General features: G+C 59.3%; 53 protein-coding genes and 3 pseudogenes (1 of these 56 cut by a window edge). 25 read left to right on the top strand and 31 right to left on the bottom strand.

Features of this window, described 5'->3' with window-relative positions; genetic code table 11:
- Positions 1-735: the 5' portion of an ATP-binding protein gene (locus D4A92_RS22110; protein WP_203020670.1), read on the bottom strand. Its footprint begins 489 nt before the window's first position; the window shows 735 of its 1,224 coding nt (coding positions 1-735); it begins with the start codon at positions 733-735; its stop codon lies off the left edge, out of view.
- Positions 736-1,332: 597 nt separating this feature from the next.
- Between D4A92_RS22110 and D4A92_RS22115 the strand changes: the two genes are divergently transcribed.
- From D4A92_RS22115 to D4A92_RS22130, 4 genes are read left to right on the top strand one after another with little or no spacing between them, the layout of a single operon-like run.
- Entirely contained in the window at positions 1,333-2,022 is a 690-nt protein-coding gene (locus D4A92_RS22115) for a gluconate 2-dehydrogenase subunit 3 family protein (protein ID WP_246754154.1), read from the top strand.
- Between the two features lie 34 nt (positions 2,023-2,056).
- Positions 2,057-3,817, top strand: coding sequence for a GMC family oxidoreductase (locus D4A92_RS22120; RefSeq protein ID WP_203020674.1), 1,761 nt, complete (start codon positions 2,057-2,059; stop codon positions 3,815-3,817).
- Entirely contained in the window at positions 3,814-5,043 is a 1,230-nt protein-coding gene (locus D4A92_RS22125; RefSeq protein WP_246754155.1) for a c-type cytochrome, read from the top strand. Before D4A92_RS22120 ends, D4A92_RS22125 begins: the two co-directional genes overlap by 4 nt.
- A 23-nt stretch (positions 5,044-5,066) precedes the next feature.
- Complete coding sequence (locus D4A92_RS22130) at positions 5,067-5,582, top strand: superoxide dismutase family protein (protein WP_203020903.1); 516 nt, start codon at positions 5,067-5,069, stop codon at positions 5,580-5,582.
- Here D4A92_RS22130 and D4A92_RS25350 read toward each other — a convergent pair.
- The 9 genes from D4A92_RS25350 to D4A92_RS22175 all read right to left on the bottom strand — a co-directional run bounded on the left by D4A92_RS25350 (position 5,572) and on the right by D4A92_RS22175 (position 15,148).
- On the bottom strand, positions 5,572-5,835 hold the full coding sequence (locus D4A92_RS25350) for a hypothetical protein (RefSeq protein WP_425959047.1): 264 nt from the start codon (positions 5,833-5,835) through the stop codon (positions 5,572-5,574). The two genes, D4A92_RS22130 and D4A92_RS25350, sit on opposite strands and share 11 nt — an antisense overlap.
- 396 nt (positions 5,836-6,231) lie before the next feature.
- Entirely contained in the window at positions 6,232-7,731 is a 1,500-nt protein-coding gene (locus tag D4A92_RS22140; RefSeq protein WP_203020678.1) for a malonate--CoA ligase, read from the bottom strand.
- Positions 7,724-8,983: a malonyl-CoA decarboxylase gene (locus tag D4A92_RS22145; RefSeq protein ID WP_203020680.1), complete on the bottom strand. Its 1,260-nt coding sequence runs from the start codon at positions 8,981-8,983 to the stop codon at positions 7,724-7,726. Before D4A92_RS22145 ends, D4A92_RS22140 begins: the two co-directional genes overlap by 8 nt.
- A 117-nt stretch (positions 8,984-9,100) precedes the next feature.
- Positions 9,101-9,733, bottom strand: coding sequence for a GDSL-type esterase/lipase family protein (locus D4A92_RS22150; protein ID WP_203020682.1), 633 nt, complete (start codon positions 9,731-9,733; stop codon positions 9,101-9,103).
- 10 nt (positions 9,734-9,743) lie between these two features.
- Positions 9,744-10,712, bottom strand: a complete 969-nt coding sequence (locus D4A92_RS22155; protein WP_203020684.1) for an ABC transporter ATP-binding protein — start codon at positions 10,710-10,712, stop codon at positions 9,744-9,746.
- Complete coding sequence (locus D4A92_RS22160; RefSeq protein ID WP_203020686.1) at positions 10,709-11,725, bottom strand: ABC transporter ATP-binding protein; 1,017 nt, start codon at positions 11,723-11,725, stop codon at positions 10,709-10,711. The genes D4A92_RS22155 and D4A92_RS22160 overlap by 4 nt, the downstream gene beginning before the upstream one ends.
- Positions 11,722-12,579, bottom strand: a complete 858-nt coding sequence (locus tag D4A92_RS22165; protein ID WP_203020688.1) for an ABC transporter permease — start codon at positions 12,577-12,579, stop codon at positions 11,722-11,724. The genes D4A92_RS22160 and D4A92_RS22165 overlap by 4 nt, the downstream gene beginning before the upstream one ends.
- Positions 12,576-13,517 carry an ABC transporter permease gene (locus D4A92_RS22170; protein WP_203020690.1) on the bottom strand — a complete coding sequence of 314 codons (942 nt, stop codon included), beginning with the start codon at positions 13,515-13,517 and terminating at the stop codon, positions 12,576-12,578. Before D4A92_RS22170 ends, D4A92_RS22165 begins: the two co-directional genes overlap by 4 nt.
- Positions 13,518-13,573: 56 nt before the next feature.
- Complete coding sequence (locus D4A92_RS22175) at positions 13,574-15,148, bottom strand: ABC transporter substrate-binding protein (protein WP_203020692.1); 1,575 nt, start codon at positions 15,146-15,148, stop codon at positions 13,574-13,576.
- Between the two features lie 142 nt (positions 15,149-15,290).
- Here D4A92_RS22175 and D4A92_RS22180 point away from each other — a divergent pair, with 142 nt between their 5' ends.
- The 4 genes and pseudogenes from D4A92_RS22180 to D4A92_RS22195 all read left to right on the top strand — a co-directional run bounded on the left by D4A92_RS22180 (position 15,291) and on the right by D4A92_RS22195 (position 19,381).
- On the top strand, positions 15,291-15,947 hold the full coding sequence (locus tag D4A92_RS22180) for a GntR family transcriptional regulator (RefSeq protein WP_203020694.1): 657 nt from the start codon (positions 15,291-15,293) through the stop codon (positions 15,945-15,947).
- Positions 15,948-16,093: 146 nt separating this feature from the next.
- Complete coding sequence (locus tag D4A92_RS22185) at positions 16,094-16,540, top strand: DNA-binding protein (protein ID WP_203020696.1); 447 nt, start codon at positions 16,094-16,096, stop codon at positions 16,538-16,540.
- On the top strand, positions 16,530-17,108 hold the full coding sequence (locus tag D4A92_RS22190) for a PIN domain-containing protein (protein WP_203020698.1): 579 nt from the start codon (positions 16,530-16,532) through the stop codon (positions 17,106-17,108). The genes D4A92_RS22185 and D4A92_RS22190 overlap by 11 nt, the downstream gene beginning before the upstream one ends.
- 142 nt (positions 17,109-17,250) lie before the next feature.
- Positions 17,251-19,381, top strand: a pseudogene (locus tag D4A92_RS22195) (hypothetical protein).
- A gap of 170 nt (positions 19,382-19,551) precedes the next feature.
- Here D4A92_RS22195 and D4A92_RS22200 read toward each other — a convergent pair.
- The 11 genes and pseudogenes from D4A92_RS22200 to D4A92_RS22245 form a co-directional block, all read right to left on the bottom strand.
- Positions 19,552-20,646, bottom strand: a complete 1,095-nt coding sequence (locus tag D4A92_RS22200; protein ID WP_203020700.1) for a nucleotidyltransferase family protein — start codon at positions 20,644-20,646, stop codon at positions 19,552-19,554.
- A 251-nt stretch (positions 20,647-20,897) separates the two neighbouring features.
- A pseudogene (locus D4A92_RS22205) lies at positions 20,898-21,396 on the bottom strand (DUF1403 family protein); the annotation flags it as partial.
- 15 nt (positions 21,397-21,411) lie between these two features.
- Positions 21,412-21,543: a hypothetical protein gene (locus D4A92_RS25270; protein WP_281435271.1), complete on the bottom strand. Its 132-nt coding sequence runs from the start codon at positions 21,541-21,543 to the stop codon at positions 21,412-21,414.
- 468 nt (positions 21,544-22,011) lie between these two features.
- A complete protein-coding gene (locus D4A92_RS22210) occupies positions 22,012-23,244 on the bottom strand; it encodes a type II toxin-antitoxin system HipA family toxin (protein WP_203020702.1) in 1,233 nt (410 codons plus the stop codon).
- Positions 23,244-23,621, bottom strand: coding sequence for a helix-turn-helix domain-containing protein (locus D4A92_RS22215; RefSeq protein ID WP_203020704.1), 378 nt, complete (start codon positions 23,619-23,621; stop codon positions 23,244-23,246). Before D4A92_RS22215 ends, D4A92_RS22210 begins: the two co-directional genes overlap by 1 nt.
- Positions 23,622-23,897: 276 nt before the next feature.
- Positions 23,898-25,187, bottom strand: coding sequence for an amidohydrolase family protein (locus tag D4A92_RS22220; RefSeq protein ID WP_203020705.1), 1,290 nt, complete (start codon positions 25,185-25,187; stop codon positions 23,898-23,900).
- A 16-nt stretch (positions 25,188-25,203) separates the two neighbouring features.
- On the bottom strand, positions 25,204-26,148 hold the full coding sequence (locus tag D4A92_RS22225; RefSeq protein WP_203020706.1) for an ABC transporter permease: 945 nt from the start codon (positions 26,146-26,148) through the stop codon (positions 25,204-25,206).
- The gene (locus D4A92_RS22230; protein WP_203020708.1) at positions 26,145-27,194 is read right to left on the bottom strand and encodes an ABC transporter permease; all 1,050 of its coding nucleotides are present in this window, start codon (positions 27,192-27,194) and stop codon (positions 26,145-26,147) included. Before D4A92_RS22230 ends, D4A92_RS22225 begins: the two co-directional genes overlap by 4 nt.
- The gene (locus tag D4A92_RS22235; protein ID WP_203020710.1) at positions 27,184-28,704 is read right to left on the bottom strand and encodes an ABC transporter ATP-binding protein; all 1,521 of its coding nucleotides are present in this window, start codon (positions 28,702-28,704) and stop codon (positions 27,184-27,186) included. Before D4A92_RS22235 ends, D4A92_RS22230 begins: the two co-directional genes overlap by 11 nt.
- Positions 28,701-30,110 (bottom strand): amidase, encoded by a 1,410-nt coding sequence (locus D4A92_RS22240; RefSeq protein WP_203020712.1) that lies wholly within the window; start codon positions 30,108-30,110, stop codon positions 28,701-28,703. Before D4A92_RS22240 ends, D4A92_RS22235 begins: the two co-directional genes overlap by 4 nt.
- An 8-nt stretch (positions 30,111-30,118) precedes the next feature.
- The gene (locus D4A92_RS22245; protein WP_153763818.1) at positions 30,119-31,105 is read right to left on the bottom strand and encodes a BMP family protein; all 987 of its coding nucleotides are present in this window, start codon (positions 31,103-31,105) and stop codon (positions 30,119-30,121) included.
- 243 nt (positions 31,106-31,348) lie between these two features.
- Here D4A92_RS22245 and D4A92_RS22250 point away from each other — a divergent pair, with 243 nt between their 5' ends.
- Both D4A92_RS22250 and D4A92_RS22255 read left to right on the top strand, forming a co-directional pair.
- The gene (locus D4A92_RS22250; RefSeq protein ID WP_203020715.1) at positions 31,349-32,329 is read left to right on the top strand and encodes a sugar-binding transcriptional regulator; all 981 of its coding nucleotides are present in this window, start codon (positions 31,349-31,351) and stop codon (positions 32,327-32,329) included.
- A gap of 61 nt (positions 32,330-32,390) precedes the next feature.
- Positions 32,391-34,445, top strand: coding sequence for a bifunctional aldolase/short-chain dehydrogenase (locus tag D4A92_RS22255; RefSeq protein ID WP_203020717.1), 2,055 nt, complete (start codon positions 32,391-32,393; stop codon positions 34,443-34,445).
- A 100-nt stretch (positions 34,446-34,545) separates the two neighbouring features.
- Here D4A92_RS22255 and D4A92_RS22260 read toward each other — a convergent pair whose 3' ends face one another.
- From D4A92_RS22260 to D4A92_RS22270, 3 genes are read right to left on the bottom strand one after another with little or no spacing between them, the layout of a single operon-like run.
- Complete coding sequence (locus D4A92_RS22260) at positions 34,546-35,589, bottom strand: substrate-binding domain-containing protein (RefSeq protein WP_203020719.1); 1,044 nt, start codon at positions 35,587-35,589, stop codon at positions 34,546-34,548.
- 49 nt (positions 35,590-35,638) lie between these two features.
- Complete coding sequence (locus D4A92_RS22265) at positions 35,639-36,688, bottom strand: ABC transporter permease (RefSeq protein WP_203020721.1); 1,050 nt, start codon at positions 36,686-36,688, stop codon at positions 35,639-35,641.
- Positions 36,685-38,202, bottom strand: a complete 1,518-nt coding sequence (locus D4A92_RS22270; protein WP_203020722.1) for a sugar ABC transporter ATP-binding protein — start codon at positions 38,200-38,202, stop codon at positions 36,685-36,687. Before D4A92_RS22270 ends, D4A92_RS22265 begins: the two co-directional genes overlap by 4 nt.
- A gap of 145 nt (positions 38,203-38,347) precedes the next feature.
- On the opposite strand from D4A92_RS22270, the gene mtnK reads away from it, so the two are divergent.
- From mtnK to D4A92_RS22315, 9 genes and pseudogenes are all read left to right on the top strand, one after another.
- Complete coding sequence (mtnK, locus tag D4A92_RS22275) at positions 38,348-39,619, top strand: S-methyl-5-thioribose kinase (protein WP_203020724.1); 1,272 nt, start codon at positions 38,348-38,350, stop codon at positions 39,617-39,619.
- Positions 39,616-40,710, top strand: coding sequence for an S-methyl-5-thioribose-1-phosphate isomerase (mtnA, locus tag D4A92_RS22280; RefSeq protein ID WP_203020726.1), 1,095 nt, complete (start codon positions 39,616-39,618; stop codon positions 40,708-40,710). Before mtnK ends, mtnA begins: the two co-directional genes overlap by 4 nt.
- Positions 40,711-40,714: 4 nt before the next feature.
- Complete coding sequence (locus D4A92_RS22285; RefSeq protein ID WP_203020728.1) at positions 40,715-41,650, top strand: transketolase; 936 nt, start codon at positions 40,715-40,717, stop codon at positions 41,648-41,650.
- A 2-nt stretch (positions 41,651-41,652) separates the two neighbouring features.
- Positions 41,653-42,654, top strand: a complete 1,002-nt coding sequence (locus tag D4A92_RS22290) for a transketolase family protein (RefSeq protein ID WP_203020730.1) — start codon at positions 41,653-41,655, stop codon at positions 42,652-42,654.
- Positions 42,654-43,772 (top strand): RuBisCO large subunit C-terminal-like domain-containing protein, encoded by a 1,119-nt coding sequence (locus D4A92_RS22295; protein ID WP_203020732.1) that lies wholly within the window; start codon positions 42,654-42,656, stop codon positions 43,770-43,772. Before D4A92_RS22290 ends, D4A92_RS22295 begins: the two co-directional genes overlap by 1 nt.
- Before the next feature lie 380 nt (positions 43,773-44,152).
- Positions 44,153-45,064: a GGDEF domain-containing protein gene (locus D4A92_RS22300; protein WP_203020734.1), complete on the top strand. Its 912-nt coding sequence runs from the start codon at positions 44,153-44,155 to the stop codon at positions 45,062-45,064.
- A 265-nt stretch (positions 45,065-45,329) separates the two neighbouring features.
- Positions 45,330-46,082: pseudogene (locus tag D4A92_RS22305) on the top strand (methyl-accepting chemotaxis protein); the annotation flags it as partial.
- A 152-nt stretch (positions 46,083-46,234) separates the two neighbouring features.
- Positions 46,235-46,432, top strand: coding sequence for a hypothetical protein (locus D4A92_RS22310; RefSeq protein ID WP_203020736.1), 198 nt, complete (start codon positions 46,235-46,237; stop codon positions 46,430-46,432).
- 261 nt (positions 46,433-46,693) lie between these two features.
- Positions 46,694-47,542 carry a hypothetical protein gene (locus tag D4A92_RS22315; protein ID WP_203020738.1) on the top strand — a complete coding sequence of 283 codons (849 nt, stop codon included), beginning with the start codon at positions 46,694-46,696 and terminating at the stop codon, positions 47,540-47,542.
- Positions 47,543-47,659: 117 nt separating this feature from the next.
- Here D4A92_RS22315 and D4A92_RS22320 read toward each other — a convergent pair whose 3' ends face one another.
- The 7 genes from D4A92_RS22320 to D4A92_RS22350 all read right to left on the bottom strand — a co-directional run bounded on the left by D4A92_RS22320 (position 47,660) and on the right by D4A92_RS22350 (position 53,492).
- Positions 47,660-48,358, bottom strand: a complete 699-nt coding sequence (locus D4A92_RS22320) for a hypothetical protein (protein WP_203020740.1) — start codon at positions 48,356-48,358, stop codon at positions 47,660-47,662.
- Positions 48,355-49,848 carry a glycosyltransferase family 2 protein gene (locus D4A92_RS22325; protein WP_203020742.1) on the bottom strand — a complete coding sequence of 498 codons (1,494 nt, stop codon included), beginning with the start codon at positions 49,846-49,848 and terminating at the stop codon, positions 48,355-48,357. The genes D4A92_RS22320 and D4A92_RS22325 overlap by 4 nt, the downstream gene beginning before the upstream one ends.
- Complete coding sequence (locus D4A92_RS22330) at positions 49,848-50,474, bottom strand: HAD family hydrolase (protein WP_203020744.1); 627 nt, start codon at positions 50,472-50,474, stop codon at positions 49,848-49,850. The genes D4A92_RS22325 and D4A92_RS22330 overlap by 1 nt, the downstream gene beginning before the upstream one ends.
- Positions 50,475-50,509: 35 nt before the next feature.
- Positions 50,510-51,133, bottom strand: a complete 624-nt coding sequence (locus D4A92_RS22335; protein WP_203020746.1) for a hypothetical protein — start codon at positions 51,131-51,133, stop codon at positions 50,510-50,512.
- Positions 51,134-51,568: 435 nt separating this feature from the next.
- Positions 51,569-51,787: a hypothetical protein gene (locus tag D4A92_RS22340; protein ID WP_203020748.1), complete on the bottom strand. Its 219-nt coding sequence runs from the start codon at positions 51,785-51,787 to the stop codon at positions 51,569-51,571.
- Between the two features lie 368 nt (positions 51,788-52,155).
- Entirely contained in the window at positions 52,156-52,359 is a 204-nt protein-coding gene (locus D4A92_RS22345; protein ID WP_203020750.1) for a hypothetical protein, read from the bottom strand.
- On the bottom strand, positions 52,359-53,492 hold the full coding sequence (locus D4A92_RS22350) for an RHE_PE00001 family protein (protein ID WP_203020752.1): 1,134 nt from the start codon (positions 53,490-53,492) through the stop codon (positions 52,359-52,361). The genes D4A92_RS22345 and D4A92_RS22350 overlap by 1 nt, the downstream gene beginning before the upstream one ends.
- A 188-nt stretch (positions 53,493-53,680) precedes the next feature.
- On the opposite strand from D4A92_RS22350, the gene D4A92_RS22355 reads away from it, so the two are divergent.
- The 6 genes from D4A92_RS22355 (at position 53,681) to D4A92_RS22380 (ending at position 56,926) form a co-directional block, all read left to right on the top strand.
- The gene (locus tag D4A92_RS22355) at positions 53,681-53,974 is read left to right on the top strand and encodes a type II toxin-antitoxin system Phd/YefM family antitoxin (RefSeq protein WP_203020754.1); all 294 of its coding nucleotides are present in this window, start codon (positions 53,681-53,683) and stop codon (positions 53,972-53,974) included.
- Positions 53,971-54,348, top strand: coding sequence for a type II toxin-antitoxin system VapC family toxin (locus tag D4A92_RS22360; RefSeq protein ID WP_203020756.1), 378 nt, complete (start codon positions 53,971-53,973; stop codon positions 54,346-54,348). Before D4A92_RS22355 ends, D4A92_RS22360 begins: the two co-directional genes overlap by 4 nt.
- Before the next feature lie 10 nt (positions 54,349-54,358).
- Positions 54,359-54,607, top strand: a complete 249-nt coding sequence (locus tag D4A92_RS22365; protein ID WP_203020758.1) for a type II toxin-antitoxin system Phd/YefM family antitoxin — start codon at positions 54,359-54,361, stop codon at positions 54,605-54,607.
- Positions 54,604-55,734 carry a tyrosine-type recombinase/integrase gene (locus D4A92_RS22370; protein WP_203020760.1) on the top strand — a complete coding sequence of 377 codons (1,131 nt, stop codon included), beginning with the start codon at positions 54,604-54,606 and terminating at the stop codon, positions 55,732-55,734. The genes D4A92_RS22365 and D4A92_RS22370 overlap by 4 nt, the downstream gene beginning before the upstream one ends.
- Before the next feature lie 104 nt (positions 55,735-55,838).
- Complete coding sequence (locus D4A92_RS22375) at positions 55,839-56,207, top strand: CidA/LrgA family protein (RefSeq protein ID WP_203020762.1); 369 nt, start codon at positions 55,839-55,841, stop codon at positions 56,205-56,207.
- Positions 56,204-56,926 carry an LrgB family protein gene (locus D4A92_RS22380; RefSeq protein WP_203020764.1) on the top strand — a complete coding sequence of 241 codons (723 nt, stop codon included), beginning with the start codon at positions 56,204-56,206 and terminating at the stop codon, positions 56,924-56,926. The genes D4A92_RS22375 and D4A92_RS22380 overlap by 4 nt, the downstream gene beginning before the upstream one ends.
- Positions 56,927-57,149: the final 223 nt, after the last annotated feature.

The raw sequence follows: 57,149 nt of genomic DNA on the forward strand, positions 1-57,149 counted from the left end.
ATACTTCTGCGTTGTAACGTGATTCATCCCGATAGCGGCGCCGATACCGGAATAGTTCACCAGTTGTCCAGAATGCTCTGCCAAGATGCGCAGCAAGCGGGGCATTTGTGCAATCTGTTCGATCTGCGCAACATCGCGCACGTCGCGTTGGACGATCGCTTCGACATAGTCCTCGTACCAGTCCTGTCTGCGACTCAGAGTTCTTCGGCCCAAAGCCTCAGGGTATCCACCGGCCAGCACCGCCGCCAAAAGATCATCGCCGATGATTGCTTCTCCGCCCTTGGCTTCATTCTGAAAGGCGTCGCGCAGAAAGTTGCTGCTGGCATTTCTCATCTCGCTTTGCGCGAGCGGAAGCAAGCGAACCACCTCCATCCGCCCTGCGAGCGAGTCCGACACGCGCGGCAGGGTCATGAGATTGGCTGAAGCGGTCAGAAGGAAGCGTCCCGGACGCTGATCGGTATCGACGCTTTCCTTGATTGCCAGCAGAAGCTCGGGAGCACGCTGGATCTCATCGATAACAGCCCGATCTATACGTCTGACAAAACCAACAGGATCGTCCCGCGCTGCGTCCAGGGTGGTCGCATTATCAAGAGTGTAGTACTCCATGGCCTGGGTGGCGATCTTCTTTGCCAGGGTCGTCTTCCCGGATTGGCGGGGCCCAACGATGAGCACAACTCGAGTGTCCGACATGGCGTCGGCTACGCGTTGCTCGACAAGCCTCGGATAATGCGCCACAGCGATACTCCTTCGATGACCATTCGCAAATACGCGGATGACCAATTGAAAGTCAAGCTATGACCATCTGAAACCCTAGAGGCACCCCTTTTTAATGAGAAACCATGGGCCGTTTGCATGAAGGGTGCCAACGCAGGCCGCGAAGACGTCAATGTGGCGTAACCGTTAATTATGGAAGTTTTGCCAGCTGGCTTGAAAGTGGACAGCTGGGGGAACATCGGCGTGGAAGTAGTGCCGAGCCCAGTGCTCCTCTGACGATGTTGGCCCCACGACTGCCCGTGGCACTCGCCATAGGCGAGCGAGTTAAACCTGCTCAACTGAGCAGAAACGTGATCCGCCTCATTGGCGTGAATTGAACAGTCTTGCCGATGACTGCTCATCAACACGTAACTGGCGGCTCTCCCGGCGCACGCAAAAGAGGTGATTTTTTCCGGTTGGGGACCCGGCGCCCACAGGAAGACTTAATGCGTACTGCCTCGTGGCAATAGAGCAGAACTGATATTTGGAACCACCTTGCGCTTTATGTGTTCGGATCTCGAAAGGAAGGCGGCTTTGGCGTTCGATGGACTCAAGAGGAGGCAGTTCCTATCAGGTATGATGGCGGCGACCACCGCCTTGTACGTGCCTTCAGCTTTGGCTCAGTCGACCACTGGCAAGGTTCCCTGGACGCCCTCTCGCGCCGACCTTCCGCCCTCCTATCCCCTATTGAGGTTCTTTACAGAACAAGAACGGCGATGTGTGGATGCGATTGTGGCTCGTTTGATCCCATCTGACGAGAGCGGTCCGGGCGCTCGCGAAGCCGGTGTCGTCGACTTTATCGACAGCCAGATGGCGGGCTTTTACGGTCGCGGCGAGCGCTGGTACATGCAAGGACCTTTCGAGGAAGGCTTCGACGGTCAAGGCTATCAGTCCGAGCATCCTCCGGCAGGACTTTACCGAGCAGCGCTCGAAGCTATCGACGCACACTGTCGTGACGCCTACGGCAACCGATCATTTGCAGATCTGTCGGAGGATGAGCAGGACGAGATTCTTAAGCGGATGGACGACGGCGAGCTTGAGCTGGACGGTGTCTCTGCCCAGGCCTTCTTCGATCTCATCTTGGACAATGCCATCGAAGGTTTTTTCTGCGATCCCATCTACGGCGGCAATCGCGACATGGTTGGCTGGAAGCTCGTTGGCTTCCCTGGGGCGCGCTACGACTATCGCGACTTTCTCGACCACAACGGAGCACGTATCGAGCTTGAGCCGGTTAGCCTGAAGGGCAGACCGGGCTGGAACCCCGCCTGACCCGCCCCGTGCGGCAGGCTAGACGGAGGAAAAAATGGCGCGGAAGCTACCCCCAGTTGACGTTGTACTCGTTGGTTTCGGCTGGACGGGGGCCATTCTCGCGCAGGAACTGACGGATGAAGGCCTTGAGGTCTTGGCGATCGAGCGCGGGGCATGGCGAGACACGCCGACGGATTTTCCTCCCACCCTCGCTCCAGATGAATTGCGCTGGTACTGGCGCAAGGAGATGTTCGCTAACAACTCTCGCAATACCCTGACCTTCCGCAATAACCGCGGCCAGGTGGCACTGCCAATGCGACGCTGGGGTTCGTTTCTTCCTGGAGAAGGCGTGGGTGGAGCGGGCGTTCACTGGAACGGCCAGACATGGCGTTTCCTGCCGAGCGATTTTGTCGCCGCCAGCCACAGCACGGAGCGCTATGGTCCATTGCCGGCTGGCATGACGGTGCAGGACTACGGCGTTACCTATGACGAACTGGAGCCGCATTTCGATCGCTTCGAGAAGCTCTGCGGCATTGGAGGCAAGGCCGGTAATGTGAACGGCCGAATCCAACAGGGAGGCAATCCCTTCGAAGGTCGGCGCAGTGCGGAATATCCCAATCCGCCTATGCACATGACTTTTTCGCAGCATCAATTCGAACGCGCCACGCGCGAGCTTGGGCTGAGCCCGTTCCCTGGGCCATCCGCGAATATGAGCCAGCCTTATACGAACCCGCTGGGCTGTCAGCTCGCGCCATGCTCCTATTGCGGCTTCTGCGAGAAGTACGGCTGCGGCAACTATTCCAAGGCCTCGCCACAAACGACGATCCTGCCCGTCTTGATGACGAAGCCGAACTTCAAGCTGAAAACACACAACGAGGTTTTGCGGGTGAAGCTCGACAAGTCTGGCCGCCGCGCAACAGGCGTCATTCACGTCGATACCCAGGGAAACGAGTACGAACAGCCGGCAGACCTCGTAATCCTATGCGCTTATCAGCTCTGGAACACACATTTGATGATGCTCTCAGGTATTGGCGAGATCTACAATCCCGCTACCGGAGGGGGTCTCATCGGCAAGAACTACTGCTACCAGGTCATGTCGTCGGCGGAAGTCTTCTACGACGACAAGTACACCAATGGCTTTGCCGGTGCAGGCGCGCTTGGCATGTGCGTCGATGACTTCAACGGTGACAATTTCGATCACGCAGGATTGGATTTCATCGGCGGCGGCTACATTGCCAATTGGACCACCAATGCGCGTCCGATCGAAACGCACCGCACACCCGAGGGGACGCCGAATTGGGGATCGGTCTGGAAGAAGGCGGTCAAGGACAATTTCCTCAAGTCGACCAGCGTCGGAGCTCATGGAGCTTCCATGGCTTATGCCACCAATTATCTTGATCTCGATCCGACATACACAGACGCCTATGGCCGGCCACTCATGCGGATGACCTATGACTTCACTCCAAACGATCTGAAGATGAGCGCGTTTCTGACCGAGCGAGTGAAGGAGATTGCAGAACGAATGGGCGGCCGGGAAATCAAGCTCAATACCCGCGATGGTCCCTATGACTCCATGCCATACCAAACGACCCACAACACCGGTGGCACGATCATGGGCAGCAATCCATCTAATAGCGTCGTCAATCGGTACCTGCAAAGCTGGGACGTCCCGAACTTGTTCGTCATGGGCGCCGGCGTTTTCCCTCAGAATGCGGGATACAACCCGACAGGCACCGTGGCTGCCCTCACCTATTGGGCTGCCGATGCCATTCGCACACAGTACCTGCGCAGTCCCGGCCCTTTGGTGCAGACATGAGCAAAGCGTTCTCTTGCACGGCTGCGACGCTCGCGCTGACGATGGTGCCGTCGATTGGTACTGTTCAGGCGCAAAGCAACTCGTTCGCTCAGGTTGAACGCGGCCGTTATGCCGTGGCGACCGGGAACTGCCAGGGCTGTCACACGATCCCAGGTGAGGCTCCTTTCTCCGGAGGGCGCGGATTGGAAACGCCCTTCGGCACCATCTACGCACCGAACATAACCTTCGACGCGGCGACTGGTCTCGGGGAGTGGTCTAAAGACGAATTCTGGCACGCCATGCACAATGGTGTCGCCCGCGACGGATCGCACCTTTACCCTGCCTTCCCTTATCCGCATTTCACGAAGATGCCTCGGGCAGAGGTCGACGCCATTTACGATTATCTCGCCACCATTCCGCATGTCAGGCGGGAAAAGCCGGAAAACGAACTACCGTTCCCGCTGAACTGGCGAAGAACGCTTTCGGGTTGGAAATGGATGTTTTTCGAGCCCGGCGTGTTCGAGGAGGACCCAGATAAGAGCCCTGAATGGAATCGTGGCGCTTATTTGGTTAACGGGCCCGGCCATTGCGCAGGCTGTCATACGCCGAAGAACCTCGCGGGGGCAGACAAGAAAGATCAAGATTTGCAGGGCGGCCAGTTGGAGAACTGGGCAGCGCCCAGCATCCGCGGCGGCCGCGATGGAGGTTTGGAGCATTGGTCTGAGCACGACATAGTCGAGTTTCTCCGGACTGGCCGGAATGTCCATACTGCAGCATTCTCAACGATGGCAGAGGTTATCGAACTGTCTACGCAGCACATGACCGATGCTGACCTCCGCGCGATCGCCACCTATCTGAAGGACCGCGAAGGCGACGATGATCGCGAGGAGGCGGCTGTACCTGACACTGAGATCATGCAGGCGGGCGAAGCCATCTACTTTGACAACTGCAGCGCTTGTCACACGTCGGATGGCTCAGGTGTACCCCGTTTCTTCGCCCCTTTGGCTGGCTCAGGCAAGGTCAATGATGACGATGCGACAACGGTCATTCGTGTCATTCTTGAAGGCGCACGTTCCGTCCCGACGAAATCCCGCCCTTCGCCACTTTCTATGCCGGCCTTCGATTGGAAGCTGACGGACGAACAAATCGCCGCCGTCGTCAGTTACATTCGCTCAAGCTGGGGAAATCAGGCAGGCGCTGTCACCGCAGACCAGGTGGCAGATCTGCGTGAAGCTCTCAAGGAATGAACATCACAACGGAGGAAACACAGATGCTACGTCAGATATTCTCTACGACCGTTGCAGTACTCGCATTAGGTGGTGCAGCCACTGCACAGGATGCCGCAACCGCCTCCGCAAGTTTCGTCAATGCGGACGGACAAGCAAACGGCAATGCAGAGCTCACTGGTATGGCCGCTGGCGGCGTTCTGATCAAGTTGGAGGTCACCGGCCTGCCCGCCAATCAATGGGTCGCCTTCCACGTCCATGAGACGGGAAGCTGCGACCATGAAACCAATCATGAATCTGCAGGCGGTCACTTCAATCCAGGCTCCAGGGAACATGGCTACAAGTCTGCCAATGGACCCCATGCTGGAGACATGCCCAACCAGTATGTCGGTTCAGATGGAGCATTGCGCGCTCAGATATTCAATCACATGGTGTCGCTGGATGAAGGAGAGACGGGCATTAAGGGACGCGCCCTTATGGTTCACGCGAAGGGCGACGATTACGAAAGCCAGCCCTCAGGCGATGCCGGTGATCGATTGGCTTGCGCAGTCATCGAATAGGCCGCCACGTCATGGGCGGTTCGACCTTGGGTGGGCCGGAGGCTGCTTCAACCCGAGTGGAGACCTTGGCCCGCGCAGCTGGTGTGTTCCCGCAGGAATCCGCACTGGGTATCTTGTCTTCAATATAGTAGACGATCGCCGGTGATTGCCGAACCACGGTGCCATCGGCATCCCTCAATATTGGGAAAGATCCCATGGGACTGAGGGACCGAATCTCGGGGGGCGTCTTCGCGAGCCTATCCGGCTCCCCCATGGAGCTTCACGCCCCCCCCGAAGCTGCTTCACTGTCAATCACAATCAACTATATAATGTTGCTACAAGCGACTGGGAGGTTCTTCAGGAGGCCGCGTCCCCCATCCTCCGTAATCAGCTCGCCTTCGCACCTGCATGCGGCTTGGTGGAAGAGAATTAAAGCTGAAAGCCGACACAGATTGGCGCCATATCTGTCGGCTCTGGAATCCGGTCGCTGGCGTTCGCGAAGGAGACACGTTTAGCAAACAGTGATGTCAGTTGCGGCTAAGACGCAGTCTTCGCCTTGATGGGAATCGAACGGACAACCCCCACCCCAAATCCAACAATCACGCGGCGCATGCTTGCCACATTAAGATTGGACCGCGAACCAAACGAAGCCATGCGTTCCTGAATGCTATTACCCAAAACGATCATTGTATGTCGCTCGAAGCAACGACTTTTGGACTTTCCCCATCGTATTCCGGGGCAACTCAGCGAGAATAATTAGTTCTCTTGGCTGCTTAAAGCGTGCCAAATTCTCCGACGAAACCTTGGTGATCGCAGCTAAATCGGGCTCGTGGCCCGGCTTTGGAACGACGAATGCTAGAACCGCCTCACCAAAGTCTGGATGCGGCACACCGATCACCGCACTTTCTAAAACTCCGGGCTGCTCATCGAGCAGTGCCTCAATCTCACGCGGGTAGATGTTTAGCCCGCCAGAGATGATCAGGTCTTTTGCCCTTCCAACGATATGGACATAACCATCCTCGTCAACCCGTCCGATGTCACCGGTAATGAAGAACCCGTTGTCGCGCAATTCTGCCTTGGTTTTCTCTGGCATGCCCCAGTAACCTTTGAAAACGTTGGGTCCGCGAACCTCGATCATGCCGGTTTGACCGGCTGGGAGCACTACGCCGGTATCCGGATCGGTAATCAGCAGCTCAACGTTTGGCAGCGGAAAGCCGACTGTCCCTGGTCGGCGCTCGCCATCATAAGGGTTCGACACGGACATGTTGGTCTCGGTCATGCCATAGCGCTCAAGGATCCTATGTGCGGTCCGAGCTTCAAAATCTACATGGGTCTCAGCCAACAATGGGGCTGAACCCGATACGAACAGGCGCATATGCGAGACGAGATCGCGGGTGAAGCGTTTGTCCGCAAGCAGACGAGTGTAAAAGGTGGGAACCCCCATCAAAACAGTCGCTTTCGGGATCAGTTGCAACATGCTTGAGAGATCGAACTTGGGCAGAAAGATCATGGCAGCCTGAGCCATCAAAGTTACATTGCAGGCGACGAATAGCCCATGGGTATGAAAGATGGGCAGAGCGTGCAGTAGCACGTCGTCGCTTTGAAAACGCCAGAGCTCAGCGAGAGTCTTCGCGTTCGACAGGAGGTTCGCATGGCTAAGCATTGCGCCCTTTGAACGTCCCGTGGTGCCGGAAGTGTAAAGCAGTGCAGCGAGATCCTCGCCACCACGCTCTACGACCGAAAATGTGGGCAATTCTCGTTCAGCGCGCTCGGAAAGGGTCCCCATCCCCGCGGCGTCAAGCGTTAGAACCGTAATATCCCGCTGCTTTAGCCCATCTGCCATGCCAGGATCGCATACGACAACTCGAGCGCCACTGTCCGATATGAAATAGTCAATTTCAGTCATCGTATAGGCCGTGTTCAGTGGCAGCAGCACGATGCCAGCCATGACGCAAGCTGCGTAGACAGCAAGTGCCTCCGGCGTCTTTTCGACCTGAACGGCCAGCCGATCTCCAGGCTCTAGACCGGCTTTAACAAGCACATTCGCTTGGCGTGAAGCCAAGGCATGGAAGTCACGATATCGGATCGTCTCCCCGTTCGCCGTAATGAGAAAAGTACGATCGCTTTCGCGCCCCGGTGAAAAAAGCGCGTCGTAGAGCGGATTAGGCATCTCGAAGAACCTCGGCTGGCTGGAATGTTCGGGCAAGATTTTGAAGCTGCGGCGCAGCGGCCACCTGTCGCTGATTGGCAAAACTCTCGTGGTTCTGCTCAAGCCTGGAAAGGTCATAGAGATAGTTCGTCATAACTGCGGCACTATCATTAAGCCCTCGCTCCGACAGATCCGCGTCGGCATGGACGGCATGAACCACAGCACCATTGCCCAAGTGGAACCTGGCGACCGGATCGTAGTGATTGCCATCTGCTCGCCGTGCGGAGGTCAGGTAACGCGCTGCCGCCGCCAAGAGCTGATCTTTCGGGAGCTGAGCCACGTCTATTCCCTGCGATTTCAGCCAGCGGCGGAACAAGGGTATGGGTGAAAGAGTGGAAAAAGTTGCAATGCCAGGCAGTTCCGCCGTGAGGTCATTGACCACCTGCTTGATGAGCGAATTGCCGAAAGAAATGCCGGCAAGACCAGCCTGACAGTTGGAAATGGAGTAAAAGATAGCAGTATCGGCTTGATGGGAGGGCAAAGGCTGTCGCTGCTCTGAAAGCAGCGCCTGGATCGAATTTGCTATCCCTTTTGTCAGCGCAACCTCTACGAAGATCAGAGGCTCATCAGGCATCGCTGGGTGAAAAAAGGCAAAACACCGACGGTCCTCGGGCTCGACGCGCCGGCGCAAGTCATCCCAGGACGAGATGGCATGCACTGCCTCATACCGGATGATCTTCTCCAGAATGTGGGCCGGGCTCTCCCAGCTTATGCGCCGCAGGACCAGAAAACCGCGGTTGAACCAGCTGGCGAACAAATGGCTGAAGTCGCAGTCGATTCGAAAGGATGCACTATCAGGGCTCACCAGGCGCAAAAGATCCGCACGCATTTCGACCAACTGGCGCGTTGCATCCGGCACCCTGTTTAGGCGGCGCGCTAGCTCCTGGCGCCGTGGCTCGGCTGCTTTCAGAAAGGCCTCATACGCACGCCCGGTTGGTTGCGCCCGGAAGGCCGCAAGGCTCGAATCCACATCCGCAAGATCGATGTCTAGCCTGTCTGCGAGAGTGTCGAAGAACTCTAGCTTCTCGTCGTCATTCATCGCTGCATATCCGTCGAGGATGCGCTTCGCGGTCATCAACCCCGTAATTTCCCCCTTGGAAGATAGGAGTTCCTCCATCAGGTGTGGCAAATCAGTGCTATCGAAAGACGTCGATATCGGTCCTTTCATGGAGCGGCGGAAAACCAGGTCGAGAACGTCAGACAGGACACTCATGGGAATGCTCGCGGGTCTAGGGGTGGTCGAACTACTGGCAAGTCAAAGTAGGCAGCCACACAGCGCATGATCATTGGGACGGCGCTGCGCTTTCATATGGCTCATCCGCTAAACGCCTCAGGCGCCGGATAAGAGACCCGGGATCCTTTGAAGGACCTCGGCCCAAAGCGCATATCCACCAGCATTCAGGTGAATGAAATCTGGCTGGTAGTAGCGCCCCATCGGTCGTCCGTTTTCACCGATTAGACCAAAAGACGCATCGATGAAGGTAACCTGGCTTTGCTCGAGGCACCAAGCCTTGCTCAGAACGTTGTACCGTTCCACATCGTCGGCGTAGATCCAGCGGGTGGGACTCTGTTTAGTGCCAAGCACGAAGACCTTCGCGGCCGGCAGCCCTTCCCGGATGTCCGACACGAGCGATGTCATGTGCTCAAAGGTCGTTTGCCCCGTCAGCCCGTCGTTTGCGATGTCGTTCTCACCAAAGTAGAGCACGATCTTCTCAGGCTTCAGAGGCAGCAGTAGCTTTTCAAGGTAGTGCCGGCCCGACAGATTTGTGCCGCCGCCAAATCCAAGATTGACCACGTCGAGGCACTGCAGATCTTGGTGCATTGTACCCCAGAGCCGGAAGGAGGAGGAGCCGTAGAAGGCGATGGGCTGCTGTGGGATCGCGCCCCTTTGCAGCCGCATGAGGATTGCGACGATGTCATCTTCGAAGCGATTGGTGGCGAGCGGAACTGGAAAGTCAAACATGCGATGCCTCCTAGCTTTTCATGTCATCGGCGCGATGACAGGCACTGAAGCGGCCATTCGCCGTCTCTCGCAGCATCGGCACACTCGTGGCACAGACTTCGACAGCCATCGGACAACGCGTGCGAAAGGCACATCCCGACGGCAGATGGATTGGACTTGGAGGGTCGCCTTCCAGCGGAGCGCGCTGCCTGCGATCTGCAGGACGGGGCCGCGGCACAGATTCGAGCAGCCCCACAGTGTAGGGATGCTGCGGCTCGTTCAGAACTGCGGCGGTCTCGCCGGTCTCGACGATGCGGCCGAGATACATGACAGCAATCCGGTTGCTGATATGGGAAACAACTCCGATGTCATGCGATATGAACAGCAATGCAAGCTTCATTTCGTCACGAAGATCGCAAAGGAGATTGATGACCTGCGCCCGGATCGAGACGTCAAGCGCTGAGACAGGCTCGTCGGCCACAACCAAGTGGGGACGCAGGGCGAGTGCACGGGCAATGCCCAGCCGCTGTCTCTGTCCGCCAGACAGCTCATGAGGGTAGCGCTTCGCCTGATCTGGGCGCAGACCCACCTTTGAAAGGAGCTGCAATACATGCTCCCGCCTTTCCGATGGCGTGCCGACCTTAAAATTGTCGAGAGGTTCACGCACGATGGCTTCTGCGGTCCAGCGTGGGTCCAGTGAGGCGGATGGATCCTGAAAGATCATCTGCACGGAGCGACGCGCAGCATGAAGATCCCGTCGTCCCATATGAGCCAGATCCTGCCCTAGCAGCTGAACCGTGCCGCTATCAGGCCTATCAAGGCCCATGATCATGCGGCCAAGTGTCGACTTCCCGCAGCCACTTTCACCCACAAGCGCGACTGTCTCGCCCGGTGCAACCGACAGGGATACGTCATTGACCGCGTGTACGGTCTGCCCCCTGCCAACTCGAAAATGACGTATGAGGTTCTCGGCAATCAAGACGTCAGTGTTCTCACTCATGCGGGCACTTCCAATGGGAGGTTTGCAGCAGCATTGGCCAGGGGCTGGTCGCAACGGGTAACGTGCCCGTTGGCCACTTCACGCCAGTCCGGCGTACGCAGATGGCAGCTCTCAGCGGCAAATCGACACCGATCGACGAAACTACATCCCTTGGGCAGCATCGAGAAACTGGGCACGTTTCCGGGGATCTCTTCCAAACGTCCACGGCTCAGTTCACCGGGAACGAATTCGGCAGTGGCCCGTAGCAGCCCGGCGGTATATCCATGCGAGGGATTTTCAAAGATCGTACGGACAGGTCCCCGCTCGACGAGGGATCCGGCATACATCACGGCGACATCATCGGCGATTTCCGCGACGACACCCAGATCATGGGTAATGAAGATGATCGCGGTGCCGAACTCGCGTTGGAGTTCGGAGAGCAGCCAGAGAATCTGTGCCTGCACCGTCACATCAAGCGCGGTTGTCGGTTCATCGGCAATGAGCAGACGCGGCCTGCAGATCAGCGCCATAGCAATCATGATGCGCTGCCGCATCCCGCCGGAGAGCTGGTGCGGATAGGCGCTCACGCGGCTGGTGGCATCGGGAATGCGGACCCGTTGCAAAACCTCCATGACGCGTGCATTAGCGGCGCGGGTGCTCATTTTCTCATGCAGAAGCAGCGCTTCGCGCAGCTGAAAGCCGATGGTGAGCGCCGGATTGAGCGAAGACATAGGGTCCTGAAAGATCATCGCCATCAGCGAGCCACGCAGGCGAGAAAGCTCCTTTTCGTCGCAGTCCAGCAAGTTGATCCCATCAAGGCGCATGGTCGCCGCACTAACCGCGGCGCTGCCGGGTTTGTGCAATCCCATGATCGAGGTCGCCGTGACGCTTTTTCCCGAACCGGACTCTCCGACGAGGCAAAGCGTTTTGCCGGCATCGAGATCGAAGGATACGTCACGTACCGCACGGATCGCTCCACCCGGCCCAAAGCCGACAGCCAGGTCTCGTATGCTGAGGAATGGAGCCTCGGTCATGATGCCCTCCTTGCCGCAAGTCGAGGATCGAAGCGGTCACGCAGCTTGTCGCCGAGAATGTTGATGGACAGAACCATGATCGACAAAAGCAGACCAGGGAATGCGATGATCCAGGGTGCTAGGCGAAAATATTCCTTGCCGCTGGCAATCACATTGCCCCAACTGGGAACGTCGGGTGGCGTGCCGACCCCAAGGAAACTCAAGGCTGCCTCGGACAGGATCGCTGCCGCACAAACATAAGTTGCCTGGACCGTCAGCATGCCGATCGCGTTGGGCACAATGTGGCGCAACAGTATCTTTGGCGTTGATGATCCCACTGAGATGGCAGCCGTGATGAACGGCAGCTCTCGGATCGAAAGTACGACACTGCGCATCAGGCGCGCGGTACGCGGAATTTCCGGTACAGCGATTGCGATGATCACGGTCATGAGGCCGCCGCCGAGGACTGAGACGAGGGCTATGGCCAAAAGGATCCCCGGAATCGCCATCAAACCATCGGCAAGCCGCATGACGATCCGATCCACCCAGTTGAAATAACCGGCGACAACGCCAAGGGTCCCACCGATCACCAGCACGACGACCGCGGTGAACAGACCTACAGTTACAGAATTTCGGGCGCCCGAGACGGTTCTGACGAAAACGTCGCGACCTAGATTGTCTGTACCGAACCAAGCGCTCGCACTGGGTGGCTTCAGGCGCATCATCGGATTGAGATCATTACCTGGACCAAGCAGAATCGGACCGAAGACAGCCATCAGGATGACCACAGTCATTGCGATCAGGCTAAGGGACACAGCAATGCCTGGATAGGGCAGTCTTGGTCTGGACATGGCCTGGGATTGGAGCGTTGTCATTGGCGTACCCTCGGATCAAAGAGAGCATAGGAGAGATCGACCAGCAGGTTCACTGCAATCAGGACGAAGGAGAAGACGATGAGAACGCCCTGAACGACCGGATAGTCACGTGTCTGGATGGCATCAACGGTCAGTCTGCCCATTCCGGGAATGTTGAACACGGACTCGGTTATCACCACTCCTCCAAGAAGCGCGGCAAAGCTGGTGCCAATAACAGTCACTACCGGAACCCCTATGTTCTTGAGAGCATGGACTAGCAGGATGCGAGAATTGCCGGCACCTTTGGCGCGGGCGGTGCGGATGTAGTCCTCGGCCAAAACCTCAAGCATGGTGGCGCGGGTGATCCGCGCAACAAGGGCTGAGAACAGAAAAGCAAGTGTGATTGAAGGCAAGGTGATACTGCGCAGACAGTTCAGCAGACCGGTTGAAAGCGGCTTGTATCCCTGAACAGGCAACCAACCGAGGCGCAACGCGAACACGTCCACCAGCACATAGCCTATGACGAACACGGGTACGGAAAAACCGACCACTGAGGCAACAATCAACAAGGTATCAACGGTGGAGCCTGCCCGCCACGCACCCCATACCCCCATTGGCACGGCGATCAGAACCGACAAGATAAGGGTCGACAGCGCAAGCATCGCAGTCGGTTCCACACGTTGGAGAATGAGGTCCACCACCGGGAAGCCGGAATAAACCGATTGGCCCAGATCAAAACGCACGACGCTCGACAGGTAGATGAAGAGTTGCTCGTAGAGAGGCCGATCAAGGAAAAGGCGTTCTCGAATGCTCTCAATCTGATCGGGCGTGGCGTTCTCTCCGGCAATCAGAGCCGCCGCATCGCCCGGACCGATATGCAGCAGGAGAAAGACCGTCACTAATACAATCAGGGCGATTGGTATGACGGACAGGAGCCGCCGGACGACGAAATTGGACATGCATGCCTCCCAGGAATGCAGGCGCCATTCGACAGGATGGCGCCTGCAAGTTCATGTCACTGCTGTTTCTCGACATTCCAGTACAGCTGCAGGGGGCTCTCGATCATGCCGGAGACAGACTTGCTCCATCCGGACACGCCGTAATACTGACCCATGGGGATGAAGGTGACGATCTCGTTTGCACGCTCTTGGATTTGCACTGCGGCTTCTTTGCGTGCCGGCTCATCAGCAGCAAGCAGGAAGGCTTTCCACCGCGCCTGCAACTCTTCATCGCAAGGCCAACCGACAAACGCTTTTTCGCACGCACCTGTTACATACGGATTGGTCAGCGGATCCATCATGGCATCACCGCCAAAGGCCGTGAGGAACATGTTCCAGCCTCCCTCAGCCGGCGTCCCCTTGTTGTTACGACGCGAGAACATCGTCGCAAGATCCATCTGACGGTCATCGACAGTGAACCCTGCATTGCGAAGGGCCTGCACGAGTACAGTACCCATGTCGCGCTGGAACAACTGATCGGTAGGATGGAGGAAAGTGATCGGCGTCCCGTCGTACCCGGCCTCCTGTAGCAGGGCCTTGGCCTTCTCAGGATCGGAATTCATATAGCGGTCGCTGTTAACATCCGTCTCATAGGGAGCACCACACATGAAGATCGCGGCGCAAAGCTCATAGAGATCTGTGCGCTCGCCCAATAAGGTCGCCATGAAATCCTGCTGGTTGAGAGCCAACTGAACCGCCTGGCGTACCTTGATATTATCGAAAGGCGGTTGAGTGTGATTGAGGACGATCTGAAGACTTTTGCCGAGGAGCGGCTTCTTCGAGGCGACGAAATTCTCGTCATCTTCCAAAAGCGGAAGCTGGTCGTAAGCCACTTCAGTCACAAAATCGATTTCGCCAGCAAGCAGCGCATTTAGCGCGCTAGTATCGTCGGGGATGGTGATGCGTTCGATGCGATCGACCTTCGCGATCTTTCCCCCGGCCAAATTGCTGGGCGGCTCGCTACGCGGGACATAGCCCTCAAACTTTTCGACGACGAACTTAACGCCCGGCTGCCACTCGGCCAGTTTGAAGGGACCGGACCCAACCAGTTCCGGAAGCTTTTCACCGATTGGCGTCTTTGCAATACGCTCGGGCATGATGAACAGCGGATAGGCCGTCATGCGGCCAAGGCCGTTCAGCAGCTGCGAGAAAGGCTCCTTCAGGCTGATCCGAAACGAGGTCGCGCCGGTGGCTTCGATCTTTTCAAGGCGCGAGGCAATCTCCTGGCCAAGGCTGTCCTTACCCATCCAGCGATTGATGGATGCGATAACGTCAGCAGACGTGACCGGCGCACCGTCATGAAACTGGAGGCCGCTGCGCAACGAAAAATCGTAGACCTTGCCGTCATCACTGGTCGCGAATGTATCGACCATCTGAGGCTTGACCTCAAAGTTGGCATCGACTGCGAATAGTGTATCCCACAACAGATAAGACATGTCGCGCATTGGGTAGTTGGTGCTCAGCAGCGGGTCCATCTGTTGGATATCGCCGACATCGCGAATACGCAGCACGCTTTCCGCCTGTGCTACCGCAACTACTCCAATGGACAGCACAGTAGCTGCCGCAAGCGTCCTGATCAGTTTCGATATCATGTTAGCTCCTCCCTGAGCTCCTGACGAACTGACTTCCGCAGTCTATTGCATGCGATTGGAAGTCAGTGATAAGCTCACCTAACGCATCGTGCGCACAAATGTCAACCTCATGTATACATGAAACCTGTTCGGGTATGCTCAGATGAATGTTGAGGCAAAGAATAATCCGTCTCTCCGAGATCGGATCGAAGAGGCCATCGTTTCCGGAATCTTCAAACCGGGAGATCGCCTCGAAGAGCAAAGTCTGGCTGAACAATACGGGGTTTCACGCACGCCCGTCCGTGAAGCACTCAGACAACTGCAGGAGGCTGGCCTTGTCGAAATCAAACCGCGTCGTGGGGCGGCCGTTACGGTCGTCGGACCAGCCGATCTCATTCATATGTTCGAAGTCATGGGAGGACTTGAAGCTATGGCCGGTCGGCTCGCTGCGCGCCGTCTTGATGAGGCATCCAAACGAGAACTGCTAGCCTGTCACGAAGCCTGCAGGGCCGCGGCAACACAAGGCTCTGACGCCTACTATTACGAGAACGAGCGCTTCCACATGGCCATTTACCGTGCGAGCGGCAACCCGTTTCTCGAAGAGCAGGCGCGCTCACTTCATCGGCGGCTGAAGCCCTATCGCCGCATCCAGCTACGCTCGCTCAATCGCATTGAGCAGTCCTTTGCCGAGCACGACAAGATTGTTACCGCCATTGTCAACGGCCATTCAAGTGAAGCCGAACAGGCGCTATGGGATCACATCACGATCCAAGCAGATCGTTTTCACGACTTCCTGGCGGGTCTATCACGCGACAGATAGAGCGGCGGGGTACACACTATTGATGAGAATCGAACCAGCGTTCCGAAGAACGGCCCCTCCAATGCCACCATTACACCCAACCCGCACTTTCAGTTATTGCAGTTAGAGGCCTTGTTCGCTACATTGACGGCTAAGGAGATATCGTCATGGCCAGCCAAATTGTTCATTTCGCCAGACTGTCAGATCGCGACCGAAAGACGGCAGCGCCCCTACCAAAGTTTGTTGCCGGCGACAGGCTGGAACTCCACGTTCGTGGCGCAGGTGGCAAGGAGCGGACGCTCCCGATCCCGCCCTCAGCCGCCGCAGCTGTTGAAGCCCTTCTGGCGCACATGCTGCGCGGAGAGCGTGTTGCCGTGCTGGCCGAGGATCAGGAACTAAGCCCGAGCGAAGCTTCAGCCATCCTCGGCATCTCCCGCCCGCTCGTCGTCTTACGTATGGACCGGGGCGAGTTGCCATTCCGCTACGTCGGTAAACACCGCCGCGCCCTCCTTAAGGACGTGCTCGCGTTGAAGTCGAAGCTTGACAAACGACAAACGGCGATGGAAGCGCTAGCCGAGGACACAGAGGACCTGATCGAGACCTATGGCCTCTAATCCGCCAGTCGCGGTCTACGATGCCTGCGTCCTCTACCCCTTCCACCTGCGCAACATTCTGATCCAGTGCGCCTTCGATGGCCTCGTTGAGGTGCGCTGGACCGATGATATACATGACGAGTGGATGCGCAATCTCGCCGCCAACACACCAGGCTTGTCCATCGAACGCCTGGAAGCCACGCGCGACCGGATGAACGCTGTCCTCCCAGAGGCAGTCGTGGAAGACCATCGCCCGTTTATTGCGGATCTCACGCTACCGGATCCCGACGATCGACATGTCCTCGCAGCAGCCATCGCCGGCAAAGCCTCCGTCATCGTTACCTGGAACCTTAAGGACTTTCCCGCAAGAAACCTTCTCGCACATGGTGTGACCAGCAAGTCGCCAGATGATTTTCTTACCGATCTCCATACGGCGTTCTCGGAAGCGCTTATCTCCAGCGTCAGAAGTGCGAGGCATAATCTGCGCAAGACAATCCCATCGGTTGAGGCGTTCGTCGACTCGCTTGAACAAGGCGGGTTGAAGAAGTTTTCAGGGGTGCTTCGCCGGAACATAGCCGGATTGAAGTGAGCAGGATCCTTGAACTGCCGAGAGCGCCCCACGACTTCCGTGGGTTACCGTGTCGCCCTCGCCAGCTTTACGGACTTTTAACTGTCTGCCCCTAATTCCGCACGCCCTCGGCCTGAGGCACCGAGAAACTGCGGAATGACACATGCCAAACGAAGATCTTTCCAAACACCATTTTCAGAAGAAGATTTTGACCTACTGCGATGTCCGTATTGCACCCGTGGCGCCGGATTGGGTCGTAGAGAACATAAGGCCGTACCTTATCGGTTTGATCACTTGTCGAAAGACACCCGCTCTCGCGAACAATCGCTACGACTGGCGGCACATTGCACATGATTGCGGAATCGATGAAGCCCTGACGACAACGCTGAAGAAGCAACTGCGACCAGCGTTGGATGCGATCATGCGCTGGCTGAAGGAGCCGCCTGTGGAAAACGACGCTCCAAGAGGCAAAAGACCGCATGCAATGCTGAAAGCCGGCACTAGGAAAAGGATCACACCTTCCCCTTGCTGTCGTGGATTGAGGGCCAGCGTGTGCCTCGCTCGGTGGCCAGCTACGACGTACTGGGCCGTATCGAGCGCAGATACGGCCTGCCGAACGGCTACTTCAAAGCGAAACTGCCACATCAGTCCAGATCGCTATATGGCCACGATGTGGAGGACATCAGCCCGGCGGAGCGGCGCCGGCTTGCCTGGCATCTTCCCGACGACTTCGGCAGCCTGCCATTTTCGAAGCGCGAAGAGATTCTGGAATGGGTCCGGCGCGTCATCATCTCGGGGTCGACGGATTACAGACGTTTCCAGGCAGCAGCGACGAAGCAACGCTACGCGATCCGGTTCCCTGGGGTTACATATGGCGGGAGTGCGCTCACTCCTCGACTGGCAGCCTTTAGCTGGCTGCGAGATGAGGACGAAAAAGGGCCTACGACCGAGGCACTGGAGGATCCCGATCTGCTCTCCGGTGTCGTCGATGCACCCCCTCGGCTTGCGATGGAGATGGCAGACCTGATCCGCTTCAAGACGTCGACACTGACCGAGATAGGCTACCGCAGGAATGGCGTCTGGAATGAAGAGACAGCCAGCCAGAAGATCGAACATCTAGGCCTGATGTTTGGGGCACTTGCGGCATCCCCGAACGGGGTTGTCAAAGGTCGAGGCGTGCCGCTCAGCCAACTCACCTTCGGTCTCCTGATCTTCCCTGGCGTGTGGGACTGGTATTTGCAATGGCGGGAGCGCCGTCGCGGCTTCTTCACCAAATGGGAGGAAGACATGCTGATGGTGGCCATGGCCCTCACCCGCGCTGAAGTCGGCTGGATCCGCCAACATCCCGAACTGTTGCGCAACGTGAAGCCGATCGAAGGACTGATCACGACAGACGAGATTGATGCTGCTCGTCGAGATTGGCACGGTGCATGCGAGGATTTCCATCGCCATGCAGCCAACCGATCAAAAGAAATCCAGCGGGTGATGCGGGTCCACCGCGATCCGTTCGAGCCAATCATGTGCGTGCTCGAGGCAGATAGCCCGCTCGCTGAATATCGCAAGATCACCGAGGAGATCTTAAAGCGAATGCCCGATGAGCACCGTTACCCGAGAGCAGCCGCTGAGGCCGTCCGTTCGTTCTTGATGCTAAGGCTTGGCTTACATCTCGGCCTCAGGCAGAAAAACCTTCGGCAATTGCTGGTCTGCCCGCGCGGACAATTCCCGACGGCAGAACGCCGGCTGGAAGACATGAAGCGCGGCGAATTGCGTTGGAACGATCGGGAGCGTGGGTGGGAGGTCTTCATCCCGTCCAACGCGTTCAAGAACTCGGGCTCGTCTTTTTTTGGGCAGAAGCCGTTTCGTCTGGTACTGCCGGATCTTCTTGATCTCTATACCTATCTCAATGCCTATATCGAGCGGCATCGGAAGGTGCTGCTGGGGCGCGCGCCCGATCCGGGCACGCTTTTCGTCAAAACCGTCAAAACGACCAGTATCGATGCGGCGTATAATCAGACAACATTCTACGAGGCCTGGCGGTTGGCGATTCAGCGCTACGGCATATACAAACCGTACACCGGCCGCGGCGCGATTAAGGGCCTGCTACCGCATGGCCCCCACAATGTCCGAGACGTTCTCGCCACACACATCCTGAAGCAGACAGGATCCTATGAGCAGGCAAGTATGCCATCCAGGACACGCCCGACGTCGTGCAGCAGCACTACGAGCGCTTTCTGCCGCAGGACAAAGCAGCATTGGCGGCGCGGATCCTCAATCAGGTATGGGAGGCAGCGTAGCGTGGCGGATGCGTCGCTCAGCCCATTGCAGGCATGTGCGCAAAATGTCCATGTCCGTCTAGGGCACTGCCTGTCGTCTCCGCTTTGAGCAGAATCGGACTCTCGGCACCCTATTTGTCTGAGCCACTTCCAACGAGATCAGCAGCTTGGCATTCAATTTCAAGTACGGTCTATTCGCCAAAAGGAAGTTCAATTTCTTCGCGGTTTTTCTTTGCGCCGTCGATTAGGACCATTTTGAACCGGTCTGCATCTGGTGCCGGCAGCATCCCCGCCCCAATTCGGATAGCGTCTTGCCACGCAGGGCCGCGCTCCCATGCTTCGTTGTAGACGAGGGCCAGATCGGCGGAGCGCCTTGTCTGCTGCAGCGCCTCAAAAAGCAGCGCAGCCTGGCGAATGTCCTTCTCGCGCTTCGCTGGCCCTTGCCCGTCAGTGTGCCGACGGCTGGCGACGATGAGCTTATGGACGGCATACCGAGCCGGATCAGGGACAACGACTGGGATGCCGCTTCGGTGGAGCAGGATTGTCCTTACCGGTTCCCTGATGAGAAAGTCTAGAAAGCGTAGTGGATCCGCGCTGGCACCGCCAAGAGCAGGCATCTTCGCCGGCTGATCTACGTAGTCGTCCAAGCCACGGTTCGATGTCAGGAATTCAACTCTGTAGCCGTCGGCATTCTGAAACGCTGACGAGGCCCCTGATCCCGATCTATGTGGAACAGGCCGGAAACTGGCGTCGACGTCCTGCAGCAACTCCACGATCGGAGGCAGACTATCTTCAACTTCTCGACTGATGGCATAATAATGAGCGATGTCCGCATCGCCGGTCAGTATGGCAGCCATTGGAAGGCGCACGCCCAGCAGCCCTGAATAGCATTGAAAGGCCACCGTGCCGATGAGAACGCCACGGAGTCGAAAGAGCCCCCCATCGGCAAGAGCTTCGACAATGTCGCCCGACATGGCGTCGGGGGAAATCATCCCACCTTCGCGCGTCAGGGTATTTACCAACCGCCTGCGAGCGCGTAGGTCGTCCTTGTCCCGCTTATGGTCAGATACGCGTTGTGCTATATCCGGATCTTCAGCAGGACCAACATATCGACGTTTGGTACCACCGTGTCCATCCGGGATGTCGAAATACCAATACTTGCGTCCCTTGATGTTCGCGGGGGTGAATCGCCCCTCTGGAGGGAAATCAGCCGTCCAAGCGGCGTCGAGCGAGCGCTGACCTAGCTCGGCGAGCATAGTCTGGTACATGAGGTCGACGGATTTCATAAGCTCGACTCCGGCATTATACTGTTTTTCAAAAACAGTATAATGCTCGAAAGGATCGGTCGCAATACGGGACGCGAGTTCTACTCCTTGAAGGGATAAGAACCGACGACCCACCATAACTTCGGATCCAAGCCGGCAGATAAGCGAGCCAGATCATGCATCTGGTTCACTTGGAATGTCCGGAAGGGGGCCAAAAGCCGAATGGCAGCTTTTGGACTATTGATTTCCATTGAGAGCTGACCCGGCCATAACTATAGCTCGTGGATTAGGAACGACGATCGGCCGGCCAGTTCGCGCACGGCGTGAAATCCTTCGAGCCGCTCAAACAGGCGCGTCGCCGCCCAGCGGGACAGATGGCTGCCCCGAGCCGTTGCCGGCACGGCGTCCTCGAGCAGCCTTCGAATGACGAGACCGGCGTCCTTTGTCCTGACTTTCGGCGCTGCGGCGAAAAGCGCGCCCGCGCACCGGATGATCTCGTTCGCCGAGCGCAGGGCGCTGCCCGCCCCTCCGACCACGGCCAGGCAGACGGCGCGCGGAAAAGCGGGTTCACCCGGCCGCAACCCGTCCCCTGCCACTGAGCGTCTGGAACGCCGGGCCATTGCGCTCGGCCATCAGCAACGGCATGGGAAACGGCCATTTCAGCATTGTCGCGACGAGCATGTCGGCCAGTGCCCAAGCGAGCGGCTCGGCGTCCGGGCGGTCATGGTAGATTGCGCAAACGAGGTCCGCCGCGGCAAACGGTACGGTACGCCATAGCCGAGCCCGTTATGACGCAAAGGCCTTGTGATCCGCCCGGCAGTGTTCCCGGCATTCCACGGCTTTAGCCAGGTCAGATCCCCCTTTTTTCAGATCGGCAATAATCTTGTCCGTCACCTGGGCGTAAACATCGTTTCTCATGTCCCTTTTCCTTTGATCGGGTTGCGCATGCAACCGATCTGCCCCTTTGGCGAAGAGCGGGGGGAGCCCGTCCAGACCCAAAGGCGTCCGGGGTGGTGCGGGCGCAAGGCGCGAGCCTGAGCCACGGCCCGGACGGCTTTGCCCGAAGGGTTCAAGGTCTTGACGGGTGATGGGGCGCCAGCCCCCTTCTCATAAAGAGTATGTATGTGAAGCCATCGTCGCAGTTCTTTTGAAGCGAGGAGACGTCGCGGCTCGCATCGACATCCAAAGGCTTTGCCTCGGGACGAACGGACGTTTCGAGCTGCTGCATCTGATCACCCGGAAGCTAAACCCGCGCTCAGATGATGATCCGTTCCTGAGGAGGGCGTGGCGCCACGCCTGTCGTCGCGCAATCAATCCAACATCTGGTGGCCCTGCACAAAAATGCCAGATATGACCTATAAATAATCATAAAACGTCGAATATGACTTATAAATGTAACGCGATGACCGTCTCATCGCTGTGAAACGCTGGCTCATACTCACGAGCCAGCGCGCCAGAAACACCGACGCTCCGGAACGCGTCTCGCCATTCGTCCGAGATGCCCCGAGCGATGGTGCGGATCATATCGCGTGCCTCCGCCTCCGGGATTTCGAAAAACGCGCAGGCTTCCAGGGCAAGTTTGATCGACCGGTCATGGGGGCCACCCTCGAGGATCGCCGTCTCAAGATGCGCGTTTCGGTCCGGCGCCGGGTTCACGTCAAATACCGGCGACAAGCGCCACCGGCCCGCCCCCGCATAGAGGAAGCCGTGATTCTTCAGGTGATCGTCCTTGTTAGAGACGAGGATTGTGAAGACAAGTCGGCGGTAGAGCTCGCGGAAATCGGCCACGGGATCGGGTGAATGAGACCGCATGAAATCGACGATCTCGGTATAGGAGCCGAGTTCCGAGCCCGTCTTGCCGAGCGCAGTGCGGGCGGAGATGTAGGGTATCCGTGTCGCTCCACGCCGATCAAAGCGCTGGATGAGGGCTACTGGAAACGGGCTATCCGCCAACTCCAGCCGCGCCTCGGGAGCGCGGATACCGCAGGCCGCCGCTAGGCGAAGGGTCGCGACCTCTACCCGCTCGATCGGATGCTGATCATGGACGGAGGTAAACTTCGCCAGCCATAGCGTATCGCCATCGCTGATATTGGCCTTGGGGCGAGCGCCCCCGGAGCCGCCGGCCCCGGCCAGCGCCTGCATGTCCTCAGGGCTGATATCCTTTCCCTGCTCATAGGCCCGGGCGATCGCTGTGATGGTTTCGAGGTTGATAAGACGCGGTACGGGCTGGATTGCCTTACCCCGAATGACCTCGCCCTTGTCGTCCAGAAAGCGCAACGCCCCTTGTCGGCAGGCATCGTCCGAAAGGGTAAGATATTCGAATTCATTCAATCCATTGCCATAGGCGCGTTCCAGCAGCCTGCGCCCCCAACTGTCGGGGGCTGCATCAGCGAACACACCTGCCAACGCGTCACGCATGTTGCCGGGCTGGCCCGAGGTATGAAACGGGCCCGCCTCCAGTGAAAAATCTGGCTGAATGGCGAAACCGCGAGGGCTACCGATCCAGGAAGCGGAATAGGTGAATGTTGAAAACTGCCGCGGCCCGACATGCGTGAACCGCAATTGGCCGGCGGGCGTCAGGCTTTCGCCAAGAGCCACATTGGCGACGAAGTCTGCCATCAGAACGAAACCCCGTCGGGGTCCACGATGTCCTGGTGCTCCTGTGCAGTCTCGGATTGAGCCTTCTGCTTCCGGAGTGTCGCCGCAAAAGATCGTCCCCGACGCGGGCCCTGTTCCATCGATAGCGCCAGGCCAAGATCATCCTTGCGGACATCGATGAGGTCGGCCAGGCGTTCCAGAAGGCCAAGGACAAGCAGCACATCGGCAAGTGTCCCGATGGCGACGCCGGGATCGCCACGTTCAAGGCGGGCAATGGAGCTTGGCGATGTTCCGGCACGCATGGCGAGATCGGCGATGGCTATGCGCCGCCGCAACCGCGCGTGTCGGACATCCTGTCCCAGCCGTTCAAGGGCTGGCTTCACTTTGGGAGAGCCCATCTCAGTTTTCCAAATTTGAATTAGTAAAATGGATAAATTGTCATATATGACTGATTGTGACTCTCGTCAACAGGTCTGTCTGGGTGCACGTCCTGGTCGTGCGAACCGTGTTGCGAGCGCCGCCATTCTTCAGAACATATTTCAAGCGATGAACGCGCGAGGCAATTCATCTGGAATCGGAAGATTACACTCAAGCCATTGCCACGGCTCAGTGGAGATCAGCAGCCTCCGCGTCTAGGCGGTCCATCTCAACAAACAGAATGAGGCCGGTCCCGTTCAGACCTTCGGCACATAATCAAGACCCGGGTCAATGCGAGCTGGACGTCCCGCCAGAAACAGCTCGCCGATACGCGGCGCGCTGCGCGAGATGACTTTGCCGCCCTTGACGACGCAGAGCCGGGTTGGCTTCAGCCTGAGCGCCTCGATCACGTCGGCCGCCTGCAGGATCACGAGATCGGCCTTGCATCCGACCTCAAGGCCATAACCTTCGAGCCCCATTGTTCTCGCCGAATTGACGGTCAATGCGTCGAAGATCTGCTTCTTGTCCTCGATGCCACCCATCTGCGCTACATGGATTGCCATGTGACCGACTTCGAGCATGTCGGCAGAGCCCATGGAATACCAGGGGTCCATGGTGCAATCCTGGCCGAAAGAAACGTTGAGCCCGGCCGCCATCAGTTCGCGCACGCGGGTGAGCCCGCGCCGCTTGGGGTAGGTGTCGTGCCGGCCCTGCAGCATGATGTTGATCAACGGATTGGGAATGACGTTGATCTCAGCCTCGGCCATCAACGGGATGAGCTTCGAGACGTAATAGTTATCCATGGAATGCATGGAGGTCAGATGCGAGCCGGCGACGCGGCCCTGCAAGCCATGGCGGATGGTCTCGGCAGCAAGCGTTTCGATGTGGCGCGACATTGGATCGTCGGTCTCATCGCAATGGATATCCACCGGCAGACCGCGCTCTGCCGCGAGCCGGCAAAGTGCTTCGAGCGACAGTCGCCCCTCGTCCATGGTGCGCTCGAAATGCGGAATGCCGCCGACGATGTCGATCCCCATGTCGAGCGCTCGCTCCAGTGATCTCACACCCTCGGCCGCGCGGTAGTAGCCGTCCTGCGGGAAGGCCACGAGCTGCAGGGTGATATAGGGCGCCACCCGCTCGCGTACCTCGATCAGGGCTTCTGCCGTGACCAGCCGCGGATCAGAGGTATCGACATGGCTGCGTATGAAGAGCAGGCCCTGCGACACGGCGAGATCGCAGTAGCGCAACGCGCGGTCAACCAGCGCCTCCCTGGTCAGCTGCGGCCGCAATTCGCCCCAGAGCGCAATACCTTCGAGGAGAGTGCCCGACACATTCATCCGCGGCATGCCGAGCGACAGCGTCGCATCCATGTGGAAATGCGGATCGCAGAAGGGTGGACTGACGAGGCGGCCAGTTGCGTCGATGTCCTCGCCGGCGACGGCGTCAAGATGTTTCTCGATGGCGGCAATGTGCCCGCCGGTAAGCCCGATATCAAAACCCTGGCGGCCGTCAGGCAGATTGGCGTTTCGCACGATTAGATCGAACATGGGAGACCTCTTGGCTTCAGCGCTCGCCGCGCCGGTAGGGTTGCATCAGTGCCTGGGGAACGCGGGCGCGGCGCGCCATGACGGCGAGTGCCACGATCGACAGGACATAGGGGATCATCAGGAAGAGCTGGTAGGGTACGGTTCCGCCAAGCGTCGTTTGCAGACGCAGTTGGAAGGCATCGAAAAAGGCGAAAAGCAGGGCTCCAATCAATGCCCGCTCCGGCCGCCACGAGGCAAAGACCACCAGTGCAATGCAGATCCAACCGCGCCCCTGTACCATGGTCGGGAAGAAGCTGTTGAAGGCCGAGAGCGTGAGGAAGGCCCCGGCCATGCCCATCAGCGCGCTGCCGGCCATGACGGCGCCGTAGCGGATCACCATAGGGTTGATACCCTGGGCTTCGGCGGCATGTGGGTTCTCGCCGGTCATGCGGATCGCAAGTCCCAGCGGGGTGCGGAAGACGACATAAGCAAGAACGAGCGCGAGCAGGATGGCAAGATAGGTCGGCGGTGTCTGGACAAAGAAGGCTGGACCAACGAAAGGCAGGTCGCTCAGGCCCGGGATCGCAATCGGCTGGAAAGGCTGGATAGTCGGAGGCGTGCCGGCGACGGGCACCAGCAGGCGGAAAACGTAATAACTGAAGCTCGAGGCAAAGAGTGTGACTCCAAGGCCGGAGACATGCTGGGACAGGCCGAGCGTGACCGTCAGCACCGAATGCAGCAGGCCGAACACGGCCCCGGACAGTGCCGCAACGAGGAAACCGGTCCACAGGTCCGCCCCGTTATAGACGGCGAGCCAGCCAATCATCGCGCCGAAGGTCATGATGCCCTCGATGCCAAGATTAAGCACGCCTGCCCGCTCGCAGAGCAGGGCACCGAGCGTGCCAAGAATGAGCGGGGTGGCGATCCGCAGGACCGCGCCCCAGAGGCCGGCAGAGGCGATGATATCGACGACCTCGTTCATCGGCGGATCCTGTACTGCGTGAAGAAGACGGCGATCAGCATGGTGAGAAGCGATAAAGCGACGATGACATCGGCGATGTAGCTTGGAATGCCCATGCTGCGGCTCATCCCGTCGGCGCCAACGAACATCGTGGCGGTGAAGAGGGAAGCGAGTACGACGCCGAGCGGATTAAGATTGGCGAGCATGGCCACCACAATGCCGGAATAGCCGTAACCTGGCGACAGATCGGTGGTGACATAGCCCGTCACACCCATGACCTCGACGGCACCGGCAAGTCCCGCAAGTCCGCCGGAAAGGCAGGCGACGGCAACGAGGGTCCGGCCGAGAGGCACGCCGGCAAAGGTCGCAGCCTGGGGATTGAGACCAGCGGCCCGGGACTGCATGCCAAAGACCGTGCGCGACTGGACGAAGGCAAGCACGACAGCGAGCACCACCGCAATGACGAGGCCAAGATTGAGCCTTGAACGGGCCAGCAGCTTGGGCAGCATGCCGGCATCGGCGACCGGCTGCGACTGCGGCCAACCGAAGGCCATGGGATCCTTCAGCACCGTGTCGATCAGCATTGAGACGAAAAGCACCGCGACGAAATTCAGGAGAAGCGTCGTGACCACCTCATCGACCGAAAAGCGCAACCTTAGCCACAGCGGCACAAGTAGCAGCACCATGCCCGCCACCGCCCCAAGAACAAGCAGCACGGGGATCTGCAGCGCCGCCGGCCAGTCGCCGACCAGCTGCGAGCTGACCGCCGCGACTGTGATCGCGCCGATATAGAGCTGCCCTTCGGCGCCGATATTCCACAGGCGCGCCCGAAAGGCGACAGCCGCCGCAAGCCCGGTCAGGATCAGCGGTGTCGCGCGCGTCAGGGTCTCGGTGGCCGAGAGCCGGGAGCCGAAAGCGCCCTTGAGGATGCCCCAATAGGCCTCCAGGACCGGCGCCCCGGCGAGGGCAATAAGCCCACCGGCAATTGCCAAGGCCGCGACGATGGCGATTAGCGGTGTCGCCACCACGAGCGCTACTGAGCGATGTTCGCGCCGCTCAAACCGCATGGACGACCTCTTTTTCCCATTCGCCGGACATCATCAGGCCAAGCCTGCGCGCCGAAGCTTCCTCTGCCGGGATTGGCGGCGAGAGCCGACCGCCGACGATCGCCTGGATGCGATCGGCAAGCGCCATGACCTCGTCGAGATCCTCGGAAATCAATAGAACCGCCGTTCCCTGCCGCCGTGCCTCCAGGATGCGTTCATGGACGGCTGCCACGGCACCTTCGTCGAGCCCTCGGGCAGGCTGGGCCGCAAGCAGGATGCGCGGGCGATTGATCAGGTTGCGCCCGAGAATGAGCTTCTGCATGTTGCCGCCGGAGAGGAGCCGGATGCGGCTTGCCGGGCTGCCGCCACGCACGTCGAACTGGTCGATGATACGCTGGGCAAGCGCCAGACCCGCAGCACGCTGCACGAGGCCGTTTTTGGAAAAATCCGCCAGGCGCTCGAGAACGACATTTTCCCAGATCGACATCTCTCCGATCACGCCGTCCTTGTTCCGGTCCTCGGGGATGCGGCCAATCCCCAGGGCTACGGCATCGGCGACCGATAGCGCGCCGACCGCCTCGCCGAACAGCAGCAGGTCCCCAGAGGTCTTTGCCAGCGTGCCGGAGAGCAATTGGGCAAGGTTTGCCTGGCCATTGCCGGACACGCCGATGATGCCGAGCACCTCGCCAGCCCGCAGCCTAAAATCGATTGCCTTCAGCCGGTCGACCCCGCCGACACGGACGGTGACGGCTGCGGCCTCAAGCACGATCTCGCCGGGCGTGGAAGCCTCACGCACCGGCCGCGTGACGGTGCGCCCGACCATGAGTTCGGCAAGCTCGGCCTTGCTCGTCTCAACAGCCAGGCGCTCCGCGACATGCCGGCCACCGCGGAGCACCACGATGCGGTCTGCCGTCGACATCACCTCGTCCAGCTTGTGCGAGATAAAGATCAGCGACAGGCCCTGGGCCGCCATGTCTTTCAGCGTCGCAAAGAGCCGTTCCGCCTCGATCTGGGTCAGGACGGCGGTCGGCTCGTCGAGCACCAAAATCCGGGCATCGTTATAGAGGGCTTTAAGGATCTCCACCCGCTGCTGTTCGCCGACCGAGAGATCGCCGAGGCGGGCATCCGGATCGACCTTCAGGCCGAAGCGTTCGGCGATTGAGAGCAGCCGGGCGCGGGCCTGCGTCCGACGAGACCGAAAGGACCAGAGGCTTTCGGTGCCGGTTGTGACATTTTCCAGCACGGTAAGGTTCGGGGCGAGCGAGAAGTGCTGGTGGACCATGCCGATTCCTGCGCGGATCGCGGCACGCGGCTTGCCTGGTGCCAAGTCGCGGCCATCGACGCGCACATGGCCGGTATCAGGAACATAGTGGCCGAACAGGATGCTCATCAGGGTCGTCTTGCCGGCACCGTTTTCGCCGAGAAGAGCGACGATTTCGCCCTTGCCGAGGCTGAGGGAGATATCGTCGTTAGCGAGCGTCTGGCCGAACCGTTTGCTGACACCGGATATTTCGAGAACGGGTGTGTTCATGCGTCCAATCCTGCGACGGGAAAGCGATGCTGCCAGCGGCCATCCTGCTCCAGCACGGCAGCGAGCCGCAAGAGCAATGCATCCGCCCCCATCGGTGCAATCATCTGCACCGGCAAGGGCAGCCCGTGCTCGTCAGCGCCGAATGGCAAAGTGATCGCTGGAAAGCCGGAGGCATTGGCCAGCGCTGCCAGCGGCGCAAAGGCCGCCATGCGCTCGAAATGCAGGTCAGTGTCGGCATGATCGCTCGGAAAGCTGCCAACCGGCAGCGGTGCCGAGGCCAGCATCGGCGCAATCAGGCAGTCCAGGCCGTCGAACAGCCGCCACAGATCACGGCTGACCAGAACCATGGCATTAAGGCTCTGCCAAAGGCTACGGGCCGACAGGGCAAGGCCCCGCTCGATCACGGCCTGCGTCAGGCGCTCGGTCCGCGTCGCATCGAGATCAAAGTGCGTGATCGTCTCGGCGAGATTGATGCAGACGATGTCGACAAAGATCCGGCGACTGATCGCGGAGATGGCCTCGATCTGGCTGAAAGCGACCGGCACAAGGACATGGCCGTCGCGTTCGAGCCGGCGCGCGGCCTCCTCAGTTGCGGCGGAGCGCTCGGGTTGGGTCGGATGGTCGGATCCGGTCGCGGTGAGAACACCGATGCGCATCCGCCCTTCGGGAACATCAGCCAACGCGACCGGTGGAAATGGACCGCAGGCATGCCCGCCAAGGACCGCAAGAATGGCCGAGGTATCGCGCACCGAACGGCAGACGGCCAGTTCGGTCGCGATGCCGCCCAAGTGGTTGCCGAAATGCGGGCCGGCCGGCATCAGGCCACGGCTGGGTTTGAGACCGACAAGACCACAACAGGCCGCCGGCACCCGGATAGAACCACCAGCATCCGTGGCATGGGCGATCGACACGATCCCGGCCGCCACGGCCGCGGCCGCCCCGCCAGACGAACCACCGGCGGACAGAGCGGGTGCGAGCGGATTGCGAGTAATCGGACCGATCTCAGGTTCGCTGGCAAGTGACAGGCCGAATTCGGGGCTGGTGGTCAGGCCAAAGAGACAGAACCCGGCGGCGCGGAACCGTCCCGCGAGATCGCAATCGACGTGACCGCCGCCACGCCCGATGAGCCGGGAGCCAGCCGCGACTGGAAATCCGGCGAAAGGACCGCCGAGATCCTTGGCGAGCGTGGGCACTCCCCCAAAGGTCATGGGCGGACTGTCAGGATCTGCTGTCGATCGGGCAGTAAAACTACGGGCCGCTTCCAGCCCGAGCTCCGCATCGATATGGGCGATGGCGCCGAATTCCCGGTATTGGTCCGCGGAGGCAAGTGCAGCCTGCATGGCCTCGATGGCGGAGAGGCGACCGGAGCCGATCGCCTCTGCCAGATCCGTTGCGTCTGAACGCATGGACGGGCTTACTTCGGCTCGTCCATCACTTTCGGAACTTCGAATGTGCCGGCTTTGATCTCGGCACGCTTGGCCTCCATCGCCGCTTCGGCATCGGCCGGAGCCGTACCCTTGACGTAGAGGATGTCACTGCCGCCTTCCTTCATCAGGCCATAGGCGGTATAGTCGCGACCTGTCGGCTTGCCGGCGGCAACATCGGCGATTGCGGCGTTGAGGATCGGGCGGAAGTTCCAAAGGGCGTTGGCGAAGACGGTTTCCGGATAGCGCGGGGTGTAATCGACCAGCGAGCCGATCGACTTGATGCCACGCTCCTTGGCGGCATCAGCCGTGCCAATGCGCTCGCCGAAGAGGATGTCGGCGCCGGCGTCGATCTGGGCAAGGCCAGCCTCGCGCGCCTTTGGCGGGTCGAAAAAGGTGCCGATGAAGGTCACGAGATGCTTGGCATCCGGATTGACTGCCTTGACGCCGGCGGCGAAGGCATTGATCAGCATATTGACTTCCGGGATCGGCATAGCGCCGACCGAGCCGACGACGTTGGACTTGGTCATCTTGCCCGCCAACATGCCGGCGAGGTAAGCGCCGTCGAAGTTCCAGGTGCCGAAGACGCCGAAATTATCCCCCGACTGCTGGCCGCTTGATCCCATGACGAAGGCCGTCTCGGGATAGTCAACCGCCACTTCGCGGGCCTGTTTCTCGACCGGGAAAGTTTCGCCGATGACCAACTTGGCGCCCTGCTCGGCATATTCGCGCATGGCGCGCGGATAGTCGGTGCCGGACACGCCTTCGGAGAAGACATATTCGATCGCCCCTTCGGCCGCAGCATCTTGAAGCGCTTTGTGGAGGACGGAATTCCAAGCATTTTCAACGGGCGAACCGTGAACACCGGCCACTTTGATCGGTGCTGCGGCACGCGCTGTGGGAATGAAAGTCGAGGCACTCAGGGCAAGACCCGACGCAATAATGCTGCGCCGGGAGATCAGGATCTCTCTGGACATTGGCGGTTCCCCATTTTTTACCAATTGGTTTAAAGGGGTAAGGCAAGCCTAAAAAAGTGTCAAGGACGAGTCTTGTGCATAAAATAGACAAAGCAGCCGGTTCTGACAGTCGAAGCGGACGGGGGTGGCTCGGTGGCGTCCTGGCAGAGCGCCTACTGCTACACAAGCCATCGTCACACACACCGAGGTTGACTTTTGTCAGCGGTAGTGAATTATGTCAGAGCCACCTGATGAGAACAACATATGCCGATCCGCGCCTCCGACCAAATCATTCACAAGGCCGCCTGGCTCTACTACACACATGGGCTTCGTCAGGACGAAGTGGCGCAAAGGCTCGAGATCTCCAGAGCTTCGGTCGCCATGTATCTTCGCAGAGCGCGCGAGATGGGCATCGTCACGATCACCACCTCCTCGGAGCTGTTTTCCGATGACGTCCTGGCACGCGAACTTGAGGACGCAACGGGTCTGACGACCGTCTGGATCGTGCCGGAAGACCGCCAAGCGATGGATCCGGCGGCCGAGATGCCTGTCGTGGCCGCGTCCGTCTTTCTGGAGCTGATAAACAAGGGTGAGAGGGTAGGCGTGGCCTGGGGCCGCACCGTCTACCACATCGCCGACGTCATGCCATTTGCTGACTTGCGCGGAGTCACTGTTGTTCAGCTCTGCGGCAACTTGGGAGCCCCCTACTCCTATCGCCCAGATCAATGCACCACGGAAATTGCCCGACGACTTAACGCGGAAGGCATCAATTTTTACGCGCCGCTGGTGCTCTCCTCGGAACGGCTGGCCGATGAGTTACGCGGCGAGCCGGTCATCCAGGAGCAGCTTGCCGCTATTTCCGACTGCCAGTTGGCGCTCTATTCCGTCGGCGGCATCGAGGCTGACAGTCACCTCGTCAAATGCGGTGCCCTTTCGGCGCAAGGCATGCACGAAATGGGTGAACTGGGGGCAGCAGGCGTCATTGCCGGGCAGCTCATCGATCAGGACGGCCGCTGGATGGATTGCGCCCACAATCGGCGCTGCATCTCTGCGGATCTTGATTCCATCCGGGCGATCAGGAAGCGAATGCTCGTCGTCCAGGAAGACAACAAGTTCGAACCGTTGATTGCGGCATTGAAGGGTGGCTTTGCCTCGCATCTTGTCGTCACCACCTCGATGGCGCGAAGGGTTTTGCAACACTGGAGCCACGAAGGGCTCGGCAAGGTGGGTTCGGGCAAGGCTTGAACCTCTAAAGCTTCGGTCCACCGATGCCGGTCGGACCGGTATATCGGGGAGGTTGAATATCATGGAGAATCTCTGGCGCGATGACGAGGCCGAACGGTTCGTTGCAAGCTATGCCACGAAGGGCGTCAATCGCGACCTGGCGCTACGCACCTACACGACACGTCTTCTAGGGGGGGAGCCGCGGCTTGTCCTGCACGGCGGCGGAAACACGTCCGTCAAGACCGAGGTAACCGATCTCGTTGGCGACACCCATGCCGTCCTCTGCGTCAAAGGCAGTGGCTGGGACATGGGCAGTATCGAACCGGCGGGCTTGCCGGCCGTGAAGCTCGCTTCGCTCCTGAAGAGCCGCAAGCTGGCGACACTCTCCGACGGGAACATGGTGACGCTTCTGCGCGCGAACCTGATTGACCCGGGTGCCCCCAATCCATCCGTGGAAGCACTTCTACACGCCTTCCTGCCCCACAAGTTCATCGACCACACCCATTCGACGGCGATCCTTGCCATCGCCGACCAGGCAGAGAGCCGGGAAATGAGCCGCGATCTTTTCGGCAGCAAGATGGGTTTCGTGCCCTACATCATGCCGGGTTTTGCGCTTGCGAAGGCGGCGGCGGAGGTGTTCGACCAGGATCCCACAGTCGAGGGACTGATCCTCGACAAACACGGGATTTTCACCTTCGGCGACACGGCCCAAGAAGCCTATGACCGGATGATCCACTATGTCACGGTTGCCGAGGATCATGTCAGGAACAACGGTCGCAATCCGTTCACGCCGGTCAGTATCCCGACCGAACTCGCAAGTGTGGGCGATGTCGCCCCGCTCTTGCGCGGTGCCGTCGCCGTATCCAAAGGCGAAGGCCGCTACGACCGCATGGTCAACGTGTTCCGCACCTCGCCGCAGATCCTGGAATTCGTCAATGCGGCCGAGGTCGCCGACATGGCCGCCAGAGGTGTATCCACCCCAGACCTCTCGATCCGCATAAAGACCGGCCCGATGGTACTGCCAGCGCCTTCCAGGGACGACATCCCTGGTTATCGCGCTGTAATCGACGAGAGGGTTGCCGCCTTCGCTGCTGAATATACAGAGTATTTCCGCAGCAACGACGCCCGCGACGACGTCGTGCGCATCATGCTCGATCCCATGCCACGCCTGACGCTGGTACCGGGCCTTGGCATGTTCGGCCATGGCCGAACCTTCAAGGATGCAACAATCGCGGCGGATGTCGGCGAGATGTGGATCGAAGCAGCACGCGACGCAGAATCGGTGGGGCGGTTCGAGCCAGTGAGCAGGCCCGATCTTTTCGACCTGGAATACTGGTCGCTGGAACAGGCAAAGCTCGCCGGCACCAAGCCAAAACCCTTTACGGGCCAAGTCGCCGTAGTCACCGGTGGAGCCGGAGCCATCGGTGCAGCAATCGTCAAGGCATTTGCAGCCGAGGGCGCGCATGTCGTGGCCCTCGATCTCGACGGTGACAAGGCGGCGGCGACGGCCAGGTCCGCCGGGAACAGCGCGATTGGCATCGCCTGCGACATCACCGATCCTATCTCCGTGCGTGCCGCCTTCGACACGACGGTCGCCACCTTCGGGGGCGTCGACATCGTGGTATCGAATGCCGGTGCGGCATGGGAAAGCCCGATCGCCACCATGGATGATGCGCTGCTCCGCCGGAGCTTCGAACTGAACTTCTTCGCTCATCAGACGGTGGCACAGAATGCGGTGCGCATCATGAAGGCGCAACAGACCGGGGGTGTGCTTCTGTTCAATGCCTCCAAGCAGGCGGTCAATCCGGGAGCCAAATTCGGTGCATACGGCCTGCCGAAGGCCGCCACCCTCTTCCTGTCGCGCCAGTATGCACTGGAGCATGGAGCGGACAACATCCGGGTGAACGCCGTGAATGCGGATCGCATCCGCTCTGGTCTGCTCAACGACGAGATGATCGCCAACCGTGCTGCCGCCCGTGGCCTTTCCGTAAAGGAATACATGGGAGGCAACCTGCTCGGCCTGGAAGTCACGGCCGAGGATGTGGCACGGGCATTCGTACACCACGCACTCGCCGAACGCACGACCGCCGATGTCACCACTGTCGACGGCGGCAACATCGCAGCGGCGATGCGCTGACCTTCCGAACGGATCGGGCATTTGCCCGATTTGCTTCGCCACCTAAAACAAAAGGGGCGGTCCGCCGGACCGCCCCTTCTTCATTGCGATGGACAGGAATTCAAGGCTTGGGCATCCATTCCGGCATAGCGACATCTGCATGCGCGAATTGCGGCAGCTTCGCACCCAGTTCTTCCATATTCTTGATGTCCTGCTCGCTCAGGTCCTTCTGCGTGATGAGCGTTGGCGGCACGATGACCTGCTTGCCCGGATCTTCTCCGGCCAGCAGCATGGCAAGTGTCCGCACGGAAACCTGGCCGACGACCGCCGGGTTTGTCGCGGCGGTCGCAACCCAGGCGGAGCCCGGCTCGCGCATCGCGGCGATGTCGGAGGTCGAGATATCGGCGGAATAGATCTTGACGCTGGAGGACATACCCGCTTCGTCGACGGCGATCTTCACACCCTTGGCGAATTCATCGTAAGGCGCGAACATCACGGTAATGTCGGGATTGGCCGAGATGACCGAACGGGCCTGGTTGGCGACCGAATTGGCAATCGGGTTGTCCATCGTGCCGAACTGGGCCGCCTCGTTGATACCCGGATACTTGGCCTTGAATTCTTTCCATGTCTCATCGCGGCGGTCGAGTGGCGCAATGCCGGCGACGTAAACATAGCCGGCCTTGAAGCTCTCACCATTGTCCTTCACAGCCTCCTCAAGCGCCAGGCGGGCCAGATCCCGGTCGGACTGTTCGACCTGCGGGATCATGTCGTTTTCGACATTCACGTCGAAGGCAACGACCTTGATGCCAGCGTCGACTGCACGCTGAGCAGCTTCCTTCATCGACTCCGTGAGCCCGTGCTGGATGATGATGCCCTGCACGCCAAGCGCGATCGCCTGATCCACCATGTCGGCCTGGAGGGCCGCGTCCTGCCGGCTGTCAAGGACCTGAAGCTGGACACCGAGCGCCTTGGCCTGCGCCTCCACCCCGGCGAGGTATGACTGGAAGAAGTCGCCTGTCGACAGGTAGCGCACGAGCGCGATCTTGACGTCACTGGGGTTGTCGAACGGCTTGGGCATATCGGCTGCAAAGGATGGTGCCACGAATGTCGTTGCAGCCATCAGTCCGAGCGTCATCCTGCCGAGGGTTCTTCGTGTAAAATGCATTTCGGTCTCCTCCACTTTGAACATTGACTTTTCGCCGAGACCTCCCGTCTCAGCGTTTGCCTCTTTTCGAGAGCGCAAAGGTGAAAATCAGGGCTATGACAAGCACTGCGCCCTTGACGAAATCCTGCGTGTAATAGGGCGCGTTCATCATCGTCAGACCCTGCAGAAGGATGCCGACGAACAGCGCCCCGATGGCGGTGCCGAATGCATTCGGCTTTGCGGCCCCCAGTACCGCAAAGCCGATGAGGGCGGCGGCCACAGCATCCAGAAGCAGGTTGTTGCCCGAGGCTATGTCTCCGCGACCGAGACGAGCGGCAAGCAGGATGCCGCCAATCGAAGCGAAAACGCCGGAGATGATATAGGCTGTGATCTTGTAGGCATTCACCGGCGCACCGGCCAGACTGGCCGCACGCTCGTTGGAGCCAACTGCATACATCATGCGGCCGAAACGGGTGTATTCGAGGAAGAACCAGATGACGATCGCCAGCACGATCAGGACGACCACCGAGACCGGAACGAGGTTTGGCAGGATCATATCGAACCGATGGCGGCCGAGCGCCAGGAATGCCGGACTGAAAGCGCCGGTCGCTGTTGAACCGTCAGGAAGTGTCATGCCAGCTGCGATCGAGCGGCCCTCGGTCGGAATGCGCTGAAGCCCCAGAAGCAGGAACATCATGCCGAGCGTCGCCAAGAGATCCGGTACCCGCATGTAGACGATGATCAGGCCGTTGATGAGGCCAACAGCCATGCCGACAGCAAGGCAGACAAGTGTCGCGGTCAGGGCATCGCCACCCAGCACCACCATCACATAAGACGAGGCCATCATGGCTGTCGTGGCGACAGAGCCGATCGAAAGATCGAAGCCGCCGACCACAAGCGTGGCCGTCACGCCAAGCGCCAGGATCCCCGTGATTGACACCGATTGCAGGATGAAGACCGCACTCTGAGGCGAGGCAAAGCCCCCGGTAACCAGAGAGAAATAGAGGACCATTCCTGCGAGAAGAACGAGAAAGCCGTATTTGATCGCCGCTTCACGTATGTTCAGACCGGCCGGTGGAACGACGCCGGTGGTGGCGGATTTGCTCTCTTCATTCATCATCTTGCGCTCACCTGTTGATAGGATTTTCCGGCGATCTCGGATAGCAGCCGCTCGACATCGATGTCTGTGTTGCGGTGCTCGCCAACGATGGTCTGTTCCGACATCACCAGGATGCGATCGGCGACCTCGAAGGCTTCGTCGAGTTCCGTCAGGAAAAGAATGGTAGATCGGCCCGCGGCGGAAGCGCGAAGCTTGTCTCCAATGTCCCGGCGCGCGGCAATGTCGACACCCTGGAAGGGCTCATCGAGGATCAGCAGGCGCGACGGCTCGGATAGCCAGCGGCCGACCATGACCTTCTGCTGATTGCCGCCTGACAGCGTCTGCATCTCGTCGCGTTCACTTCGGCAAACAACGCCCAGATCGGCGATCTGCTGTCGCGCCTTTGCTCTCTCCGCCCGACGGCTTGCAACACCCAGGGAGGAAAGGCGTCGCAGGAACGGCAGGCTGATATTCTCATAGATATTGAAATCCGGCACGATGCCGCTGATCGCCCGGTCCTTGGCAACAAGGAAAACGCCGCGCGCAATGGCCTGTCTTGTTGTCTTTGGCGCATAATGCGTGCCGTCGAGTGTCATCTCGCCGGCGGCCGGTGCGCGGGCGCCGAAGAGTGTCTCGGCGAGCGCGCTCTTGCCGACGCCGACGAGCCCCGTGACCGCGACGATCTCTCCATCACCGAGGTCAAAATCGAATGGACGCGTCTGCGACGAAAGCTTCAGTCCGCGAACGCTAAAGACCGGACGGCCCGCTGCACGCACGGCAACGTCGCCAGCGGCGACCTTTCGTCCGAGCATCGCGTTCACTGCGCCCTCATAGTCCAGGTCCGGACCTTCAAAACGACCAGTAATGCGGCCGTCGCGCAGCGCCAGAATGCTGTCAGCAAGGCGACGAATATCTGACATGCGATGGGAAATGTAGAGAATGGCGACGCCACGCTCTTTCAGCCGATCGACAAGCTCGAACAGGCGGTCGGCCTCGGCGCTCGATAGCGACGAGGTGGGTTCGTCGAGGATCAGAACCCGCGGCTCATGGGCCATTGCCCTTGCAATCGCCACCATTTGACGGTCTGCGAGGGTAAGGTCATTGATGCTCGCGGAAAGATCGATCGAAAGACCCATGCGTTGTGCGACGGCCGCAGCCTCGCGGCGTACCCGGCGCGGATTGAAGAACAATCTGGCGCCGCGTCCATTCAGCCGGTCAAGAGTAAGGTTGGTCGCAACATCAAGGTCGGCAACAACGCCGTCATTGATGTTCTGGTGCACGGTAACCACCCCTGCCCGGATCGCCTCGGCTGGCGTGGATGGCTCGAAAGCAGCTCCCGAAAGCGTGATGGTGCCTGCGTCCCGCGTGTAGACGCCGGAGAGAATGCGCACAAGCGTGGATTTGCCGGCGCCGTTGGCACCCATCAAGACCGTTACCGCGCCAGCCTTGAGCTCGAGATCCACCCCCTGGAGCACCGTTACCTGGCCAAACGATTTGCGCACGCCCTCAACGCGAAACACTGCGATTTCACCCATGCATTCCTCCCATTGGCATCACGTTAGGATAGCCATTCATCAAATGTCAAGGCCGTTGACAATTGACAGACTCTCGCCTTAGCTTTGCGCAAAGACAGCATGGAGCATGCGGTGGAGGCCGCCCCGTGCACAGGAGGAGATTGCCATGGACAGCCAGGCCTTCGAGGCTCTCAGTGCGGATACATTGCCGGTTCGACTAGGCGGAAACACTGCCGTCACGGACCGGATAGGTGAGGATTCATCTCGGTGGACCATCAGGGAAGTCGGCGACGGCAATCTCAATCTGGTCTTCATCGTGACGGGCGAAAAGGGCGCCGTCATCGTCAAGCAGGCGCTACCCTATGTGCGCCTCGTCGGTGAGAGCTGGCCGCTGCCGCTCAAGCGTTCGTTCTTCGAGTATCATGCACTGACGCGTCAGGCGCGGCGCGATCCGGGCATGGTGCCGGAAGTCTTTTTCTTCGACGAGACCCAGGCGATCATCGTCATGGAGTTTCTGACGCCGCACGTCATCCTCAGGCGGGCCCTGATCGATGGAAGACCACTGCCGAGAGTGGGGCGCGATCTCGGCCTGTTTGTTGCCCGCACGCTGTTTCGCGGCTCCGACCTGTCCATGGTGACGCGTGAGAAGAAGGCGGATGTCGCGCTGTTCTGCGACAATGTCGAGCTCTGCGACATTACGGAAAACCTCGTCTTCTCCGATCCCTATTTCGAAGCGACGCTCAACCGCCATACCACACCACAGCTTGATCCGCTCGTGGCTGAACTGCGATCCGATCGTGACCTCAAGGTAGAGGCGCAGCGCTTGAAGCACATCTTCTCGGCCAAGGCCGAAACGCTCTGCCATGGCGACCTGCATACGGGCTCCGTCATGGTGACGGAAAACGAGACGCGCGTCATCGATCCGGAATTCGCCTTCTATGGCCCGATCAGCTTCGACGTCGGCATGTTGATCGCCAATTTCTGGATGAGCTATTTCTCGCAGGCGGGCCATGAGACCGCTCCTGGTGCTCGCGACGAGATGCGCCTCTACCTGCTCGAGACAATCGAGACGCTGTGGGACACATTCCGCAGCGAGTTCGCCCATCTCTGGCGCACCGAGCGCCGGGGCATCCTCTACCAGGCGAGCCTGTTCGAATATCGACAGGATCCGCTTGCCGCCGAGCAGGCATTGAACATCGTCATAGATGAAATCTGGTCCGAAATGCTCGGTTTCGCCGGCATTGAGATCCACCGCCGTATCCTCGGCCTTGCCCACAATGCCGATTTCGAAACCATCGCCGACCCCGAACGCCGTGCATCCTGCGAAAGCAAGGCGCTGAAGCTCGGGCGTCACCTCGCCGTCAATCGGCAGCGCATCCATAGTCTTCGGGACATCAGGGCGACCGTGGAGCGACTTGAAATGGAGATTATCGCGTGAAAGTCGGAGAACGCCACTATCATACCATCTGGGTGAACGAAGACGGCCGCTCGGTCGACATCATCGACCAGCGCTGGCTGCCGCACGAATTCCGGATCGTAACCTTGAAGACCGTCGGTGACGTTGCAGTCGCAATCCGCGACATGTGGGTGCGCGGCGCGCCACTGATAGGCGTGACTGCTGCCTATGGCGTCGCGATCGCGATGTCGAAAGATCCATCGGATGCGCATCTCGATGCCGTCTGGGAGGAGTTGAACGAGACCCGCCCGACCGCGATCAACCTGCGCTGGGCACTGAACGCCATGCGTACGCATCTCGCCGGTTTTCCGGAGAGCGATCGCGCGGATGCGGCCTACAAGCGCGCCACCGAGATTGCCGAGGAGGATGTGGGACTGAACCGCGCCATCGGCGCCAACGGCCTTGAGCTCATCCGGCAGATTGCGTCGAAGAAGAAAGCCGGCGAGCCTGTGCGCATCCTCACGCACTGCAATGCCGGCTGGCTGGCGACGGTCGATTACGGCACGGCAACGGCGCCCATCTACATGGCCGTCGAAGCCGGCATCCCAGTCCATGTCTATGTCGATGAAACGCGGCCGCGCAACCAGGGGGCCTATCTCACTGCCTGGGAAATGAACGGCCATGGCGTACCCCACACCCTGATCGTCGACAATGCTGGCGGGCACCTGATGCAGCACGGCGATATCGACATGGTGATCGTGGGAACCGATCGGACCACCGCAAACGGCGACGTCTGCAACAAGATCGGCACCTATCTCAAGGCACTGGCGGCCCGCGACAACGGCGTGCCGTTTTATGTCGCACTGCCCTCGCCCACCATCGACTGGACCGTGCATGACGGCTTGAAGGAGATCCCCATCGAGGAACGTGCAGCCGATGAGGTGAGCTTCGTCCAGGGGCGCGCAACTGATGGCTCGATTGCAACCGTGCGGATCTCGCCGGAGGGCAGCCCTGCCGCCAACCCTGCCTTCGACGTCACGCCTGCGCGCCTGATCACCGGCCTCATTACCGAGCGCGGTATCGCTGCGGCGTCACCCGGGGGTCTGAAGGCCCTTTTCCCGGAACGGAGCTGAGACCATGAGCCTGCCCAACGAAAAATCCACCGAAGAGATCGCACTCGGCATCCGGCGCCGCGTCTTCTTTCACACGATGATGCACAATGGTGGCTATCTCAGCCAGGCCTGCTCGGCTGCCGAAAGCCTGGCCCTGCTCTACAATGAATTGCTGAAGCTCGGGGAACCGACGCTGCCCAAGGTACCATTGCCGTTCCGCGGCGTTCCCTCGGCCAATAATCCGGACTCCTTCACAGGCGCCGGCTATCATGGTCCAATCGGCCCGGAATACGACCGTTTCTTCATCTCACCCGCTCATTATGCACTCGTGATCTATTCGGCGCTGATCGAGACGGGCCGCATGGACGAACATGCGCTCGAGCACTTCAACAAGGACGGCGGTTCGGTCGAGATGATCGGCGCCGAGCACAGCCCCGGCATGGAAGTGACCACCGGGTCCCTCGCCCAGGGGCTCTCCATGGCATCGGGCGTCGCCTGGGCGCGGCTGCGGAAAAAGGAACCTGGCCAAGTCTGGGTCTACATGTCCGACGGCGAATTCCAGGAGGGACAGACCTGGGAATGCCTGGCGGCGATGAGTTACCATCAGATCGACAACATCCGCGTCGTCGTCGACGTGAACCAGCAGCAATGCGACGGCGCCATGTCATCGGTGCTCGATCTCGGCGATCTCGCAGCCCGTGTCACATCCTTCGGCGTGACATGCCGCTCGGTCAACGGCCATGACCTTGATGCCCTCCGGAATGCAGCAAGCAGTCCCGAGCCGGGTAAGCCGCTCGTCATACTTGCCAACACCTCGCCCTACCAGGGCATGGATTTTCTGAAGAAACGCTTTCCGCGGCTGCACTATGTCCGCTTCAAGAGCGCGGAGGAACGGCAGGAAATGCGGGTCGCACTTGCCGCCGAACTCGGCATCGATCTTAACGCGATGGAAGGAGCCTGATCATGGTCGAAATCGTCAACCGACCCTATGCCAGGGCTTTCGAAGCTTTCGCCACGGCGCGGCCTGAAGTGCTCTGCCTGTCTGCCGACCTCACTTCCTCCTGCGAGGTCGATGGCTTCCGAGACCGTCATCCCGAGCAGTTCCTGTCGCTAGGCATGGCCGAGCAGAACATGCTCTCCTTTGCCGGTGGTCTCGCCATGCAGGGATACCGCCCCTTTATCCATACGTTTTCAGTCTTCCTGTATCGCCGGCCTTACGACCAGCTGATCAACTCCATCGCCTATTCCAACCGCAAGGTCCGCCTAATCGGCTTCCTGCCCGGCATCACCACGCCCGGTGGCATCACCCATCAGGCGATCGAAGACATAGCGATCCTGCGCGCCGTCCCCAATATGACGATCCTCGAAACGGGGGATGCTACGGAAGTGGAGACCGTGCTCGAAGTCGCAGACAGCATCGACGGGCCCGTTTATGTTCGCATCCTTCGCGGCGAGGTGCCGCGGCTGTTCTCGACGCCGTTTGAGTTCAATAAACTGCGAACGCTGTCTCACGGTGATGACATTCTGGTCGTCTCCTCCGGCGTTTGTACCGAGGAAGCCCTGCGTGCCACCGGTCCACTCACGGCGCGCGGTATCGGCGTTCATCATCTGCACGCCTCCACTCTGAAACCCTTTGACCGTGACGGCTTGATTGAAGCCGCGCGCGGCAAGAAGGGCGTCATTACCCTGGAAAACCACACGATCATCGGCGGCCTCGGCTCTCTGGTGGCGGAAATCCTTGCCGAAGAAGGGCTCGGCATCCGGCTGAAGCGTCTCGGCCTGAAAGATACCTTCGCTCACGGCGCCTCAAAGCCCTATCTGATGAAGAAATACGGGCTCGACGCCGGTGCGCTCGTGGCCGCTGTCGGTGAGCTCACCGGCAGGTCAGTTGATATCGGCGAGGATGAGCTTGCGGAAGTTCGCCTGGATCACGTCCATTCGGCCCAGAAGGCGGAGGCGCTGTGATGGCTCCACGCTTCAGCGTCACTTATTTCGTCCGTGCAGGTGATGAAGAGGAGGCTAAACAACGCGCCCTCGACATCGCGCTGGAACAGACGGTGGAAATTCCCCGCAGCTGCGTTCCGAAGGGCTATGTCGAGGATGAGATCCTCGGCAGGCTGTGGACCTTGGAGAAAGACCCATCCGGCAGGCCGGGATATCTCGCCGATATCTCCTATTCGGAAGATGACGTTGGCGGTGATTTCCTGCAATTCCTCAACATCGTCTTTGGCAACAGTTCGATCAAGCCGGGTCTGAAGGTCGAAGACATTTCGCTGTCGCCGGGCATTCTCGCCTTGTGCAAGGGACCTCGCCACGGCATTGCCGGACTGCGCGCGAGGGCAGGCATAGGCCAAACCCCGCTCCTCATGTCGGCCATCAAGCCCGTAGGGCTGTCGACTTCCGAATTGGCTCGCCTGGCCCATGACTTCGCGCTCGGCGGAATGCACTTCGTCAAGGACGATCACGGGCTTGTCGACCAGAAGACATCGCCGTTCGAGGAGCGGCTCCGGGCCTGCGTCGAGGCAGTCGGTGAGGCGAACTCGAAAACGGGCGGCCGCACAAGCTTCGTGCCGAATGTCACCGGTCCGGCAACATTGATCGTCGAGCGTGCAATGCTTGCACAAGCCGCCGGCGCGGGCGCAGTAATGATTGCTCCAGCCATGGCCGGCTACGACATCATCCGACACCTGGCTGCGGATCCGAATTTCTCGCTGCCGATCATCTCCCACCCTGCGTTTTCCGGCGCCAACGTTGTCTCGCCCGATTGCGGTTTTTCTCATCGCAGCTTCTTCGGCACCTTGCATCGGCTGATGGGAGCCGACGCGGTCATCTATCCCAATTTCGGCGGCCGATTCGGTTTCACCCGGGACGAGTGCCTGTCGATCGCCAAAGCCTGTGCAGACGACATCGGAGGGCCGAAGGCGATCGTTGCCGCTCCTGGTGGGGGGATGACGTTCAGCCGTGTACCCGAAATGCGGCAGGCCTACGGGAACGATGTCATGTACTTGATCGGTGGCGCGCTGCTTCAGGAAGAGAACCTGGTCGATGCCTGCCGACGCCTCGTCGGAGCTGTCTATAGTTGAGGCAATGTGATGCCGTGGCGTCTCCGGGATCTCGCATATTGGGCAGACATCCAAGGCGAGTTTGATCTACTGATCATGAGCGCTACGGTCCCTACACTGTAGTCATCGACGTCAATTTGAGCGCAGATAATGGGTCAACTTTGCGTGCCGATTGACAAATTAGCGGTCCAGTAACGATTTCCTGCGACGGTGCTCCGCCATACCAAGATGAGATCGCCTTCCGATGTACTCGTCAAGCATCCAGACTAGCCGCTGCTGGCGAACATTCGAAGATTGGCACAGCGTGATCGGGCTTCCGGCAAATCTCGTTCCACAAGCACAGGCGCAGTGTCTGCCCTGCCAATCCGAGAATTGATGTCACGAGCCACCAGGGCGGACCCATGACTGACACGAGCTCAAAACCGTATTCCGAAATCATGGCGGGGGACGTATTCCGTAAGGTCGCGATGGAAATCGCCGACGGTGTCATCGGCATGTCCAAGGACGGCATTATCCGTTTTGCCAATCCCGCAGCGGAGGAAATCTTCGGATGGCGGCCTGGCGACCTGATCGGGAAACGGCTTGATGTTCTCCTGCCTGATCGAGTGCGACGAAATCATGACGCACTCGTGGCGGGATTCCGAGCTGGGCTGGTTGAGACCAGACGAATGGGGCAACGGGGAAACGGCATTTTAGGTCGCCGCGCCGACGGGTCGGAGGTCAACCTTGGTATCACAATCCTCAAGACAGAAGCGGACGGCGAGCCTCTCCTGATTGCTGTGGTGAGAGACGTTAGCGAAGTTGTCAAACAACAAGAGGAGTTGAAGAAACTCGCGGAAACAGATTTCTTGACAGGTCTTATGAACAGGCGTGCGTTTTTTGAACGAGCCAGTTTCCTGGTCGAGGAACAAGGCGTGGGTAGCCATTCCGTGATTATCTTCGATCTTGACCACTTTAAATCCATCAACGATCGTTTTGGTCATCAGACCGGCGACCGAGTCCTGACACTCTTCTCAACACTTTTACGTCAGGCAGTTCGTCCGGCAGATCTTGCAGCCCGATACGGAGGGGAAGAATTCATCGCGCTCTGCAGAGGAACAACCAGAGCCGAAGCTATCGAGATCGCGGAAAGTGTGGCTGAACAAACTCGTAAGCAATGCTTTTTCGGGGGAGCGGGTCGCCCCATTTCGATTACCGTCAGCGCGGGGGTGGCCACTCTTGATCACGATCTCGATGACACCCTGAGACGTGCGGATGCGGCCTTGTACGAAGCAAAGCACGCAGGCCGAGACCGAGTGTCAGCGGCAGCCTAAATCGGGCGCTCCGGGTTCTTCTCTGTGCGTCGTGGATAGTTGTTAAGCCACATAGGTCTTGCCTGGACCGGCCTACCGATAAGCAACGTGTTCGCGCACCGTAAACTGATGGGGTGAATTACCCTGATGACCTATCGTGAAGGGTCGTTGGCAGTTGGCACATAACCTGTAAACTTTGCGCCCGATGAAACCACATGCTTGCGCCAAGTATCAAGACCTGGAGCCCCGGATGGGAAGCTGTGGATCTGCCTAACCTGCGAAAGGATCCAACGAACTCTCACGACGCACCGAACAGCAAGCTGCTTCGGTCGAGGAAACAGCAGCGGCGCTCGAAGAAATCACCACCACGGTCGCTGATTCGAGCCATCGAGCTGAAGAAGCCGGGCAACTTGTCCGCAAAACCAAGGACCATGCCGAGAGCTCGGGTCGCGTGGTGGGGGAAGCGGTTGACGCCATGGGCAAGATAGAGCGCTCAGCGGCGGAGATCGCCAACATAATCAGCGTAATCGATGAGATTGCCTTCCAGACAAACCTCCTCGCACTGAACGCTGGCGTCGAGGCTGCCCGCGCCGGAGACGCCGGCAAGGGCTTTGCCGTGGTGGCTCAGGAAGTCCGCGAGCTTGCTCAGCGATCAGCAAAGGCGGCCAAGGAGATCAAAGAGTTGATCAGCACCTCGAACCAGCACGTCAAAAGCGGTGTCACCCTGGTCAGCGACACCGGAAAGGCACTCCAGGAAATCGTCCACCAGGTGGTTCAGGTTGACGGCAACGTGGGTGTTATCGTCGAGGCATCCAAAGAACAGGCGACGGGCCTCAAGGAGATCAACCTAGCGGTCAACACGATGGATCAGGGCACGCAAAAGAATGCTGCCATGGTGGAGGAAACTACAGCTGCTGCCCATAGTCTCGCAAGGGAGGCGGAGCAACTGTTCACGCTGCTGGGTCAGTTCAAGACCGAGGCTGACGCAGCTCACCGGACATCGCTGGCGCATGTGCGATCGTATCGAAAGGCCGTCTAGGCAGCCCCTTCAAGGAAGGGGGCTCCAGACTGATGCGTTTTCTCAATCACCATCGGGAGCTGACCTCGCCCCAAGGGGCCGTGCCCTATGCTGCCGAACCAATTCCGCGACACCTAAACCGGCTCCCACTCAGCAACTAAAGGATAGGAAGCATGAAGAAAGTTATACCGATCAAATCGCTCCTGAGCAGAAAGTGCAGAGATCGCCCCCCCTTGACCGATGTCGACATGATGGTGGAGTTGGTGAAACTTCGCCATGCAACGGCACTTCTCGAGATTGATCTTGCTCAGGTGAAGCAACGCGTGCTGGATGAAATGGTGGAGCAGCAGGGAAACAGAACGAATGTTTGAAAGGCAATCACCCCCACAAATGGACCGAGTTGAAGCCTTCTGAGGGCCAAATGTTCTTCCAGATCAAAGAAACCAGGCTGTCCCCGCATCATCCGCTCCCCGCAAATCACCCATGTCTGACTGAATCACGATTTGCCGAAAAGGGGGAGATTTTTAGAGGTCTCCATCTGGCCTGTTGGCCTGGACAGCCTGGGGACAGACTATTCGTCTAACCTTTGTCTCCTCTGACTTCTCTCAAAATGACTCTCAACAGTGGCTCCTATGGACAAAATCCTCTTTTCGCTTCCGGTTCACGAACGACCCGACATCGTTCGCGGTCAGATCGAGAACATCAACTACTTCTGCCCCGGTTCTCTCGTCTGTATTCACATTTCTGCCGGATCCGTTGGTCTGGTGGACGAGTTCCGCCGGGTCTGCGATTTCCCGAACGTCATCTTCAACCCGAACTCGCTTGAGACCATCTGGTCGGGCGGGCTCATGCATGTGCATGTCAGCAATTTTCTGCATGCCCTAGGGACTGGTAGCGATTTCACCAAGGTGATGCTGATCTCGTCGAATGAGCTCTTCGTGAAGCACGGCCTTGCCGAATATGTGTCGGGCTTCCAGATCGGCGCCCAGATGGAACTGTTCGACGGAGCGACCGACTGGGGCGTCTTCCGCCAGGATTTCCTGCAAAGCGTAGCCATGCAGAAGTTCATCGCCAGCCTCGGCCTGCCGCTGTTCTTCGGCGGACAGGCTGAAGGGCAATTCGCCAGCCGTGAGATCTTCGCTCTTCTCGCGCGCTTGTTCATGGAGAGCTTTCCCATGGCACCGGTCGGCTTTCCGATCGAAGAGGTGATCCTTCCGACCGTCGCCGCACGGCATGCCATGATCAATGTGAACGTCGCCTTGCCGGTGACGCTCGCAAATTATTGCAACAATCTCGAAATCACGCCCGATGTGGTCGAGAACGTGCGCGCCGGCAAGGGTGCGGTCTTCGCCAAGCGCGTGCCGCGTGCGCTGCGCTCGCCGCATATCGGCGCCAGTGTTCTTGAGGGCGTCTTCAGCGTCAAGCGCGTGCCGCGCGAGGACTGCGAACTGCGCCGCTACATCATGGGCCTGATGGTCTGATACGAAGCCGAGCGCAGCAGCGCCCGTTGCCATCCGAACATGAAAACGCAAGGGCAGCCATGGTCTCTCATGGCTGCCCTTCCTGCATTCGCGCGCCCCGTGCAGAGCGTAAAAGGATCAGTTGTCGTTGTGGAAGAGTTTGCCGACGGGGCGGCAATCGCTGACATCAGGTGCCACGACCTTTAACCCAGCCGCCACCACACCGTTCACCATCGGGCAGATGAAGAGGCTGTTGCGATAGGCAAGCACGTCGCGGTTGCGGATGCTGTACGAAGCGGACTGGAGGAAGACCTCGACATCGCGGAACATATAGACGCCAGCCGAGGCGTGGTCGGAAATGACCTGTTTCTCGCGCGCCTCGACGGCAAAGCCGTTCTCGATGCGCAGGTAGCTGTAGCAGCTCTGGCTGGAGGGGAAGACCGGCACGGCTGCGCCAAGCCCCTCCTTCGCAAAGAGGGCTGCGGGGTCTGCCGGGCCATGGCTGAATAGAATGTCGGCGAGATCGATGATCAACGGCTCTGTCGGCTCCACGAGCGCCATGGCCGCGAGCGTCGAGAACAGTGCACCGCCGGAGAGATGCGAGAGCGTGACGAAACGGCAGCGGGGGAAGGATGCCGAGAGATGGGCCTTAAGCTGCTCGCCCCCCTCTGTCTCGCGCAGGACGAAGATATAGTCTTCCCCCCCAAGCTTCCCCTTCCACGCCCGTGATGTGAGGGCAAGGTCGATGAGCGGCAGCCCATCGACCTTGAAGAGCGGCCGCAGGCCGTAACGGTCAGACCAGACGTCAGGCCCGGCAAGCGGCACGATGCATTTCATGCGCTTTTCAGAAGCCCCAGATAGGAATTCAGATCGTCGGGCGTGCCAATGCCATGCATGGCGTCAAACTCGATCTCGTACACGCCAATCCGGCTGCCGCGACGGCACATGTAGTTGTAGACCGGGCAGACATAGAACTCGTCGTTCGAGCGGTCATTTGCGACGATCATGTCCATCGCCGCATCGATAAAGTCTCCGGCGCGGGCGAAGTAATAGATCCCGACAGTGGCGAGATCGGAGATCGCGACCTTCTCCTTCACCTCTTCGACGAGACCGGACTCACCCAGGCGGGCAAAGGACCATTTCGGATCGCGATACCGGTCGCGGAAGCAGAGAATTGAACCATCGAGACCACGTTCCATGGCATCCTGGGTGAAGTTCGAGCAGTCGAAATCGACGATCTGGTCGCAATTGGCGATCAGAAGGGGCGCATTCCGGTCGAGATGATCACGGGCTGTCAGGACCGTGCAGGCAGCACCTTCGGTGACGAAATCGATCGGCGACAAGACCAGATCTCCGCGACCGATGAGGCCATCGACAACCTCCGGCTCTGCGGCAAGATGCTCGCGGCGGGCGATCAGGACGAACCTAGCACCATCGACGCGCAGATTGTCCATGACCCGTTCGATCATCGTCGCTCCGTCGACATCGATGAAGGGCTTTGGCTTGGCATAGCCAGCCTTGGAGAAGCGGCTTCCGAGACCGGCCAAGGGAATGACGACCTGCACACCCGGGCGCTTTTCCTTCAGCCGTGCAAAGCGGCTCACGGCCTCGCTCTGATAGAACTCGATGCGCTTCGGCGAGTAGAAGGAAATGTAGCTGTCTGCAGGGACCTCGTACTGGGCGATACGGCCGCCGTTCAACACGACTTCGTTGAGCACAGGTGACAGATAGTAACGGCCGCCGACCGGATCGGTCTTCAGCAGATAGTCCTGCGCCCAGGTCGCGAACTGGCGGCCCTCGCGGAAGTAGTAGTAGCCGGCGATCGCCTTGCGGCTCAGGACCCGCTTCTCCGCCACTTCGGTCACGCGTCCGTGCTCATCCTCCCGCACATAGGACCAGCGCGGATGGACCGAATGGAAGGTGATGACACCGGCATCGGCACCGGAGTGGTAGAAGGCGTTGCCGATCCCACCGATGTCGGCATCGATGATCTGGTCACCATTGCAGATGATCAGCGGCTCCCCATCATCGATATGTTCGATCGCCATGAGGGCGGAGCAGACCGCACCCATGGTCGGATTGGCAAGCTCGACGACCAAGGTCTCGGGCCCGGCCAGCAGTTTCAGGATGGATGACAGACTGTATTCCAGCGCGTCTTCCTTGAGGATGACGAAGATGAAGCGCGCGGATGTATCGCTCTGGCGTATCGCTTCGACGACCAGCGAGATCATCGGCGCGCCGTCCACCTCGATCAAGGGCTTTGGGAAGTGGAATTCGTCCTTGGGGAACAGATCATCCTTGGAGGCGATTGGGATCAGGTATCTCATCAGTGCACAGCCTCAATTTCAGCGATCCGGCTCGCAATGCGTTCATAGGTGACGTCATTGACGGTGCCGATGATCATCACATGGGCACCAGAGGCCCGGGCCGCCTGGATGCCGTGGTCGTTATCCTCAAGGATCAGGCACTCCTCGGGCGAGAGTCCGAGGCGGTCGATCGCCGTCAGATACATTTCCGGATCGGGCTTCGCCTTGGTCACATCCTGATTCGACAGATAGAAATCGAGATGGCCGAGCAGGTTTGACTGACGCATCATCGTGTCGACGGTGGAACGGACGGAATTTGAACAGACCACCAGACGCTTACCCTCGCGCTTCAGGCGGCTCAGCGCATATTCGTGATGAAAGACCGGGCGGCATTTTTCCACGATGACCTTGTAGGTCATCTGCTGTTTGAGGGCATTGAGGAAGTTATGCAGGCGCGGAGACAGCTCTCGCACCTGGCTGAGGAGTTCGAGCTTCTTTCGCGTCGGCAAGCCGTCGTAGACAGCAAGATGCTCCGTGCGGCTGATATTCAGCCCGAAGACGGCGAGCGCGTCGTTCAACGTCTCGTAATGCCATTCCTTGGCGTCGATCAGGACGCCATCCATATCGAACAAGACTGCCTTAATCATCTGCGCCCCTCAGCATCCAAACCTCGTCCTGCCGCCTAGCGGCTACCCCAAAACGCCTGCGCCCGATCAGGAAAATCGGTACAGATTGAAATATCCGCACCCGACAGATCGCGCCAGGCAGCCCAGGCGGGCGCAGGATCACGGCGATGCAACTCGGGAGAAACCAGGGCGACCTTCTTGCCTGCCGCGCGGTGCTGCTCGACGACATCGGCGGTAATCCAGTCACCAAAGAAGGCATCGACCCAGACGCCTTCGGCCTGATCATAAAATGCCGGCACCGGCTCGACTTCCGAGTGCCGCGTATAGGTCGGGAACGACTGGCGGAGATAGCCGAGCGCATCGGGCACCGCCATGTCGAAGCAAAAGACCGGAGCAGGCTGCGCGGCGAAGGCGGAGATCACACCGGCCTGCAAGCCATCGGCCTTGATATTGAGCGCGATCATGCCGGCGCTGGAGTACTCGGCCCAGATTTCCAGAAGACGGGCTAGCGTCATGAGATTATCGCCGACAGGCATATCGTGGCTGATCTTCAGTTCGCCATTTTGATCCCGGACATCTGTTTCAATGCCAAAGCCGGCGGCGAAAGCGCGGCGAAAAGCGGCCTCTGAGTTCTTTTCCGCCGGATCAGTCCACCACCCTCGATGCGCCAAAATCTGCATAACGTCGTCTCTCGTCTCGCCCTGAGGGCAGCCGCTACTCCAGAAAAACCACTATACGGCGAAACTTGTACGAAACTGTCTGCCGCACCCTAAAGACTTCTTGCGCATCCATGGTATACTGCCTGAACGATGCTTCGAGTTCGGCTAAACTGGTCCGGTACACGGTTTCGAGAAGATTGATCAGTTCGAACATGCCATTCTCAGTTCATGCTTGGAGGCTTCGGCCGATGTCCGGGAGACGGTATCGGCATGTCGGATGTCACGTCGTCGCCGCGACGAGCTGCCAGCTTCGGGTCCTTCCGGAAACCGCGGTCGTAGCCCACCAATCCACAGGCCTCGCAGACCTTGGCCGAGAACAGTCGATGCAGCTCCTAGCGATCGTCAATGTTGACGAATTGGCCACGCCGGAGCGGATCTCGAACACCTCGTGCGGTGTCAGACCGCTATTGTCCATAAGATCACTTCGTCTGCGAGCCTCACGGCTTCGGTCAGCTTTTCCAGGGAGCCTTTGTGTCGCCTGCGAATGTCAACTTCCGGGATGTCGTGACCGCCCTTCTCCACCCGCCGCTTCAGGCGTTCGATGTTGGTCTCAACGGAATCAAGGGCGACCTCGTAGAGGCCGACCCTGAACCCGGCGGCCTTCGCCTCGCGCATCAATCGGATGGACTGCTGGCTGCTCTGCGTTCCTTCGACTTGCCATCGTCGGTTTTGGGCAGTGCTCGGGCGATCTCGTCGGCGTTGATCCAGACGCCTTCGAGCATTCAGCTTCGCGAATGCGAATGATTTGCCGTAGCCGTTCGGGCCTCCCAGGATTACACGGGACAGTTCCGGTATGAAGCGATTACTGCCTCATGACGGCGGGAACGCGCTCTTCGTGCTCGGCGCGATCCTTGCGCTCGTTTTCGAGGTCCTTGGCGGAGAGTGGCGAGCCCAGTCAGCGAATCTCGGCAAGAGCTTCCTTGCCGATCTGCATGTGGGCTTCCTTGATCTCGCGGTATTTCTGCAAGAGCATCGTCGAAGTCCTATTCCGACGCTAACATGATGCTTTTGGCCGTCGACTGCAAATTCCCGCTTGTGCCGGTTTCCGCCGACAGCAGTGCGGCGACACCAAGATTGAGATCGTCGAAGGCACGCAGAGGCAATTGCTCGGCGATCCCGTTCGGAGCAATCCGATACGGCCCTGATGTTGCAATATCTGCGATTGCGGTAGAACCGGGCAAATGCATCAAAATATGCCCCAGGCCCGAAACCTCCCCCTGCCCGTCATCTCCCTCAACCCAAGCTCCTGAACGATCCGCCGCGCGCCTTGCGGCGTCACCTCAAGCGTCTTCGCCACCATCCCGGCCGAGATTAACGGCCGCGCCATGACGAGCTCGACCAGCTCCGGCAGCCTGGACGACGTCCGCCGTCCTTCGAGTTTGCGCATCATCATCTGCCGCGCCAGCACCAGCCGATCATACTCCTTCAGCCCCGTCTCGGCGGCAATCGTCAGCGCCCTTGATATCGCCAGCAACCGCGTCTCGCGATCACGATGCCGGCGCCGATCGACGGGGATGGCTTTCAGCCCGAGATTGATCGCCGCGAGATGCCCGCTTGTGGTAACGCCACCCTCGCGCAGGACCGAGGCGGCAAGCAGCCGACCAAGCCAAGGCGCATGCTGCAGGACGGAGATCTCATTCCACGCATCGAGGGCGACGATCGCCTGAAGGACCGGTGGCAGATCCTGGGCGCGAGCCAGCACGGCCTGCCACTCCGCCAGCCGCTCGTCCTCATCCCAGTCGAGGTCGTAAACGAACGGATCCTTTTCCGGAGCGTCTTTGACACGGCCCGGCTTCTTCGCCTCTTCAATAGCCGCCTCCGAGCGGGCAATTACCGCATCGATCGCGGCAAACGCGTCACCCAGACCGTCTTCAACTTCATCCTCCACCTCCCCCACCCCGGCCGGAGCACGGGTCGGCTCGACATTCCCATCCGGCACCCCCTCCCCGTCCTCACCCCATGATGCCGCGGGCCACGCCCGCCCGCGGAGGGAGGCGAGGCCGGGACCTGAGAGCGCCCAGGCCCGGGGATGAGCGGCGATACGTCGGCGGGTTTTCAGGATGTCGCGGGCAATGGTGAGTTCATGGGTGGGAGCACGGATGTCCCGGAGCGCGTCATGCAGGACGAGGTCTTCGAGATGAACGAGTTCACCGTCGACCCAGAGCGAGGCATGCGCGTCGAGGAAATGCGAGCGCTCGAGAAAGCCCTTACCGACGGGAGAGCGGGCAATGCGCTCGTCGAGACGGGCAAGCGCGACGGCGGCCTCGGAGATCGGCCTCAGCAGGCTCCGGATGGGCAATTTCGTGAGATCGTAAGACATTGAATTTATGGTAAATGATTCGTTAAGCGAAAGCTATATGGGTATTACGGTTCTGTACCTCGCACAAACGAGGCTGATATCCCTGACCTCCGATAAGTAACCCTTATCGGTGGCTATATGTACATACTTGTTGTACGCATTCGGTTCCGATGATAATCTGCCATCGAAGCGCAAAAGCGGAGCCAACAATGCCCCAGACGCACTACAAGATCAGCGAGGCACGCAAGAACTTCGCCGAGGTTCTAGATCGCGCCAATCAGGGCGAAGAGATCATCATCATGCGCGGCAACGAGATCTATGCCCGCATCGGTCCGGCTGATCCCGCCGGTAAGAGACCTTTCGGACTGTTGGCGCGGCGGGGTTTGCCGGACGACCTGTTTGACGAGTATGATCCTGAGCAGACGGCAATCGACGCCGGCGACCGGAACGACGACGTCGGAATCTTCCAAGGCGAAGCGGTCAACGGGGACAAGCGCTCGTGAAGCTTCTTCTCGATAGCCATGCGGTCTATTGGTGGACGATCGGGAGCGCGCGACTTTCAACAAGTGCACGCTCCCTCATCGAAGACAAGCGTAACGCCGTTCTCGTCAGCGCGGTCTCCTTCTACGAACTCGACAACAAGATGCGGCTGAAGAAGCTAGATCTCAAGCCGCAGGAATTGCGCGCCGCTATCACCTCCAGCGGCTTTCAGACTCTAGCCATCAGTGACGTGCATGCGGAACTTGCGGCGGCTTTCGACTGGGAGCATCGGGACCCATGGGACCGGATCCTTGCTGCGCAGACACGGCTCGAGCATTGCGCCTTGATCTCGACGGACATTGTGTTCGATGCCGTGCTGCAGGAGAGAGTCTGGTGAGGAGAAAGCTGTGAAAATTCTCGTCGATGTAACGGAAGCGGCAGAACGGCTCGAGGAGTTGATTGAACTCGCATTCCGTGGCGATGAGATCGTAGTCTGCCGAGACGAGAGACCGGTCGCGATGCTCAAGCCGATCGCTCAGAAGACCGATCCTTTCGAGAAGTTCCTTGCTCTGACAGAGGAGGGCCGTAAAAACGTGCCGTCTGGCACAACCTCCGACCATTCCGATTTTTACGATGAACACGGCCTGCCCAAATGAGTGCGGTTGATCGCCGCGTCCAGGATCTCGACACCATCGCCGCAGTCCTGCCGATGGAGCGCCGTGACGAACTGGCTGAGCTTCTGACCGACCAGGATGTCGAGACGCTGCGTCACCTGGTCAACGAGGGCATGGGCGATAATACCCTTCGAGCCCTCACCTCTGATCTTGCCTATCTACAGGCTTGGTCGCTGGCTGCGATAGGCCGCTCCCTTTCCTGGCCGGCACCCGAAGCCCTGCTTTTGAAGTTTGTGGCGCATCATCTTTGGGATCCAGAAAAACGTTTGCAGAATCCTGACCACGGGATGCCACTAGATGTCGAGGATAAGCTTCGGCTCCAGGGGCTACTGCGATCGACTGGACCTCATGCGCCTGACACTGTGCGCCGGCGCCTTGCCACCTGGTCGACGTTGACGAGATGGCGCGGGCTGGATGGCTGTTTCAGTTCCCCTGCCCTCAGGTCCGCAATCCGATTGGCCGTGCGTGCAACGCCGCGACCAAGGAAGCGGAAAAGCGCCAAGGCCGTTACCGGAGATATTTTGTCCAGGCTAATCGCAACCTGCAAGACAAGCAGCTTACGTGATGTAAGATACCGTGCGATCTTAATGGTCGCCTTTGGCTCCGGCGGCCGGCGCCGCAGCGAAATCGCGGGCCTTAGGGTCGAGCAGCTGCAGCCGGAAGAACCAATTCAGGTTGAGGGGGCCCCTCCCCTACCTTCCCTTTCTATTCAACTTGGACGCACGAAGACCAGCGGCGCAGATAACGACGAAGTCGTCTATCTCAGCGGGCAACCGGTCGATGCGCTTAACGCGTGGCTTGCCGCGGCGAATATCGACAAGGGCAGTGTCTTCAGGGCAATCGATCGCTGGGGCAATATTTCGCGCCGACCCTTGGATCCGAAGGCGATCAACGACATTCTAAAGCACCGGGCGCAACTGGCCGGGCTCGATCCGACAGAGTTTTCGGCGCATGGCCTGCGTTCTGGTTATCTGACTGAGGCGGCCAATCGTGGCATTCCTCTTCCCGAAGCCATGGAGCAATCGCGTCACCGATCCGTTCAGCAGGCTTCGGAATATTATAACCACGCACAGAGACGCAGCGGCCGTGCATCCCGCCTTCTAAGTTGAATCTGTCCATCGACTGAAATCGTTAAGACTGTAGACTGCGCAGTCTTTGACGATACGCTCAAATGCTGGGACTGTTGGCCCAAATGCGTTTCTAGGAGAGCCCCATGCTTCGTGGACTTGCCGTCCTTCTGCTGTTCCAGTTGGTGGGCGAGAGCCTTGTGTTCTTGCTGGGAGTATCCATACCTGGTCCCGTGGCAGGGCTTGTGCTCTTGTTTGCAGCCCTTCCAGTACTGGATCGCCTCTGGACGCGGGAAGCACCGAATATCGATGGGGCCGCCGAATCCCTCCTATCAAATCTGGGGCTGTTTTTTGTACCGGCAGGTGTCGGCGTCGTAGCCCTGGCCAACATCCTGAGTGCTCAAGTGTGGGCGCTCAGTGCCATGCTCATTCTATCTGCGGTTATCACCTTGATGCTCACGGTTTGGGCATTCATCATGGTCAGAAAGCTGATTTCCGTAGGGCGTCGGTCATGAACCGATCACCGATTGAGCTCTGGGTCTACCTTTCAGCCTCCCCTCTGTTATGGCTCACATTGACCCTGTTTACCTGGATCTTGGCTTCCGAGCTTTCAAAAAGACTGGGACGGCATCCCCTGGTTAATCCAGTGCTCATCTCCATCCTTGCACTTTCCGTCATGATGATCACGGCCGAAGTGCCATATGAGCGTTACTTCGCGGGAGCCCAATTCATCCACTTCTTGCTAGGCCCAGCTACGGTGGCAATCGCCGTACCGTTGTATAGGAAATGGAGCGAAGTCAGGGCCTTACTGCTGCCGATCTCTGTGGCGCTCCTAGTCGGTTCAATAGTTGCTATGGCCTCTGTGATCGTGCTCGGCCACGTCTTTGACCTCCCGCGGGACATACTGCTGTCATTTCTTCCAAAATCGGCAACAGCCGGCGTGGCGATGGCGGTATCTCAGTCGCTCGGCGGCGATCCGTCGTTGACGGCCGTACTGGTCATTTTGACCGGGATCTTCGGCGCGCTGATCGTTACGCCTTTCATGAACATGATGCGAATAAAGGACTACGCCGCTCGTGGATTTGCCGTCGGACTGACGTCCCATGGGATTGGTACCGCTCGAGCTTACGAGGTGAACGCTACGGCCGGCTTGTTTGCCGGTATCGCCATGGCGCTCAACGCTGTGGCAACATCGGTCTTAGCTCCATTTGCGGCGCAATACCTTTTTCCTTGAACAGATCTTGCCAGCAGCGCTGGAGCAATTGCTGCCGTGGCATTGGAAACCCAAGACCCTGAGTACTCAGGCTGCCTGAACTCCGGCCTTCGCCAAGCCATCATGACTTCACCGTCCCCTGCCGTCAGTTTCGCAATCCGGCTGGCCGTTCGTGCGACACTTCGGCCAAGGAAGCGCAAAAGCGCCAAGTCCGTGACCGTGGACATCTTGTTCAGGCTGATCG

This window comes from Rhizobium rosettiformans, from assembly GCF_016806065.1.
Lineage (GTDB): Bacteria > Pseudomonadota > Alphaproteobacteria > Rhizobiales > Rhizobiaceae > Allorhizobium.

Bases quoted from the DNA above. Each gene is read 5' to 3' on its own strand.
- D4A92_RS25270 (WP_281435271.1), bottom strand. From the start codon at position 21,543: ATGAGAAACGATGTTTACGCCCAGGTGACGGACAAGATTATTGCCGAT.
- D4A92_RS22320 (WP_203020740.1), bottom strand. From the start codon at position 48,358: ATGAAATGCATCGTGCCGCTTGCCGGGCCTGACGTCTGGTCTGACCGT.
- D4A92_RS22180 (WP_203020694.1), top strand. From the start codon at position 15,291: ATGAATGTTGAGGCAAAGAATAATCCGTCTCTCCGAGATCGGATCGAA.
- D4A92_RS22335 (WP_203020746.1), bottom strand. From the start codon at position 51,133: ATGCAGATTTTGGCGCATCGAGGGTGGTGGACTGATCCGGCGGAAAAG.
- D4A92_RS22175 (WP_203020692.1), bottom strand. From the start codon at position 15,148: ATGATATCGAAACTGATCAGGACGCTTGCGGCAGCTACTGTGCTGTCC.
- D4A92_RS22355 (WP_203020754.1), top strand. From the start codon at position 53,681: ATGCCCCAGACGCACTACAAGATCAGCGAGGCACGCAAGAACTTCGCC.
- D4A92_RS22125 (WP_246754155.1), top strand. From the start codon at position 3,814: ATGAGCAAAGCGTTCTCTTGCACGGCTGCGACGCTCGCGCTGACGATG.
- D4A92_RS22190 (WP_203020698.1), top strand. From the start codon at position 16,530: ATGGCCTCTAATCCGCCAGTCGCGGTCTACGATGCCTGCGTCCTCTAC.
- D4A92_RS22250 (WP_203020715.1), top strand. From the start codon at position 31,349: ATGCCGATCCGCGCCTCCGACCAAATCATTCACAAGGCCGCCTGGCTC.
- D4A92_RS22315 (WP_203020738.1), top strand. From the start codon at position 46,694: ATGGACAAAATCCTCTTTTCGCTTCCGGTTCACGAACGACCCGACATC.
- D4A92_RS22155 (WP_203020684.1), bottom strand. From the start codon at position 10,712: ATGAGTGAGAACACTGACGTCTTGATTGCCGAGAACCTCATACGTCAT.
- D4A92_RS22330 (WP_203020744.1), bottom strand. From the start codon at position 50,474: ATGATTAAGGCAGTCTTGTTCGATATGGATGGCGTCCTGATCGACGCC.
- D4A92_RS22310 (WP_203020736.1), top strand. From the start codon at position 46,235: ATGAAGAAAGTTATACCGATCAAATCGCTCCTGAGCAGAAAGTGCAGA.
- D4A92_RS22345 (WP_203020750.1), bottom strand. From the start codon at position 52,359: ATGCATTTGCCCGGTTCTACCGCAATCGCAGATATTGCAACATCAGGG.
- D4A92_RS22200 (WP_203020700.1), bottom strand. From the start codon at position 20,646: ATGAAATCCGTCGACCTCATGTACCAGACTATGCTCGCCGAGCTAGGT.
- D4A92_RS22215 (WP_203020704.1), bottom strand. From the start codon at position 23,621: ATGGGCTCTCCCAAAGTGAAGCCAGCCCTTGAACGGCTGGGACAGGAT.
- D4A92_RS22255 (WP_203020717.1), top strand. From the start codon at position 32,391: ATGGAGAATCTCTGGCGCGATGACGAGGCCGAACGGTTCGTTGCAAGC.
- D4A92_RS22150 (WP_203020682.1), bottom strand. From the start codon at position 9,733: ATGTTTGACTTTCCAGTTCCGCTCGCCACCAATCGCTTCGAAGATGAC.
- D4A92_RS22245 (WP_153763818.1), bottom strand. From the start codon at position 31,105: ATGTCCAGAGAGATCCTGATCTCCCGGCGCAGCATTATTGCGTCGGGT.
- mtnK (WP_203020724.1), top strand. From the start codon at position 38,348: ATGGACAGCCAGGCCTTCGAGGCTCTCAGTGCGGATACATTGCCGGTT.
- D4A92_RS22240 (WP_203020712.1), bottom strand. From the start codon at position 30,110: ATGCGTTCAGACGCAACGGATCTGGCAGAGGCGATCGGCTCCGGTCGC.
- D4A92_RS22115 (WP_246754154.1), top strand. From the start codon at position 1,333: ATGGCGGCGACCACCGCCTTGTACGTGCCTTCAGCTTTGGCTCAGTCG.
- D4A92_RS22270 (WP_203020722.1), bottom strand. From the start codon at position 38,202: ATGGGTGAAATCGCAGTGTTTCGCGTTGAGGGCGTGCGCAAATCGTTT.
- D4A92_RS22340 (WP_203020748.1), bottom strand. From the start codon at position 51,787: ATGCGCGAGGCGAAGGCCGCCGGGTTCAGGGTCGGCCTCTACGAGGTC.
- D4A92_RS22210 (WP_203020702.1), bottom strand. From the start codon at position 23,244: ATGGCAGACTTCGTCGCCAATGTGGCTCTTGGCGAAAGCCTGACGCCC.
- D4A92_RS22265 (WP_203020721.1), bottom strand. From the start codon at position 36,688: ATGATGAATGAAGAGAGCAAATCCGCCACCACCGGCGTCGTTCCACCG.
- D4A92_RS22260 (WP_203020719.1), bottom strand. From the start codon at position 35,589: ATGCATTTTACACGAAGAACCCTCGGCAGGATGACGCTCGGACTGATG.
- D4A92_RS22285 (WP_203020728.1), top strand. From the start codon at position 40,715: ATGAGCCTGCCCAACGAAAAATCCACCGAAGAGATCGCACTCGGCATC.
- D4A92_RS22325 (WP_203020742.1), bottom strand. From the start codon at position 49,848: ATGAGATACCTGATCCCAATCGCCTCCAAGGATGATCTGTTCCCCAAG.
- D4A92_RS22235 (WP_203020710.1), bottom strand. From the start codon at position 28,704: ATGAACACACCCGTTCTCGAAATATCCGGTGTCAGCAAACGGTTCGGC.
- D4A92_RS22185 (WP_203020696.1), top strand. From the start codon at position 16,094: ATGGCCAGCCAAATTGTTCATTTCGCCAGACTGTCAGATCGCGACCGA.
- D4A92_RS22120 (WP_203020674.1), top strand. From the start codon at position 2,057: ATGGCGCGGAAGCTACCCCCAGTTGACGTTGTACTCGTTGGTTTCGGC.
- D4A92_RS25350 (WP_425959047.1), bottom strand. From the start codon at position 5,835: ATGGGGGAGCCGGATAGGCTCGCGAAGACGCCCCCCGAGATTCGGTCC.
- D4A92_RS22230 (WP_203020708.1), bottom strand. From the start codon at position 27,194: ATGCGGTTTGAGCGGCGCGAACATCGCTCAGTAGCGCTCGTGGTGGCG.
- D4A92_RS22370 (WP_203020760.1), top strand. From the start codon at position 54,604: ATGAGTGCGGTTGATCGCCGCGTCCAGGATCTCGACACCATCGCCGCA.
- D4A92_RS22145 (WP_203020680.1), bottom strand. From the start codon at position 8,983: ATGAGTGTCCTGTCTGACGTTCTCGACCTGGTTTTCCGCCGCTCCATG.
- D4A92_RS22295 (WP_203020732.1), top strand. From the start codon at position 42,654: ATGGCTCCACGCTTCAGCGTCACTTATTTCGTCCGTGCAGGTGATGAA.
- D4A92_RS22165 (WP_203020688.1), bottom strand. From the start codon at position 12,579: ATGACAACGCTCCAATCCCAGGCCATGTCCAGACCAAGACTGCCCTAT.
- D4A92_RS22375 (WP_203020762.1), top strand. From the start codon at position 55,839: ATGCTTCGTGGACTTGCCGTCCTTCTGCTGTTCCAGTTGGTGGGCGAG.
- D4A92_RS22160 (WP_203020686.1), bottom strand. From the start codon at position 11,725: ATGACCGAGGCTCCATTCCTCAGCATACGAGACCTGGCTGTCGGCTTT.
- D4A92_RS22380 (WP_203020764.1), top strand. From the start codon at position 56,204: ATGAACCGATCACCGATTGAGCTCTGGGTCTACCTTTCAGCCTCCCCT.
- D4A92_RS22140 (WP_203020678.1), bottom strand. From the start codon at position 7,731: ATGCCTAATCCGCTCTACGACGCGCTTTTTTCACCGGGGCGCGAAAGC.
- D4A92_RS22220 (WP_203020705.1), bottom strand. From the start codon at position 25,187: ATGTTCGATCTAATCGTGCGAAACGCCAATCTGCCTGACGGCCGCCAG.
- D4A92_RS22225 (WP_203020706.1), bottom strand. From the start codon at position 26,148: ATGAACGAGGTCGTCGATATCATCGCCTCTGCCGGCCTCTGGGGCGCG.
- D4A92_RS22130 (WP_203020903.1), top strand. From the start codon at position 5,067: ATGCTACGTCAGATATTCTCTACGACCGTTGCAGTACTCGCATTAGGT.
- D4A92_RS22170 (WP_203020690.1), bottom strand. From the start codon at position 13,517: ATGTCCAATTTCGTCGTCCGGCGGCTCCTGTCCGTCATACCAATCGCC.
- D4A92_RS22350 (WP_203020752.1), bottom strand. From the start codon at position 53,492: ATGTCTTACGATCTCACGAAATTGCCCATCCGGAGCCTGCTGAGGCCG.
- D4A92_RS22300 (WP_203020734.1), top strand. From the start codon at position 44,153: ATGACTGACACGAGCTCAAAACCGTATTCCGAAATCATGGCGGGGGAC.
- D4A92_RS22290 (WP_203020730.1), top strand. From the start codon at position 41,653: ATGGTCGAAATCGTCAACCGACCCTATGCCAGGGCTTTCGAAGCTTTC.